Here is a 54,630-nt window from a genome sequence, read left to right as displayed (position 1 = left end):
GCCAGGGCGGCAAGCCCACCACCTTCGCGCTGCCCTACGCCGCCGGCGTCGTCACCAAGGCCCCGCACGGGGACAACGGCAGGAAGCTGCTCGACTTCATGCTGACCCAGGGCGCCCAGCGCCAGGTCAGCGAGATCGGCGGCGGCTTCGCGGCCCGCCAGGACGTCGAGGCCACCGACGCCGACGCCATCGCACTCGCCAAGCTGATGGACGGCGTGGAGGTCTTCGAGCCCGACTGGGACGACGTCGAGGAGAACCTCACGAAGTACGTCGACTCCTGGAAGTCGGCCACCGGCAGCTGAGCCACCCCAGCCATCGACGGAGGACCCCGACATGCTGTCCCGCCGCACGCTCCTGCTCTCCGCCACCGCCCTCGCCGCCACCGCAGGCCCCCTCGCCGCCGTCGCCCGGGCTGCCGCCAGGACGCCGAAGGTCCTGGTCATCGGCCTCGACGGCGCCCTGCTCACCCGCATCAAGGACGCCGACGCCCCGAACCTCGACGCCCTGATGGCGGCCGGCCTCACCGCCCCCAGCAGCATCTACGCCGACCCGCTCGCGCCGACCCTGTCCGGGCCGGGCTGGTCGACCCTGCTCACCGGCGTCTGGCCCGACAAGCACAACGTCAAGGACAATGCCTTCACCGGCCACCGCTTCGCCCAGTACCCCGACTTCCTCACCCGCGTGGAGACGGCGAAGTCGTCGCTGGCGACGTACGCGGTCTCCTCCTGGGCGCCCCTGACCGACACGGTCTTCTCCGCCAAGGTCGACACCCGCGTCTCCACCCCGAGCGCCGAGTACGACACCGGCACCACCGCCCGCGCCGTGACCCGGCTGCGGGACGGCGACCCCGACGCGATGTTCGTGCAGCTCGACAACATCGACCACGCAGGCCACAGCTACGGCGCCGCCTCCACCCAGTACACGGACGCCATCCACACCGCCGACGCGCAGGTCGGACAGATCGTCGCCGCCCTGCGGGCCCGCCCCGGCCACGCCGCCGAGGACTGGCTGATCCTGGTCACCGCCGACCACGGCCACACCGACCCCGGCGGCCACGGGGGCTCCACCCTCCAGGAACGCCAGACCTTCCTCATCGCCACCGGGAGCGCGCTGGCCGCCGGCTCCGTCCGCCACGATGTGAAGATGCCCGACGTCGCGGCCTCCGCCCTCGCCCACCTCGACATCCCCCTCGACCCGGCCTGGGACCTCGACGGCCGCCCGATCCAGCAGCCCCGCCCCGACGACTTCGACGCCCTGCGCCCCACGCTCACCGCCCGCGCCGACGAGACCGGCATCCCCGCCGGGCTGCTCGGCTTCACCCACACCCCGCCGGCCGGCTGGAGCGTGGACAACTCCCGGATGGGCACCGGCGGCGTCACCGAGTGGCGCGGCTGGAGCTTCACCACCGACGAGTTCTGGACGCAGGCCCAGCGCGACCAGAGCCGCGAGTGCAACGTCCGCGCCCGGGGCGTCTTCGCGGTCGCCGACGGCGACGAGTGGAGCGACAAGGCCGTCACCGGCACCTTCGACTCCACCCTGGTCGGCCCCGCCTGGCCGGTCACCGGCGGCACCACCGCCACCCTCACCTACACCACCTACTACCGCCACGAGTCCCCGCAGCGGGGTGAGGTCTCCGTCTCCTACGACGGCGCGGCCCCGGTCACTGTCCGCACCTACACCGCCGACACCCCCTCCCGCACCGAGACGATCACCCTCCAGGTCCCGCCCGGCGCCCGGACCGCCCGGGTCCGCTTCCGCTACACCGGCGGCAACAACTGGTACTGGGTGATCGACGGGGTCGGCCTGACCCGGGCCTGACTAGGCTGGGGGCCGTCGGTACGCCGTGGTTCCGGCGCCCCCAGCCCGCATGCCCCACCGCACGTCCGGGAGTACGAAGCACATGGCAGACCGCAAGCCCATCGAGTCGTGGCTCACCGACATGGACGGCGTCCTCATCCACGAAGGTGTGCCGATCCCCGGCGCGGACGCCTTCATCAAGCGGCTGCGCGAGTCCGGCAAGCCCTTCCTGGTGCTGACCAACAACTCCATCTACACCCCGCGCGACCTGCACGCCCGGCTGCGCCGCCTGGGCCTCGAGGTGCCGATCGAGGCGATCTGGACCTCGGCGCTGGCCACCGCCCAGTTCCTGGACGACCAACGGCCGGGCGGCTCGGCGTACGTCATCGGCGAGGCCGGCCTCACCACGGCGCTGCACGACATCGGCTACATCCTCACCGACCACGAGCCGGACTACGTCGTCCTCGGCGAGACCCGCACCTACTCCTTCGAGGCGATGACCAAGGCGGTCCGCCTCATCGACGCCGGCGCCCGCTTCATCTGCACCAACCCCGACGAGACCGGCCCCTCCACCGAGGGCCCGCTCCCGGCGACCGGCGCGGTGGCCGCGCTGATCACCAAGGCGACCGGCAAGCAGCCGTACTTCGCCGGCAAGCCCAACCCGCTGATGATGCGCACCGGGCTCAACACGATCGGCGCCCACTCCGAGTCCAGCGCGATGATCGGCGACCGGATGGACACCGACGTGCTGGCCGGCATGGAGGCGGGCATGCAGACCTTCCTCGTCCTCACCGGCCTGACCCGGCCCGAGCAGATCGAGTCCTTCCCGTACCGCCCCTCCCAGGTGGTCGACTCCATCGCGGACCTCGTCGACCGGATCTGAAACCACCCGTCTCCCGCCGCCACCCGTCCGGCCCAGCGAAATCCCCGTACGGGATGCGCGGGCCGGGCGGCCGGGGGAGCCTCCAGAGCATTGGAGGTACACGATGGGCTCACTGAAGGTCACTCTCTGTGCCGGTGCCGCGCTGGCCGCGATATGCGTGCCGGCCACGGCGGCCCGCGCGGCCGACGGCGGCGGCTTCTCCGTGACGCCGGCCGCGCCCGCGCCCGGCTCCGACGTCACGCTCCGCGTGCCCGACTGCACCGAGAAGACGGCCGTCGCGGTCTCCGCGGCGTTCGTCTCCGACGTCCGGCTCTCCCTGACCGCCTCGGACGGCGCCCTGACCGGCACCAGCCGGGTGCGCACCTCGATGGCGGCCGGCGTCTACGCCGTGCGGGTCACCTGCGGGCGCAGCGCCCGCAAGGGCACCGTCACCATCGGCGAGCGGCGTCGCGAAGGTGTCGGCGAGGGCGTCGGCGAGGCCGACCGGCCCTCCGGCCACGCCTCGCCGGTCGCCCCCGTCGACGCGGGCGGCGGCGGCGCGGCCCGGCTGGCCGCCGGGGACCCGGGCACCGCGCACACGGTGACCGGCCTGGTCCTGGCCGGCATCGCCGCGGTCGCCGTCGCGCTGCGCGGGGTGCGCAGCCGGAGCCGCGGGAAGGACTGACCATGCCCGACGAGCCCGCGCAGGACGCCTCCGGGTCCGCCGCCCCCGGCCGCCTGGTCACCGGCACCGCCTGGCTGGTGCTGTTCCTCGGCCTGTGGCTGTGGGGCCGCGAGGCCACCGACGCGCGCGAGGGCGTCTCCCTGCCGGCCACCGGCGACATGGCGGCGGCCGGCCGGCCCCCCGACGTGCCCCTGCCCCCGGCCCACGCACCCCTGGCCGCCGCCGCCCCGAGCCGCCTCGACATCCCCCAACTGGACGTCCAGGCCCCGGTGCTGGCCCGCGCCCTGGACGACAGGGGCGCCATCGAACCGCCCTCCTTCGCCCAGGCGGACTCCGTCGGCTGGTACGGGGCCGGGGTGGCGCCGGGCGCCGCCGGCACCGCCCTGATGGTCGGCCACGTCGACACCGAGACCCGGCCGGCCGTCTTCTACCAGCTCAGCACCCTGGAACCCGGCGAGACGATCCGCGTCGTCCGCGCCGGCGGCGAGGTGGCCGAGTTCACCGTCGACGACGTCGAGGTCCTCACCCGCGATGGCTTCGACGCCCAGCAGGCGTACGGCCCCCGCACCACGGGCCGCGCCGAACTCCGCCTGATCACCTGCGGCGGCACCTTCGACCACGCCAAGGGCGCCTACACGGCCAACGTGGTGGTCTCGGCGTACCTCACCGGCACCGCGGGTGCGTCGCACACGCCGAAGGCCCCCGTGTGACACGGGGGCCTTCGACCGTCGGTGCGCCGCCAGGGACTCGAACCCCGGACCCGCTGATTAAGAGTCAGCTGCTCTAACCAACTGAGCTAGCGGCGCCTGCTGACCCGGAGAACTTTACCGGACGCCCGAGGGTGCTCCCGACCACGCCCGAGGCGCTCGCGCGCGGTGCCGCGTACGTCATTCGGACCGTCAGCATGCGCGTGCGCTGCGTGATGGGGAGACTGGCGTACGTGCACCTTCGCGGACAGGTCCAGCAAGAGTGTGAGGGAATTCGTATGGCCGCTCCGGTATTCGAGGAATTCGATCCCGTGAGCGATTGCGAATGCCCCGGTTGCCGTCAATGCCGCCTGCCGCCGAATGCCCCCTCCGGCGGGCTCGGCGCTTTCCGTGCCGCCCCCCGTGCGGTGATCGTGGTCGCCGCGGGCGCCGCCACGGCCGTGCTGGGCGCGGGCCAGGCCGCCGCCGCCCCGGCGGCCCTTGACACCCCCCATGACCAGGACGTTCCGGCCGACGACCAGCCGCAGACCCCGCAGGGCCCCCGGGCCCCGCTGCACGGCCCCCGGGGGCAGGCGGCGGTGCCCGCGGCCGGCGTCCAGGTGCCCGCGACCACCCGGGCGGAGATCATCGACCGGGCCAAGAAATGGGTCACGGCGAAGGTCCCGTACAGCATGACGGCGTACTGGTCCGACGGTTACCGGCAGGACTGCTCGGGATTCGTCTCGATGGCCTGGGGGCTGCCCACCAACGAATGGACCGGCAGCCTCGGCTCCTTCGCGGACCGCATCACCAAGGAGGAACTCCAGCCGGGTGACATTCTGCTCTTCCACAATGCGGCCGATCCGGAGAAGGGCTCCCACGTGGTGATCTTCGGCGGCTGGACGGACGGCACCCGCACCGGTTACACGGCCTACGAGCAGACCCCGCCGCGCGCCCGCCAGCTGGCCACCCCGTACGCCTACTGGACCAACTCGGCCAAGTACCTGCCCTACCGGTACAAGGGTGTCACCCCGGCCGCCGCCGGCGGCGCCCCGGCCACCCCGGCCGCGGGGGCGTACCCGGGCGCCGGCTCCTTCGGGCCCGGCGCGAACAACGCCCACGTCACCGAGTTGGGCCGGATGCTGACGGCCCGCGGCGCCGGGCGCTTCTACGCCTCGGGCCCGGGGCCGCGCTGGTCGGAGGCGGACCGCAGGGCGACCGAGGCGTTCCAGCTGGCCCAGGGCTGGCGGGGCAAGGACGCCGACGGCCTGCCGGGGCCCGCCACCTGGAAGCTCCTGGTCACCGGCGCCGGCCGCGCGGTCCCGGCCGCCCCGGCCGCTCCGCCCGCCTCGCACGGGGTGCCCGGCTACCCGGGCCGGGCGCTGTTCCGGCCCGGCGCGCAGAACGCCTACGTCACGCAGCTGGGCCGGCAGCTGGTGAAGAAGGGGTTCGGCCGGCACTACACGTCCGGCCCGGGACCGCGCTGGGGCGAGGCCGACCGGCGGGCCGTCGAGGACTTCCAGCGCGCCCAGGGCTGGCGCGGCGGCGCGGCCGACGGCTACCCGGGCCCGGAGACCTGGCGCCGGCTCTTCTCCTGACGTCCCCCGACCTCACCCTCGTACACCCCTCACGACGTTCATGACGCATCTGGCGCGGAGGCTGGAGCACGCATGAGTACTGGATCCCCCACCACGTCCCCGTCGACCCCCCCGACCCCGCCGGACCCCGGCCCGTCGACCGCCGAGGGCACGGCCCGCCCGGCCCGGCTCATCCACAGCGAGGCCACCACCGAGATCCCCGTCCACCTGCTGTTCCGCGACGAGGCCGCCCCCTCGCCGGTGCCGCTGCGCCCCGCGGTGGTCGGGCGCCGGCGCGGCACGGGGGAGCAGCCCCGGCTGCGCCGCCCCGCCCCGGCGCCGCCGCGCCCGCTGCCCCGGGTCGACCCGGAGCTGGCCGAGCGCCCGGGCCGGGTGCTGCCCGGCGCGGCCGGCGTGGCGGCGGGCCTCGCCGGGGCGGCGGGGTGCGCGGTGAACTCCTGGTGGGCCGGGGCGGTGCCGCCGCTCGCGGTGCAGGCGCTCGGGCTCCCGGCGTACCAGGGGGCCGGGCTCGGCCCCGTGCAGTGGGCGGCGTACGCGGCGGCCGGGGCGCTCGCGCTGTTCGGCTTCGGCGGCCTGGCCCGGGGCCGGACCGGACGGGCCTGGGTACTCGGCCTCTTCGGGCGCTACCGGGGGAGCGTGCGGCGCACCGGCCTGCTCTGGGTCAACCCGCTGCTGCTGCGCCGCCGGGTCGACGTCCGGCTGCGGCACTGGCGCGGCGAGCCGCTGCCGGCGGCGGACGGCAACGGGGTGCCGCTGAACGTGGTGACGCTGGTGGTGTGGCGGGTGCGCGACACCGCGCGGGCCGTGCTCGGGGTCGAGGACCACGAGACGTACCTGCGCTCCTGCGTCGAGGCGGCCCTCGCCCGGGTCCCGGTGGAGCAGCCGGGCGCCGGGCCGGGACCGGCCGACCTGGCCGGCGAGAAGCTGACCCGCCTGGTGGCGGCGGACGCGGCGCCGGTCGGCCTGGAGGTGTTCTCGGTGCGGCCGGTCCGGGTGGAGTACGCCCCCGAGGTCGCCGCCGCGGTGCACCGGCGCCGCCTTGCCGTCCTGGACGCCCGGCAGCGGGCCGGCGTGCTCGGCGCGGTGGTGGACTCCGTGGAGGACACGGTGACCCGGCTGACCGCACGCGGGCTCGTCCAACTCGACGACTACGAACGCAAGATGCTGGTCAAGGACCTCACGGTGGCCTTCTGCGCCGGACGCGGCGACATCGTCCCGTAGTTGGTATGGACATGTTCAACTAACGGCAATAATCTGAACTTGGTCTAGACCTGCACGGCTCACTGAACCTCCCCCACGTCACAGGAGCAGCAGTATGCGCACACGGACCAAGATCTCCGCCGCCGCCGTGGGCCTCGCCGCCACGGGAGCCCTCGTCCTCTCCACCGGCGGCGCCAGCGGCCACGGCTACACCGACCTGCCCGTCAGCCGCCAGAAGCTCTGCCAGAACGGCGGCGTCGCCAACTGCGGCAACATCCAGTGGGAGCCGCAGAGCGTCGAGGGCCCCAAGGGCTTCCCGGCGAGCGGCCCGGCCGACGGCCGGATCTGCTCGGCCAACCACGGCGAGTTCGGCCAGCTCGACGGCGCGAAGACCCCGAACGGCCAGGCGTGGCCGACCATCAAGGTCAACGGCGGGCAGAGCTACACCTTCCGCTGGCAGTTCACCGCGCGGCACTCCACGACCGACTTCAAGTACTACGTCACGAAGCCGGGCTGGAACCAGAACCACGCCCTCGCCCGCTCCGACCTCAACCTCACCCCGTTCTTCACGGTGCCCTACAACAACCAGCAGCCCCCGGCCACGCTCTCCCACACCGGCACCCTGCCGTCCGGGCTGAGCGGGCACCACGTGATCGTCGCGGTGTGGACGATCGCGGACACGGCCAACGCGTTCTACGCCTGCTCGGACGTCACGTTCTGAGCGCACGCGAGAGGCCCCTCGCCGTGTGACGAGGGGCCTCTCCGAGGTGCGCCGCCAGGGACTCGAACCCCGGACCCGCTGATTAAGAGTCAGCTGCTCTAACCAACTGAGCTAGCGGCGCATGACTCCCGCCGCCCCCTTGCGCGGGGCGGCGACGAAGAAAATACTACCTGGTCCACGGGGGTGCTCCCGACCAGCGCCAGTCGGCATCGAAACGGGGATCCCGGCTGCTGTGGTCGGCCTCGCCGCTGTCCGCGCTCGGCGCGCACCGGTGCGGCTGTCCTGCTTCCCGCACACGGGCGGTTCGGCGGTCCCCCTGCGCTCGCGAGGTCGGGTCGTCCACGACGACAGCCAGCCGGACCCGGTCGCAGGGGGCCGCCGGGAATTCACAGCACCGCGCCGAGGAACTCCCTCGTCCGCTCCTCGCGCGGCTCGCCGAAGATCTGCTCCGGCGGGCCCGACTCGATGACCCGCCCCGCGTCGAACATCAGCACCTGGTCGGAGATGTCCCGGGCGAAGTTCATCTCGTGGGTGACGCACAGCATCGTGATGTCGGTGGTGCGGGCGATCTCCCGGAGCAGGTCCAGGACGCCGGCCACCAGCTCGGGGTCGAGCGCCGACGTCACCTCGTCCAGGAGCAGCACCTTCGGCCGCATCGCCAGCGCCCGGGCGATGGCGACCCGCTGCTGCTGTCCGCCGGAGAGCTGCGCGGGGTGCGCGTCGCACTTGTCGGCGAGGCCCACCATGTCGAGCAGCCCCTTGGCGCGCTCCACCGCCTCGTCCTTGGCCAGGCCGAGCACGGTGACCGGCGCCTCGGTGATGTTGCGCAGCACCGTCATGTTCGGGAACAGGTTGAACTGCTGGAAGACCATCCCGATCTGCTTGCGCACCTCCCGCCGCTGCTTCTCAGGGGCCGGGAAGAGCGGCTGCCCGTCCACGGTGATGGTGCCCTCGTCCGGCTTGGTCAGCGTCATCAGCAGCCGCAGGATCGTCGTCTTGCCGGAGCCGGACGGGCCGATCAGGGTGACGTGCTTGCCGGCGTCGACGGAGAAGTCCAGGTGGTCGAGGACGGTGTTCGACCCGAACCGCTTGGTCACGCCGTCCAGGCGGATCAGCTCGCCGCCCGCGCGCCGCTCGGGGTTCTTCTCGGGTATGGGCAGGGTCTCAGTGGACAAGGCGTCGCTCCAGGGCTCGCAGGGCAAGGGAGGCCAGATAGGAGACGATGACGAAGGCGATGCCGATCACCGTCAGGGGCTCGGTGAACCGGAAGGTCTCCTGGGAGAACAGCCGCGCCTCGCCGAGCATCTCCAGGACCGTGATCGCCATCAGCAGCGGCGTGTCCTTCAGCATGGAGATGACGTAGTTGCCGAGGGCGGGCACCACGCGCCGGACGGCCTGCGGCAGGATCACCGCGGTCCACGTCTTGGCGAGCGGCAGGTTCAGTGCCGTGGCGGCCTCCCACTGGCCGACCGGCACCGCCTCGATGCCGGCCCGGTAGACCTGCATCGTGTACGTCGAGTAGTGCAGCCCGATGCCGACCACGCCGGTGGTCATGGCGGAGAAGGTGATGTCCCACTCGGGCAGCACGTAGAAGAGGAAGAAGAGCTGGACAAGGAGCGGCGTGTTCCGCACGAACTCGGTGACCACGCCGACCGGCCAGGTCACCCAGCGCGAGGGCACCCGCATCAGCAGCGTCCACACCAGGCCGAGCGCGAAGGAGATCAGCGAGCCGAGCACCAGGATCTGCAAGGTGACCAGCAGGCCGTCCCAGAAGTGCGGCATGAAGTCCGACACCGCGTTCCAGTCCCAGTTCACTTGGCACCACCCCCGACCCCGACGGGCTCCACGACGCCGGCGGCGGTCTCACGCTTCGGCGCGGCCTTCCCCACCCCCGCCTTCAGCTTCTTCTCCAGGCCGCGCATCCCGCGGGTCAGCAGGAAGGCGATGACGAAGTAGATGAGCAGGATGTACGTGTAGATCTCCGCGCTCTCCTGCAGCGCGAGCCGCACCAGGTTCCCGCTGAACGCCAGGTCGCCCATGCCCATGATGGACACCAGGGCGGTGCCCTTGAGCAGCTCCACCAGCAGGTTGGAGAACGGCGGGATCATCTCCGGCACGGCCTGCGGCAGCAGGATCAGCCGCAGCCGCTGCCAGGGCGTGAAGCTCAGCGCGACCCCGCCCTCCTGCTGCGCCGGGTCGACGGCCTTCAGCGCGCCGCGCACGATCTCCGCGCCGTACGCCCCGTAGGTCAGGCCGAGCGCCAGCGTGCCCGCCCACAGCGGCACCAGCTGCCAGCCGAAGGCCGGGGGCAGCACGAAGAACACCCAGAAGATCATCACCAGCGCGGAGGTGCCGCGGAACACCTCGGTGTAGAGGCCCGCGAGGAAGCGGACGATCCACAGCCGGTGGGTGCGGCCGACGCCCGCCAGGAAGGCGACCGCGGTCGCGAGCAGCGAGCTGAGCACGAGCAGCTGGATGGTGACCCAGGTGCCCTTCAGTACGAGTTCCCACAGTCCCGAGGTCATCCGCCGCACAGCTCCTTCGCGGTCAGCTTCGTCATCTCGGCCTCGGTGAACCCGAAGGGCTTGAGGACGCGCAGCAGTTCACCGCTCTGCTTCAGCTTGCGCAGCTCGGTGTTGAAGGCGTCGCGCAGCTTCGTCTCGGTGGGCCGGAAGGCGAACGCGCCGCCGTCGACGTGCGGTTTGCCGCCGACGGTCGGCTTGAAGGGCTTCAGCGCCTCCGTCTTGCCGGACTTCTTCACCACCTCGCGCACGGTCACCGCGGTGCCCGCGAACACGTCCACCCGCCCGGCCTCGACCGCGTTCAGGCCGGCCACCTGGTCGGGCACGATGAGGATGTCGTCCTCCTTGTACCCGGCCTCCACCGCGTACTGGATCTCCGCATAGCCGGTGCCGGTGGCGAACTTGGCCTTCTTCGCCACCACGTCCTCGTAGCCGCGCAGCCCGAGCGGGTTGCCCTTGCGCACGATGAAGGAGTCCAGCATCTGGTAGTCGGGGTCGGCGAAGATGACCTGCTCGCAGCGCTCGGGCGTGATGTACATCCCGGCCGCGACGACGTCGAACTGCTGCGAGGCGAGGCCCGGGATGAGCGAGCCGAACTCCGTCGGCACCGGCTGCACCTTGTCCACGCCGAGCCGCTTGAAGACGACCTTGGCCAACTCCGGTGCCTCACCGGTCAGCTCGCCGTCCTTGTCGATGTACCCGAAGGGGATCTCACCCGCGATCCCGAGCCGCACGACGCCCTGCGCCCGCAACCGGTCCAGCAGGTCGCCGCCCTTCACCCCGGACGCGGTCGCCACCCGGGAGCAGCCGGCCGCCCCCAGCGCGCCGAGCGCCGCCACCCCCGCGAGCAGCGACCGGCGGGTGGTTCCCGAAGCGGATCGGATCGGTATTTCCCCTGGTGGGGTTCTGTGTGGTGGAGCCATGGGCGCGCAGCTACCCGAACGAACGAGTCTTATGCCGATGGGTTTTCGCCCCACCCGCCCCCGAGGCCCCCTTGACCACGGCGCCGCATGCCACTGCCATGGAGGGCATGACTGATCGCTACATCGAAGTCTCCCTGGTCAAGCGCGATGTCACCTGCACGGCCCGGCTCCTGGACGACCGGGCCCCGCTCACCTGCGAGGCGGTCTGGAACGCGCTCCCGCTGACCGGCGACGTCTACCACGCCAAATACGCCCGCAACGAGATCTACGCCCTCTTCCCGCCCTTCGCGACATCCGAACCACCCCTGGAGAACCCGACCGTCACTCCCATCCCGGGCGACCTGTGTTATTTCGCCTTCGCAGGCGCCGAGTTGGGCACCAAGGCGTACGGCTACGACCGCGAGGTCCGCCCCGGCACCACCCTGGTAGACCTCGCCCTCTTCTACGAACGCAACAACCTCCTCCTCAACGGCGACGTCGGCTGGGTCCCGGGCACGGTCTGGGGCGAGATCACGGAGGGCCTCCCGGAGATGGCCGAGGCCTGCAACGACCTGTGGCGCACGGGGGCGGCGGGCGAAACGCTGAGCTTCCGCCGGACGTAACCCCAGCTGCGGCCACGGGCCGCCGCTGCGGGCAGTCGTGCCGCTGGGGCGGCACGGGTGGGCGCAGCGGCACCCGGCCAGCGCCGGTCAGCGCCACCCCCCCCCGACCGCTACCGAGCCGACTCGTACAACGCGTGCGCCGCCCGCAGCACAAGGTCGTCCCGATGCCGGGCGGCGACAATCTGCAACCCGACCGGCAACCCGTCCCCGTCCGTCCCCACCGGCACGGTCGCGGCAGGCTGCTGGGTGAGGTTGAAGGGGTACGTAAAGGGCGTCCATCCAGTCCAACGCCGCTGCCCGGACCCCACCGGCGTCTCCCGCCCCGCCTCAAAGGCAGTGATCGGCAAGGTAGGCGTCACCAACAGGTCGTACGCCTCATGAAACCGCCCCATCCGCCGCCCCAACTCCATCCGCACATCCACCGCGGCCAGATACTCCAACGCCGAGTACCTGGCCCCCGCCCCCACAACCTCCCGCAACCCCGCATCAAGCAACTCCCGCTGCCCAGACCGCAGATGCGACACCACCCGAGCCGCCCCACTGAACCACAGCACATGAAAGGCCCCCACCGGATCGGTGAAGTCAGGATCCGCCTCGACCACATGCGCACCGAGCGAGGCCAACCGCTCCACCCCTCGCCGCACCCTCGCCGCCACACCCGGCGCCACCGCCACCTGCCCGCCCAGCGAGGCCGAGTACGCCACCCGAAGCCCCCGCACCCCCGCGCCCAGCGCCGCACTGTACGAGCCGGCCGCAGGCCCGAGCGCCGACCAGTCCCGAGCATCCGGCGCCCCGATGACGTCCAGCATCAGCGCCGCATCCGCCGCGTCCCGGGCCATCGGCCCGACATGCGCGAGCGTGCCGAACGCGCTGGCCGGATACAGCGGCACCCGCCCGTACGTCGGCTTCAGCCCGAAGATCCCGCAGAAGGAGGCCGGAATCCGCACGCTCCCCCCACCGTCCGTGCCCAGCGCCAGCGGCCCGGCCCCGAGCGCGACGGCCGCCGCCGCACCCCCGCTGGAGCCGCCGACGGTGCGCGCGTGGTCGTGGGGATTGCGGGTGACCCCGGACAGCGGGGAGTCGGTCACGCCCTTCCAGCCGTACTCGGGCGTGGTGGTCTTGCCCAGGAACACCGCGCCGTGCTCGCGCAGCCGCGCCACCGAGGGCGCGTCCTCGTCCCAGCGGCCACCCGCCGGGTCGACGGCGAGCGAGCCGCGCAGGGTCGGGTGGCCGCGCATCAGCAGCAGGTCCTTGACGGTGACCGGCACCCCGTCGAGCCGCCCAGCCGGCTCCCCGCGCCGCCACCGCTCCTCCGACTCGGCGGCCCGCGCGAGCGCGTCCTCGCCGGTGAGCCGGACGAAGGCGTTGACCTCCGGCTGGATCGACTCGGCCCGGGCGAGCGTCGCGCGGGTGACCTCCACGGGGCCGAACTCGCCCGTGCGGTACCCGTCGAGGAGCTGGACGGCGGTCAGGTCGGTGAGGTCCGTCATGCGCTCTCCCAGGGCCGGGGTCAGTGTCCGGGTACGTACCCGCGCTTCTTGTCGACGATGTTGGCCAGCGGCTTCCCCGCCGCCCAGCTCTCGTACAACTCCACGAACTGCGCGCCCAGTTCGTCCCGCCACCCCACCACGTCCCCGCTCATGTGCGGCGAGACGAGCAGCCCCGGCACGTCCCACAGCGGGCTGCCGGCGTCCAGCGGCTCGTGCTCGAAGACGTCGAGCGCGGCCCCGGCGATCCACCGCCTGCGCAGCGCCTCGGCGAGGTCGGCCTCCACCACCAGCGGCCCCCGTCCCACGTTGACGAACCGCGCGGAGGGCTGCATCACCCCGAACCGCCGGGCGTCGAACATGCCCCGCGTCTCCTCGGTCAGCGGCGCCGCCGCCACCACCCAGTCGGCCCGGGACAGCAGCCGGTCGAGCTCGCCGGTCCCGTGCACCCCGGTCCGCGCGGTGCGGCCGACCAGCGCGGTCCTGACGCCCAGCGCCCTCAGCGTGGCCGCGACCGCCCGCCCGATCGGCCCGGACCCGACCACGCAGGCCCGTGTCCCCGCCACCCGCTGCGACTCGCGGTGCCGCCAGACGCGCTCGCCCTGGAGCGCGAGCGTGGCCGGCAGGTCCTTGGCCATCGCCAGGACGAGCGCGGCGACGTACTCCGCGATGGGCTGGTCGAAGACGCCCCGAGCGTTGGTGACGACGGTGTCCGAGGCCGCCAGCTCCGGGCACATCAGATGGTCCACGCCGGCGCTGGCGGTGTGCACCCAGCGCGGGCGCCGGCCGTCGCCGGGCCAGGCGCGGCGCACCGCGTGCGAGGTGAAGTCCCAGACGAGCAGCACGTCGGCGGCCGGCAACCGCGCGGCCAGCGTCGACTCGTCGGCGTGCTCGATCCGCGCCCGGCCGGTCAGCCGGCCGAGCCGGGGGAGCGGGTCGGCGTCCAGGACGAGGAGGGTGGGGGCGGCGGCCGGGACGGTCATCGGGGCGCGGTTCTCCGGTGCTCGGCAGTAGCTGGGTGGGGGTCGGACCACGGGCGTAACCAGCAATTGACCCGCCGGTGACGCGGGCGGATTGACCACGCTCGCACCGGAACCTACCTTCGTCAACACGGCCGTGCGTACGGTGCGTTGTCCACTCCTTCCGCAGGGTGAGGCCGGTGCGTGCATGGACATCTCTCCTCTCCTCCTGGGCGGTCCCGGCGCGCAACGCGGCGTCGGCGTCGTCGCCCCCTTCGACTTCGCGCTCGACCGCGAGCTGTGGCGCTGGACGCCGGACGACGTCTCCCTGCACCTGACCCGCACCCCGTACGTGCCGGTCGAGGTCAGCCTGGACCTGGCCCGCCTGGTCAGCGAGCACGCCACCCTCGACAAGGCGGTGCGCGCCCTGACCGCCGTCGCCCCCGAGGCCGTCGCCTACGCCTGCACCTCCGGCAGCTTCGTCGGCGGCATGGCGGGGGAGCGGGCGATGTGCGCGGCGATGACCCACGCGGGCACGGTCCCCTCGGTGACCACCTCGGGCGCGCTGGTCGAGGCCCTCACCGAGCTGGGCGTGCGCCGCCTGGCGCTGGTCACGCCGTACACCGTGTCGGTGACCCGGGCCCTGGAGTCGTACGTCGCCGAGGCGGGCGTCGAGGTCACCGGCTGCGCGTTCATGGGGCTGACCCGGCACATCTGGAAGGTGCCGTACCGCGAGGTGGCCGAGATGGCGCGCCGGGCAGCCGGTGCCCCGGGGGCGGCGGACGCCCTGTTCCTCTCCTGCACGAACCTGCCCACCTACGACGTCATCCCGCAGCTGGAGGCGGAGCTGCGGATGCCGGTGATCTCGGCCAACCAAGTGACGATGTGGGCGGCGCTGCGCCGACTGGGTACCCGTGCCGTGGGGCCGTATCAGGCGCTGACCGACCCGGCGGCGCGGGTGGGCCCCGTGGCGGCGGGTCCGGACGGGCCCGTACTGCCGGAAGCGGTGCCGGAGGCCCCCGAGGTCCCCGGCGGCGAACATCAGCAGGAAGGGTGGACATGACAGCACTGGGATTCCTGTACCCGGGCCACTCCGGCGAGGACGACTATCCCCGCATGGAGCAGCTCCTGGGCAGCGACATCCGGGTGGACCTGGTGCACACCGACATCGGCGAGGACGCGCACCGCGTGGACGCCCTGCGCGAGATGGGCTCACCGCAGCGCCTCGCCGCGGGCATGGCCGAGCTGCGCAGCGCGGGCGCCGAGGCCGTGGTGTGGGCGTGCACCTCCGGCAGCTTCGTGCACGGCTGGGAGGGCGCCCAGGACCAGGTCCGCGACCTGGCGACGACGGCCGGCGTCCCCGCCTCCTCCACGTCCTTCGCCTTCGCGCACGCGGCGGCGGAGGTCGGCGCGCGGCGGGTCGCGGTCGGTGCGACGTACCCGGACGAGGTGGCGCGGCTCTTCGAGGAGTTCCTCGGCGCGGCCGGCCTGGACGTGGTGGCGGTCGTCAGCTCGGGCGTCGTCACGGCGGCGGAGGTCGGCACGTGGACGGAGTCGGAGGTCCTGGCGCTGGCCCGGGCGGCCGACCACCCCTCGGCCGAGGCGGTGCTCCTGCCGGACACGGCGCTGCACACGGTGGCGCACCTCCCGCTCCTGGAGAAGGAACTCGGCAAGCCGGTCCTCACCGCCAACCAGGTCACCGTCTGGGAGGCCCTGCGGCTGACGGACCGCCGGGTGAACGCACCCGAACTGGGCACGCTGTTCCGCCGGGAGCCGGTGGTGCAGACCTGACGGGGCCGTTCAGTCCGGGCCGTCCGCGTGCCGCGGTCGCAGCAGCGGCATGCAGACGGCCCAGGCCACCAGGTACAGCACGCCCATCGGGAGCGCGGAGTCGGCCCCGTCGTAATCCTGGAGGGCCAGCACACCCGCCACCCCCACCAGCACGAGCGCCCCGGCGACCGAGAGCCAGGCCAGCCGCCACCGCGTACGCGGCCTCCGCGCGAAGATGCTCCGCTTCGGATCCCGGTTCATCTCCGCCGCGCCCCGCACGCCGTGCCGCCGCTCCCGGATCCCCCAGGCGATCCACAGGGTCAGCCCGGGCACGGGCACGAGGGAGGCGACGTTCAGCACGATGTCCGCCCAGAGGACGCCGGTGAAGTCGATGAACTTGCCCGCTGCCAGATCGGCCATGGCCTACGGATTACCCGCACGGCGCACTTCAAGGCGCCGCCGCGCACGGCGCCGGACGACCCACAGGACGGCCAGGACGGACGTGGCCACGTTGAACGCGACCCACACCGTGACGCCCAGCGCGGTCCACGCCCATCCGCCCGGATCCCACAGCGCGTCGGCGGAGTTGAGCAGGATCAGGACACCGAAGGTGACCGAGGACGCGGTCCTCGCCCGGTGGACGTGCTGTCGCGTGACTGCCACGCCGTACGTATGGCCGCCCGAACCCCCTTCACGCCTCGCGCGCCGGGCTGCCTCCCGCGCGGGCCAACTCGCGCACCGGGCCGCCTCCCGCGCGGGCCAACACGACGCGGGCCAACACGAGCAGCAGCGCCCCGCACCCGGCCACCAGCGCCCACCCCGGCCGCGAGGCCCCCGCCAGCTCCTCGGGAGCCCGCCCCGCCACCAACGCGCCCACCAGGGCGATCCCGACGGCGGCGCCGAATTGCCGGGCGGTGGAGGTGACGGCGCCGGCGACCCCGGCGCGGTCGCGGGGCAGGCCGCTGACGGCGGAGTCGGTGAGCGGGGCGTTGGCGAAGCCGAAGCCGGCGCCGATGAGGAGGTGGGCGAGGAGCAGCACCGGCATCCCGGTGTCCGCGTCGAGCCCGACCAGGCAGAGCCCGCCCGCCCCGATGAACGAACCGGCGAGCGTCAACGGCACCCTCGCCCCGACCCGCCCGACGAGCCTCCCCGACCAGGGCGCGCACACGGTCGCCCCCAGCGCCATGGGCAGGGTCACCGCCCCGGCGGCCGGCGGCGAGAAGCCCCGACCGTGCTGCAGGTAGAGCGTGTTGAGCAGCAGGGTGACATGGAGCGCGACGAACACGGCGACGGCCCCGACGACCGCCCCGCCGAACGCCGGCCTACGGAACAGCCGAAGGTCGATCAACGGCTCGGCCCGCCGCCGTTCGACGCACACCAACCCGCCGAGGGCGGCCGCCCCGACCCCGTACCCCGCGACCATCACCTCGGCGCCCCACCCCAGATGCGGCCCCTCGATGAGCACACCGACCCAGACCCCCACGACGACGGTGAGCAGCACCTGCCCCGGCAGATCGAGCCGCCGCGCCCGGGCGGCCCGCGACTCGGGCACGACCACCGCGCTGAGCACCAGCGCGACGACCACGACGGGAAGGTTGACCCAGAACAAGGCCCGCCACCCCAGCCCGTCGACCAACACCCCGCCGGTCACCGGCCCGAGCGCCATGCTCAGCCCGAACACCGACGCCCAGATCCCGATGGCCCGCGCCCGCTCCGCCGGGTCCGGCAGGGCGTTCACGACGATGGCGAGGGCGACCGGGCTGAGCATGGAGGCCCCGACCCCCTGCACGGCCCGCGCGGCGACGAGCACGCCGACCCCCGGCGCCAGGGCGCACGCCACCGAGGCGGCCCCGAACAGCACCAGCCCCACCTGGAACACCCGCCGCCGCCCGAACCGGTCGGCGAGCGCCCCGGACGAGACGAGCAGACCGGCGAGGACGACGGTGTAGGCGTCGACGGTCCACTCCAGCCCCCGCGTCCCGACCCCGAGCCCCCGCCCGATGGCGGGCAGCCCGACATTGACGACGGTGGTGTCGAGCCCGACCAGGAACATGCTCAGACAGCAGACGGCAAGCACACTCCACCGCCGGGAGGCGGCGAGCGCGGACGAGGTACCGCTCGTGGAATCGATCACCGCCCAAGCCTCGGCGCGCCCGCCTCCCCCCACCGAGCGGATTTGCGGACTCGGCAAAAGCGCGCACACTGACCGACGTGAACACGGAAGCGGAAGCCCCGCACCCGGACGTCGAGACGATCCTGGACGCCATCGGCCCCCGCCTGCGCACCCTGCGCCGGGAGCGCGGCCTCACCCTGGAGACCCTGGCGGCCGGCACCGGCATCTCGGTGAGCACCCTCTCCCGCCTGGAGTCCGGCATCCGCCGCCCCACCCTGGACCTGCTGATCCCCCTGGCCCGCGCCCACCGCGTGGCCCTGGACGTCCTGGTGGCGGCCCCGCCGACCGGCGACCCCCGAGTCCACCTCACCCCGCACTCCCGCCCCGACGGCAGCGTCCTGGTCCCGCTGACCCGCTACCCGGGCCGCGTCCAGGTCTTCAAGCACGTACTGTCCCCCCGCGAACCGGCCCTGCGCACCCACGACGGCTACGAGTGGCTCTACGTCCTCGCCGGCGACCTCCGCCTCCTCCTCACCGACACGGACCGCGTCCTCCACCCGGGCGAGGTCGCGGAGTTCGACACGAGGCAGCCCCACTGGTTCGGCCCCGCCGGCGACCACACGGTCGAGATCCTCCACCTCTTCGGCCCCCGAGGCGACCAGGCGGTACGCCGGGTCGGCCCCGAGGCGTAGCCCGCACCGGATAGGTTCCTCCCATGCCCAGCCGTCTCCTCGAACTCCACGTCGAGAACTTCCGAAGCCTGCGCGACGTGACGGTCCCGCTCGGTCCGCTGACCGTGCTGGTGGGGCCGAACGGCGCGGGCAAGTCGAACGTACTGAAGGTCTTTGACTTCTTGGCCGACATCATCCGCACGGACCTCCAGCCCGCGCTGGACGCGCGAGGCGGGTTCGACGAGGTGGCCTTCTGGGGCGGGGTCAGGCCCCCGACGTCGATGCGCGTCCAGTTGAAGGCGACGTGGACGAGTCACTCCACACTCACCGCGCCCGACGAGTACAGCCTGACGATTCGGCGCCGTTCCCTGCCGTCGAACCGGGACACCGGCCGAGCCGCGTACACCCTCTCCCGCGAGGAGAGCTTCGTGTTCAAGCGGACGCAGGGCCGGGGGCGGCGCATCACGATCACCGGCGGGGAGGCCCGGGTGGTCGACAGACGCGCCGGCAAGGAGGAGGGGAGTGGAAGCAGCATCGGTATCCGTCGCCTGAGCAGCGGCCTGTCCACACTGCCCCGTCTGGGCCCCGCGGACGGGGGCGACGAGGTGACCCGCGTCGCGGACCGCCTCTCCTCCTTCCGGGTCTTCGACGTAGACGTCAACGCGGCCCGGATGCCGAACCGGTTGCGGTCCGCGGACATGACGAAGCTGGCGCCTCGCGCCGAGAACCTCGCGGCGTTCCTGATCAGCCTCAGCTCCCAGGACGACGTCTGGGAGAACCTGGTCGAAGACGCCCGGCTGGTCCTCCCGCAACTGGAGGACATCGAGTTCGAGGAAGCCGGCGGTTCGACGGACCAGTTGGCCGTCGTCCTGCGTGAGCGCGGCCTGCGCCGCCTGACCCCGCTGGCGGACGCCTCGTACGGCACCGTCCGGCTGCTCGGACTCCTCGCGCTGCTCTACGACCCGCACCCTCCGGCCTTCACCTGCATCGAGGAGATCGACCACGGACTGCACCCGCAGGCGCTGGAACTCATCGTGCAGCGGCTGCGCGAGGCCTCGGGCCGCACTCAGTTCATCGTCGCCACCCACTCACCCGCCCTCGTCAACCGGCTCCGCCCCGACGAGTTCGTCGTCTGCGACCGGGACGACGACGGCGCGTCGATCATCCCGGCGCTCACGGTTGGCGAAGTCGAGGAGATCGTCGCGGAGTCGGGCGACCAGCCGCTCGGCGAGCTGTGGTTCTCGGGCGTACTCGGCGGAGACCTCACCGGCGAGGCACTGTGAGCGGCAAGGGCCGGGGCGGCGGCCGGCGGAGTGGTTCGCCGGACCGAGTGATCGTTCTCGCCGGTGAGGACAAGAACGACTGCGAGATCATGGCGGCACTGATACGTGCGCATCGGCCCGACCTGGCCGGAGCCGCCAATCTGGTCCGTATCAACGACCCCGTCCGACTGCGCAGGAAGACGGGCCCCGACCTGACCACCGCGGTGAGAGCACTGGTCGGCAAGGCGCGAGCCAAAGCGCTTCAACAGAAGGCGCAACTGGCCGGATTCGTGATCCACGAGGACATGGACGGCTTCACCGACCCGCACTACGCCAAGGCCCGTACGGCGGTCACGGACGAACTCTCCCGGCAGTGCCACGGCCTCCACCCCACCGCACTCGCGCTGGCGGCATGGGAGTCCGAGGGCTGGCTCCTGCTCTTCCCTGAGGCCTTCCCACTCCTGCATCCGAAGTGGAAGCTCCCGCCAGGGCTGCGCGGCAGGGACACAGGCCGGATCAAGGACCCCAAAGGGGAACTCAAGGAACGGCTCGTCGCGCCCGCCTTCCGCGAGAGCGACGGCCCTCTGGTCATGCGAAAGGCCCTGGAGCACCACCTGATCCCCACGCCGAAGGGCAAGAACGACTCTTACGCCGACTTCCTGGCGGACCTGAGGAGCTGGACGTGACGACCTCTCACAGTCGCCCACTCCCATAGCCCTGTGCGCGCACCTTCACTCGGCCGGGACGGGATCGCCCGAGCAGAGCTGTGCGGTCAGAGCCGCGCAGGCCCACCCTTCCCATGCCTCCGGGGTCCAGCCCCGGTCCCGTACGAAGATCAGGTACAGCTCGGGACTCAGCAGGCCGTACAGCAGGTCCGCGGCGCGGTCGGTGTCGACGTCGGGCCGGGCGTCGGGCTTCGAGGTCAGTACTTTGGCCGAGGTGTGCTGGACGGTGTAGCGCGGGTCGGGGCCGGCGGGCCACTGAGCGGCGATCTCCGGGTCCGTGGCGGCGGCGGCCGCGATCAGCGGCATGATCGGGGCGACACGACCGAGGATGTCCCGCACCCCCCTTACCTGGATGCGCAGTTGACCGGCGGCCGTGGGCTCGGCGCACGCGGCGCGGAACCAGTCGCGGTCCATGGTGGCCACCGGTTCGGCATCGCCGGCGATGGAGGTGTCCACGACGTCCTTGAACAGGGCGCGCTTGTTCCGGAAGACGAAGTACACCGTCTGCACGGCGACCCCCGCGGCGTCCACCACCTCCTGAAGGCTCGTCGCCCCGTACCCCTGGGCGACGAACAGGTCCCGCGCCGCCGCGACGATCCTTTCGCGCGTGCGCTCGGTCCGCTTGTCGGGACGTTTCGCGCTCTGTCCGCCGGATCCCTTGACCGCATCCGCGACCGTGCGGCGGGCGCTGGAGGACTACTACCGGGACGGCAAGCCGCCGTGGGACAGCGGCGTCGCCCCGCCCGAGCTGGTGGCCCTGGTGGAGGGACCTGACGCGCCGCCGCCGGGCCGGGTTCTCGAACTCGGCTGCGGCACCGGGACCAACGCCGTGTACCTGGCCCGGCACGGCTGGCGGGTGACGGCCGTCGACCTGATCGAGCGCGCGGTCCTGCAGGCCCGGGAGAAGGCCGCGGCGTCAGGGGCGGACGTCACAGTGCTGTGCGCGGACGCCACGAGGCTCGACGAGGCGGGCGCTCCGGGCACCTATGACCTGTTCTTCGACCTCAGCTGCTATTGCGGCATCCCGCCGCACCGCCGCGACGCCTACGCGGAGGGCATCACCCGGCGTGCCGCCCCCGGCGCACGCCTGCTGATGTTCGTGTACGGGCCCGAGGCGTTCGACGACGGCGTCTTCGGAGCCACCGCGGACGAACTGCGCTCCCGCTTCACCGGCTGGCAGCTGACCGACGTGACACCGGGCACCAACCCGTTCCCGACCTTCTGGCTCACCCTGCGACGCGCCGCGGAGGCGTAGGGCGGGGCCCCGCGGCTCGACTCACAGGGACCCGTCCTCGGCTTCCGCGCAGTGGTAGTTGGCCACCAGCCGACGTAGCCGCTCCTCACTCACCCCGGCGGAGTGCGGACTCGATGTGAAGTCACGGTGTGGGTGATCCCGCTCTCGCTGGACGATTTCGCGGGGGCCGGTAGCGCCATGGTCCACGTGGGTGGGCCGGTGCCGCGCCTGGACACGGTGGTCCGTGACGCACCGCACGGCACGGCCTTTCTGGAGTCGGCGGCCCAACTGGAGCACTTCCAGGAGCTGTTTCGTAGGGTGACCGAGAGGTCGCTCTCGCCAGAGCGCTCGCGCGACCTCATTCGGTAACGGCTCAAGCCTCCGGGGGGGCCAGCCGGTCAGTCGCCGCGTGGGCGCCAGAGGTGGGCCTGGCGGGCCGCGACCGTGGCGGCCCACGCCCACATCAGAACGCCGATGAGCAGGACCGTGCCCGCGGCCGATGAGGTCAGCCGACGGGTGAGGAAGGCGTCGTCGCTCTCCGAGACCGGGTCGGCGAGGGCGGCCGCGACGGTGCTTCCGGCCAGGGCCGCCAGGAGAAGCGGCATGAAGACGGACCACGCGGCACTCACCCGGAAGACGCGGATCCCACCGGTCAGCACGGAAAGGGGTGCGAGCGCGCGCCCGTGGCGCAGGAACTCCGCCATGGCGCTGAGGCCCGCGGCGACGGTGAGCACCCCGACGCCGACCAGACCGAGCAAGGCGCTCCACCGCCCCTGATCCCGGTTGGGGACGCCCGCCGTCAGCTCGTCCTCCCCCGGAACGGTGGCCCGCGCTCCCCGCGGAAACACCTCGTACGCCAGCCGCTTGACCGCGGCGACGGGAAGGGCGCGCCCGTCACGGCGTACGAGCAAGAGGGAGGCGTCCTCGGTGGCGCCGGCCGCGCGGTGGGCCAGCGTACGCAGGCCGGTGCGGTGGATCTCCGTGACCAGCGTCTGGTGCGGGGTCCGCCTGATCACTTCCCCCAGCCTGGGGTCATCCGGTGCCCCGCTGACCCGGGCCGTGGACGCGGGGCACCGAAGGTGCAAGGTGGCCAGGGCCGGGCAGTCGCCGTAGAGATCCATCCGACCGGCGCCCTCGGTCGTTCCCGCGAGGAGCACGGCGTCGGTGCCGTCCGGCAGCCGGCTCAGGAACGTGGTCATGTCCGTGTCCGACACGTCGCCCCGGGCGCCGACCGTGAGCGCGCTCCTGCCGATCCGGTCGAGGGTGCGCTGCGCGTCGGCGCTCTGCGCGCCGAACAGCCCCTGCCAGGCGACTGCTTGCAGGAGGACGATCAGCGCCACCGTGACCCCGGTGACCAGGCGGGCGGTGCTGCCGGGGTGGGTGCTGGCGCGACGCCCCGCCACGAGCGTCCCGGCCAGCCCCCACGACCGTCCCCAGCGCGTGAGGAGCCGCCCGGCGGCCGCGGCGGTGACCGCCATGGCCGCGGGGAGGGTCAGCATGGTGCCCGCGATGCCCGCCCAGCCGACCAGTGTGCGCTGCCCCGAGTCGGACCCGAAGACGTCGGGGCCACGCACGGCGACCAGGAGCGCCACCGGAAAGAACGCGGCGAGGCGGGGCAGCCAGGTGGAGACGACCGCACCGTACGGGCGCGTCCCCGCGGACCGCCGACGCGGGGCGAGTTCGGCCACGACGACCGTCGCGAGGACCGTCACCAGGGCGACGGCAGGGGTGAGCGCGATCCACCAGCCGTGCTGACGCATGCTCGCCGGACAGGATGTAGCCGGTGACCGGGAGGTCGAGGTCGTCGAGCATGGCCCACGCGGCGGCCGCGCCGCCGAGCACCGCACCGAGCACCACCGGGCGCCCCGCCTCGCCGACGGCCACCAGGGCCCGATCCCCGCGCCGGCCACCGAGCGCGGCGACCAGCGCCGTTCTGCGGTCGCGCGCGTGCGCTCCGGTACGTACGGCGATCAGCAGCAGGGCCAGTCCCGGCAGGCCGAGCATGCCGGCCACGGCGGCCAGGAACATCGACTCGGGTTTGTCGTCGGTGCGCCCCGATCCGGGCTCCGCGCCCGGCGCGAGCCGCCCGTCGGCCGCCGTTCCGAAGCCGACGACGACATCGCTGGGCGGCTTGTCGGTGAGTCCGTCCCGTGGACGGACGTAGGCGAGCCATTCGGACGGCTCGTCGAGTCCGGAGGGCTTGATGGTCCCGGCCAACCCGCCGTAGCGATGGTCGATGTCCTCGGCCGCCCCGGCCTTCCGCAGCGCCGGTGACAGCACGGCCTGGCCGGGCGCCGGCCAGTGCTCCACTCCCGGCGGCAGCGGCGCGTCGGGCCCGCGCGGAGCCAGGAACACCAGGCTGAACCGCCGCTCGCCCACCAGGGAGTCGGAGCCCACCAGCCACGTGGTGGATGCCCGAGGGGGCGCCTGATCCAGGACCGCCGGGGTCCTGGCAACCCGTCGGTCCTCCTTCCCGACGTACACCGCGTGCACCGCCGCCAGGCCGGTCGACGTGACGGACAGGACCACGGTGGCGAGCAGGAGGGCGACAGCGCGGATGCCACCGGCCTCCGCCCGCCGACCGGCGGCGTGGCCGACCATCAGGAGCCGTCGGGCCAGCCCGCCCGTGCTCGCACCGGACATCACCGTGCCCCACCGGCGGCGGTCGGTTCGAGCGTCCCGGCCGACAAGGTGAGCGTGCGGTCAGCGCGGGCGGCCACGGACGCGTCGTGAGTGACCACCAGAAGGCCGCACGCGTACTGCTGCGGCAAGCCGAACAGCAGATCCGCGACCATGTCCCGGGTCTCGGCGTCCAGCGCGCCGGTCGGCTCGTCCGCCAGCAGCAGCGCGGGCTCGTTGATGAGGGCGCGGGCCACAGCCGTGCGCTGTCGCTCTCCGCCGGAGAGTTCCTGGCTGGTGCGGGCCCGCGGAACGCCGAGCCGGTCGAGGAGCCGCTCGGCCCGCTCCCGCGCCTCCCGCCTGCGACCGTTACGGGCCAACAGGGCCGCCAGGCACACGTTGTCCACCGGGCTCAGCTCCGGTAAGAGTTCACCGAACTGGAAGACCATGCCGATCGACCGCGCCCGCAGCCGGGCCAGCCCCGACGGCCGCAGGCCGGTCACCGGCGTACCCGTCACGGCCACCGTCCCGCTGTCCGGCTTGATCAGACCGAGCACACACGACAGGAGCGTGCTCTTCCCGGAGCCGCTGGGCCCGCTCACGGCGACCGACTCACCCGCCCTCAGCGACAGGGAGAGGCCGTCGAACAGCGTCCGCCCCCCGATCGCATGGCTGAGCCCCGCCAGCTCCAGTACCGGTCGCGCCTCCGCCGCCGCGCCACCCTGTGCCGTACCCACTGATCCCCCCCAGAGCGCCCCACCGGTCGGGGCCTTTGTCAGCACCAGCGACGCGTCGTTCGGTGTGGCTGAAGGGGCACGCTGTCATCGACCAGGCGCAACCTCAACCCCCTGGCTCCCGACCAATGATCTTCCAGCCACCACGGAGCCCGGCGGGGAATAACCGGAGACCCCCTCCTGTTAGCAAGGGGCGCCAACGGAACCCACCCCAGGAGGCACCCCGCCATGCCCGCAGACGCCGCCGCCGAGATCCGGGGCGCAGCCCACGGCACCGCCCCGGTCCCCCTCTCCGTGCTGGACCTCGTGACCGTCGGCGCGGGGCGGACCGCCACCGACGCGCTGCGGACCAGCGTCGAGATCGCGAGGAGTGCCGAGGCGCGGGGGTTCCACCGGTACTGGGTCGCCGAGCACCACTCCATGCCGGGTGTGGCCTCCTCCTCGCCCGCCGTGATCCTCGCCCACCTCGCCGCGCACACCGAGCGCATACGGCTCGGGTCGGGCGGCGTCATGCTGCCCAACCACGCGCCGCTCGTCATCGCGGAGCAGTTCGGCACGCTGGAGGCGATGGCGCCGGGGCGGGTCGACCTCGGGCTCGGGCGGGCGCCCGGGACGGACGGGGCCACCGCGGCGGCCCTGCGGCGGACCGACCGGCTCAACGAAGGCGCCGACGACTTCCCGCAGCAGCTCGCCGAGTTGATCCGGTTCCTCGACGACGACTTCCCCGACGGGCATCCGTATCGCAGGATCCACGCCGTGCCGGGCCCGGTCCAGGCGACCAGCCCCGGCGGCGTCCAGTCCCCGCACCGGCCGCCCGTGTGGCTGCTCGGGTCCTCCGGGTTCAGCGCGCGGCTCGCCGGCACGCTCGGGCTGCCCTTCGCCTTCGCGCACCACTTCTCCGCGCAGAACACCGTCCCCGCCCTCGACCTGTACCGGGAGTCCTTCCGGCCCTCCGCCGTGCTGGCGGAGCCGTACGCGCTCATCGGCGTCTCCGCCCTCGCCACCGAGGACGAGAACGAGGCGCGGCGGCAGGTGCTCGCCGCCGCGCTCAACATGGTCAGGCTGCGCACCGGGCGGCCCGGCCTCGTGCCGACGCCCGAGGAGGCCGAGGCGTACGACTTCAGCCCCATGGAGGCCGAGTTCGTCGCGTCGTGGAACGCCAACGTCATCCACGGCACGCCCGACCAGGTCCGCGCCGGCCTGGACGACCTCCAGAAGCGCACCGGCGCCGACGAGCTGATGCTCACCGCCAACGCGCACGGCGGCGACGTACGGCTGCGCTCCTACCAGCTCATCGCCGACGCCTACGGGTTCCCGGCAGCCGCCTGACCGGCAGCCGCCTCGGCCGCCGCCGAGCCCAGCAGCGCCGAGATGCGGTCCGGCGCCACCGGGCGGGAGTAGAGCCAGCCCTGCCCGGTGTCGCAGCCGATCCGGCGCAGCCGTCTGGCCTGGTCGGAGGTCTCCACGCACTCGGCGGTGACCGTGAGGCCGAGGCGGTGGGCCAGCTGGACCATCGCCTCCACGATCACCTCGTCGGCCGGGCTGGCGGACCCGGCGGGGGCGGCCTCGCGCTCCGCGCCCCTCCCGTCGTACTGGAAGCCGCGCACGAAGGCCCCGTCCAGCTTCAGGACGGAGACGGGGAGGCGGCTGAGGTAGGCCAGGTTCGAATAGCCCGTGCCGAAGTCGTCGATGGCGATGTGCACGCCCATGTCGCTGAGCGCCTGGAGGGCCTGCAGGGGGCGGCCGGCCGAGCCCATCACCGCCGACTCGGTCAGCTCCAGTTGGAGGAGGTGCGGGGGCAGCCCCGTCTCCTCCAGCGTCTTCGCCACGTCCGCGACCAGGTCGGAGTCCCAGACCTGGCGGACCGCAACATTGACGCTGACGAAGATCGGCCGCTCCTCCGGGTGCGCCAACTGCCAGCGCCGGGCCTGGCGGCACGCCGTGCGCAGGATCCAGCGGCCGAGCGGCACGATCGAACCGTCCTCCTCCGCGAGGGAGATGAACCGATTCGGCGTCAACACCCCGAACTCCGGGTGGTTCCAGCGCACCAGCGCCTCCACCCCGCGCACCCGGCCGTCCTCCATGCCCACCAGCGGCTGGTACTCCAGCGCGAACTCGCCCCGGTCGATGGCCGGTCGGAGTGTGGCGGCGAGCGCCTGCCGGGTCATGCGGTGCGCGTTGCGCTCCGGGTCGAAGAGGGTCCAGCGGGCCCGGCCGTCCGCCTTCGCCCAGTACAGCGTGGTGTCGGCGGCCTGCATCAGCGCGGTGGGCGTGGTGCCCGCCGTGTGCCGCTCCACGACGCCGACCGACGCGGTGACGGACAGGCGGCGGTCGGACAGCTCGAAGGGGGCCGCCAGGGCGGTCAGTACGGACTCGGCCAGCTCGGCGAGCTGGTCGGTGCCGGTGGAGTCCTCCACCAGGAGCGCGAACTCGTCGCCGCCGAGGCGGGCCACCAGCGGCACTCCGGCCCTGCCCCGTCCGGCCTCCTCCGCGCAGCGCGTGAGGCGCTCGGCGACGGCGGCGAGCAGCCGGTCGCCGACGCGGTGGCCGAGGGTGTCGTTGACGGCCTTGAAGCCGTCCAGGTCCAGATAGCACAGGCCGATCCGGCCGGTGCCGCCGCCCGCGTACCCGTCGTCCTCCTCCAGCACGGACGTCAGGCGCTCGAAGAACAGGGCGCGGTTGGGCAGCCGGGTCACCGGGTCGTGCATCTGGAGGTGCCGCAGCCGGGCCTGGAGCTCGCGCCGCGCGCTGATGTCCGCGACCGACAGCAGCAGGCCCGGCGCGCCCCCGTCCAGCGGCGCCAGCGTGACCTGCGCCCACAGGGCGTGCCCGTCGGCCCGCTTGAGCCGCCGGGTGCAGCGCAGCCGGGGCTGGTGGCCGCGCAGCACCTCGCCGTACGCGTGCCAGGTGCCCGCGTCGGAGGCGAGGTCGACCAGGTCGGCCGCCGCGCGCCCGGCCAGCGCGGCCGGGTCGGTGCCGAGCAGGGTGCCGAGCGTGTCGTTGGCGCTGACGACCGCGCCCTCGGCGTCGACCACCGCCATGGCCAGGGGCGCGGTACTGAACGCCGAACGGTAGGCCGGGACGATCCGGGGGTCGTCGGGGTTCGTGAACTGCGTCCCGGGGTCCACCTGGTCCGTCCGGCCCGTACGTGCGGCCAGCTCGACATCACGCTCTGTGACGGCTGACCGGTCGAGGTCGGCCACAGGCGTCGGCCCTTCGGAGGTTCCGCTCACCGCTCGCTCCCGCAGTGCCTCGATCTCTGTCCGCCGTGCTCTGCCGTGCTCCGTCGTGCTTCGTTGGTGCAGGAAAGTGTGCCGATCATAGAGGCTGGCGGGAGGCCCTTCCAGCCGCCGTACCGCTTTCCGGACCGAGTTGGCGCTTCGGCCGACCGATTCCGTCCAGGGCTGTACGCCTTCCTTACGCCCCCGACCAGTTGTGACGTTCCGTGAGTGGCCCGGCCCGCGCCCCGCGTCGGCCCTCGGCGAAATCCGCGCCCGCTCACCCGTCCGGTGCAGGCGAACAGGGCGCAGTACGGCAAACCTGCACAAGCTGGGTGCGGTGTCCCGCGAACCGCATCGGAGGTCCCTGTGCCGCGCCAGCTCCCGCTGAGGCGACTCCCGCGCGAGGCCCTCAGGCGGATGTCACCGCGGCCGGCGGACACCCCCGGGACCCCCCGCCCCCGGCTGCGCAGCACGGCCGCGGTGTGCACCACCATGTCCGCGCTCGCCGCGACCTCCCTGGTCACCGCCCCCTCCGTGGCCGAGCCCTTCTCCCCGACGCCCTGCGCCCTGCAGCGCACCGACGCCCACCACTCCGAGGGCCTCGACACCTGGAACGCCGCCTATCCGCGCCCGGCGCGCTCCCTCGACGCGGTGATGGTCTTCCTGTCCTTCCCGGACTCCCGCCCCCGGACCGCGCCCGCCGAACTCGCCGCCGACCACTTCCCGGCCACCACCCGCTTCTTCCGGCACGCCTCCTACGGCAGGTTCGACCTCCGCCCGCATCCGCTGCACGAGTGGATCCCCATGCCGCGCCCGTCCACGGCGTACGACATACAGCGCGACTGGGGCCCCGAGCACCGGGCCGCCTACCTGCGCGACGCGCTCGCCGCCGCCGACCGGCACGTGGACTTCTCCCGCTACGACCTCGTCTACTTCGTCGCCGACCCGGACGCGCCCGGCGTGGACTCCGACGCCACGAAGGTCGTCAACCTGGACACCCCGCTGCGGGCGGACGGCACCGACATCCGGCGCGTGGTCACGGTGTTCGAGAACCATCCGCCGGACCGGCTGGTCCTCGCCCACGAGACCGGGCACGTCTTCGACCTGCCCGACCTCTACCACCGGCCGGGTGACGGGGACAGCAACGGCGACTGGGACACCCATGTGGGGGACTGGGACCTGATGGGCAGCCAGTTCGGGCTCGCCCCGGACCTGTTCGCCTGGCACAAGTGGAAGCTGGGCTGGCTCGATCCGAGGCAGGTGGCCTGCGTACGGGGCAGCGGGCCGACCCGGCTGACCCTCGAGCCGCTGGGCGCAGGGCCCGGGGTGGTGACGGCGGGCGCGGCCGGGGCGCCGGCCTTCGGGCTCGGGCAGGGGACCAAGCTCGCGGTGGTGCGGACCGGCAGCGACAGCGTGCTCGCCTTCGAGGCGCGCGGGCCGGTCGGCGAGGACGCCGCCGCCTGCCGGGCGGGGGTGCTGGTCTACCGGGTGCGCGGCGATACGGAGTCGGGCGGCGGCCCGGTCCAGGTGATCGACGCCCACCCGGGCACGGAGGCGTGCGCGGAGGACTCCGTCTACCCGCCGCTCGCGGACGCGCCGGTGGGCGTGGGGGAGAGCTTCACGGTGCCGGGGGACGGGGTCCGGGTGGTGGTGGAGGGGCGGACCGCGTCGGGGGCGTGGACGGTGCGGATCACCCCGGGGTGAGCGCGCGGGAGTACGCGACACGAAGGCCCCCTCGCTGCTGCGAGGGGGCCTTCGTCGTCGGTGCGCCGCCAGGGACTCGAACCCCGGACCCGCTGATTAAGAGTCAGCTGCTCTAACCAACTGAGCTAGCGGCGCCTGCTGACGTCGTAGACCTTAGCATCCTGGTCGGCGCGAGGAGAAATCGAAATCCGCACCCCCGCGCGGGCCGCCCGGACCGCCGCCCAGAGCAGGATCTCCGGCCCCGGCAGCCACGGCCGGCGGGTGTCGGGGGCGACCAGCCAGCGCGAACCGGAACGCGCCGGGGGCCCCAGCGGGGCGGGCACGGTGACCGCGTCGCCGGCGCCGTGGCACAGCAGTGGCGGCACGGTGCCGTTGCGGGCGTCGGGGCGGGCGCGTCCGCCCCACTCCTCCCACTCCAGGAGCGACGGCAGCCGGTGGGCGGTGCCGGGCGCGGCGAACAGCAGGATGCGGCCCCGGAACTCGGCGACGGGACCCGAGCCCGGGCCCTCCTGCCACATCCGGTCCAGCATCCGGCGCCCGAACATCGCGGGGACGCTCACCACGTCGAAGGCGGTCCCGCAGGGCAGGACGACCGGGGCGTCCGGCCGCTCGTCCCACAGCGCGAGCGTGCCGCGCGGGTAGGCGCCCGCCGACGCCAGCCAGGCGGCGCCGTCGGGGGTGACGTCCGAGACCTTGCGCGCGGCTTCCGGTGTGAGGCTCATGACGCATAGATCTACCGGTGGTGAGGAAGTCGTCGCGCTGAGTTGCCGGAAACCGGGACGGGGCGGGGAGGTGCCGGGTATCTTGCGCACCTGGCATATGCGAGTCCCGTCACCCGGGGGCCGGGTCAGTCCAGGCGCGGGCCGTGGTCCTCGCCGCCGCGCATCAGGTCGCGGCCGAACTCCACCATCTTCTTCGCGTAGTCCTCGGTCCACTCCGCCCGCTCGGCGATGTCCGCGGGCGTCAGCCGGTCGAACCGGCGCGGGTCGGCGAGCTGCGCCGCCGCCACCGCCTGGTACTCGAGGGCCCGGTCGGCCGCCGCCCTGAAGGCTTGCGTCAGCTCCGTCGCCCGGTCCAGGAGCGCGCGGGGGTCGTCGATCGACTCTAGGGCGAAGAAGTGCTCCGGGTCGCCGGCCGCCTCCGCCGGCTCGAAGAGCAGGGGTGCGGGGCGTAGCCGCGGTTCGTTCCGACGCGGCGTGGGCTCCGCCATGTCTTCTCCTCCTCGTACTGTCGTGCAGTGGACCACCGTCCATTGTCCCGCGCGCGTGCAAGAGGGCCTCCGGCCGCGGGTCAGGGCGACCACGGCACCCGGTGGCCGGCCAGGTGGGCCAGTACCGCGTGGTTCGCCTCCCAGCCGTCCGGGAACTTCACCAGTTCCCCCAGCTGCACCGGCTCCGTCGACGGATACGCGTCCAGCAGGTCGCCGACGCCCGCGCGGCAGACGACGACGCAGGCGTGGCGGTGGCGGGAGGCCAGGACGCACAGGCGGCCGGTCTCCAGGTGGAAGGCGGTGGCGTCGGGGCGGCCGGAGAGGGGGTGCAGGACGACTGTGACGTCGTACTCGCGGCCCTGGAGCCGGTTGGCCGTGTCCACCGTCACCCCGCCCACCCCGAGGCCGGCCAGCGCGGCCCGTACCGCCGCCGCCTGGTCGCGGTGCGCGGTGCCGACGGCGACGCGGGCGGCGGTCAGCGGGACCGGGTCCGGTGAGCGCTCCGAGACGGCCGCGCCGCCTCGCTCCAGGAGCCGCTGGACGACGGCCGCCACCGCCGCCACCGCCTCCGGGTCCGTGCGGGGCGTGTGCCGCTCGGGGAGTTCCAGCAGGCCCCAGCCGGACTCCGCCGCCTCGTCGATCACCCGGTCGGGGCCCGAGCCGTCGGAGGGGGTGGAGAAGGTGAGGCGGCGGTCGGCGGGGCCGGTGCCCGCGCGGAACGGCGTGTACGGGTAGAACGCCTCGGACACCAGCGGCGCCGCCGACGCGGGCAGCCGCCAGGAGACCGGCAGTCGGTGCTGCGGCAGGCCGGGGTTGTGCGCGAGGAGGGTGGTCACCGCGGAGGCCGACGGGTCGTGGGTCAGGCCCGCCCACTGCTCGCCGCCCACCGTCGAGAACGGGTCCAGCTGCCCCGGGTCGCCGACGAACAGCGCCCGCTCGAACAGCCCGGCCACGGCCAGCAGCGCGTCCGAGCGCATCTGGTACGCCTCGTCCACGATGGCGTGCCGCCACGGCTCGTCCACCGACACGTGCGCCCACTTCGCGGCCGTGGACAGCACCACCGGCAGCCCCGCCAGGTCGCCCGCCTTCGCGGACGTCCGCACCTGGTCCAGCGCGTCGAGCGCCTTGTCGTACGGGTCGCTGTCGCTGCTGTGCAGCCGGCCCACCGGCAGCTCGGGGGCCTTCTCGGCGAGCCGCAGCACCAGGTCGTCCACCTGGGCGTTGGTCTGCGCGACCACCATCAGCGGCCGGCCCGCCTCGGCCAGCTCCAGCGCCGCCCGGACCACCAGCGTCGACTTGCCGGCGCCCGGCGGGGAGTCCACGACGACGCCCCGCTCGGTGCCGTGCAGCGTGTCGGCGAGGATCGCGTTGGTCGCCCGGGACGCCGCCGCGCCCGGGTCGAAGGCGGCGGCCAGGTCAATGGCCTCGACGGTCACAGCACGTCCTCCTCGCTCGGCGTGTCGGGCTGCTCCGGGACCGCCGCCCGCTCGCCCGGCGGGCCCCCGTGCGTCCAGGGCGTCGCCTCCTGGTCGGGCAGCTTCGCGCCGCCGCGCTGCTCGTGCTCGAAGAGGGTGAAGCAGACCAGGTCGCCCTTCTCCGGCACCGACCCGGCCTCGGGCTCCTTGCCCCGGCCCATCTTGTCCAGGACCCGCAGCACCAGCAGCCCCTCGGCGGCGTCCTCGGCCGTGCCCGCGTGCTCGGCGGACTGCGGGCGCCCGGCCAGCGACCGGTACACCTTGGTCCGCTCGCCGAGCTGCGGCCGGTCCTCCGTGCGGACGGTGACCAGCGGGCGCGGGCTGGGCCGCCTGCCCTCGCTGTACGCCATGACCACGTCGACCACCTCGCCGGCGAACGCCTCCCCGGCCAGCCGCCGCCCCGCCATCACCAGCGGGTCGTCCAGCGCCTCCTGGGCGTCCAGGCGGGCCTGCTCGCGCTCCCGGGTGGCCAGCTTGTTCGCCGCCGTCACCGCGTCGTCGCGGCGCGGCTGCGGCGGCTCGCCGGCCAGCACCCGGTCGCGGTGGCCGGTGAAGGACCAGCGGTCCCGGGTCCACCGCTCCTCGACCCGCGCCCCGGCGGGCAGCCCCCGCAGCAGGTCAAGGCCCCGCCACACCGCGTCCCAGGTGGGCCGGGTCCGGCTCTCCACCAGGGCGCGCAGCTCCCGCTCGGCGGCGGTGAGCGCGCCGAGGCGGTCGTCGGCCTCCAGGCCGTCCTCGGCGGCGGCGAGGGCGGTGCGGGCCCGGTCGTAGCGCTCGATGGCCGGGGCGAGCAGGCGGTTGTCGAAGGCCGGGTCGGTCGCCGGGCCGGCCGGCGGGCACAGCAACTGTCCGGCTGCGTCCCGCGCCAGCTCGGCCCGCCGCGCCGCCTGCGCGCCCGGGGTGCCGTCGGCGGGCGGGTCGATCCAGGCGAGCAGCGCCCCGAGGTGCTGGTCCTCCAGGGTGGACTGCCCGGTCGCCCAGTGCCGGCCCAGCAGGTCGGTCACGGCGAGCAGCAGCGAGGAGCCCGGCACCCGCGCCCGCTCCCCGTAGTGCGTCAGCCACCGGCCGAGCAGCGGGACCCGCGGCGGCGCCGGGTGCGGGGCCTCCGGGTCCTGCTCCGCGGTGCGCCGGAAGCGCATCGAACGGCCGAGCAGCCGCACGAAGTCCAGGCCGGCCCGGCTCGGCACGATCAGCTGCGCGGCGTCCGCGCACAGGTCGACCTCGACCTTGACCCGCTTGCCCGACTCCGGGTCGGTCTCGGTGCGCTCGGCGGCCTCAACCTCCTCCGCGTACGCCTCGATGTGCGGCAGCAGCACGTCGGCCAGGTCGGCGAGGAAGGCGAACCGGAGGTCGGGGTTGCGCGGCTGCGGCACGATCAGCAGATGCGGCGCCGCCCGGTCGGCGCCGACCAGCGCGCCTAGCGGGGCGCCGGCCTCGCCGCCGGTGACCAGCGGCACGAACACCAGCGGACGGTCGGACAGGTGCCGGTGCCGGACGGTGGCGGCGGGCTGGGCGCGGCCGGTGTCGACGGCCTCCAGGCGGGCCAGGGTGGTGATCAGGGACACGGGACCGCCTCCCGCAGACCCGCGCCGCGCAGCGCCTCCGCCCGCAGCGCCGCCGCCCGGCGCAGCGCCGCCACCGCCGGGTCGGCCGGGTCGCCGGCCTCGCCGCGCGCCGCCGCCAGCACGTCCGGCACCGTCGCGAGCCCGCCGAGCTCGGCCCGTACCGGGCGGCCGAGGCGGGTCACCGCGCCGGCCTCCTGGGACCGGGCCCGGCAGTGGAAGGCCAGCTCGCAGGCGGACAGGCACTCCGGCGCATACGACGCCGGGACCGCGTCGACCGCTTCCGTGAGCTGCTCGGCGGGCAGTCCGGGAGCGAAGCACACGCCCTCGGGCAGCGCGTCGGCGATCTCCTCCACGCGGGTGAGGCGGGCCAGCTGGCGGTCGGTGACCGCGCGCTGCTTGCGCACGTCGACGGCGGAGGCGGTGGGCAGGTTGGAGAAGTCCTTCGGGCAGACGAGCAGCACGCGGTGGCCTACGCGCGGGGGCGGGTCAAGGCGGGCGGCCACCCGCTCAAGGGCCAGCACGTACACCGCGGCCTGCCGGGCGGCGGCGCCGACCTTCGCCGGGTCGGCGGAGCCGTCCAGCATCGGGAAGGACTTGATCTCCACGACCGTCCAGGAGCCGTCCGGGTGCACGACCACCGCGTCCGGCTCCAGGAAGGCGGGGGAGCCGGCCACCTCCAGGGCGAGCATCGGGTGGTCGAGCAGCGTCCAGGTGCCGGGCCGACCGGCGGCCTCCCGCAGGGCCAGCGCGGTGCGCGCCGTGCGGCCCTCGGGGCCGGTCGCGGCCAGGTCGGGCACCTGCGCGTCGGCGGCCGGCTCGGGCCCGCCGCCGAGGGCCTCGTGCGCCAGGCGCAGCAGCTCGGCGCCGCCGTCCGCCTTGACCTTCGCCTCGAAGGAGTTGCCCCGCACGATGGCGAACTGCGACTGCCCGAAGACCGGCGGCGAGCCCAGCGCCCCCGCGACGGCCGCCTTGTCCACCCCGGCGCCGTCGAGGATCGCGCGGCGTCTGCACCCGGGGTTGGCCGCCAGCGCCGCGAGGGCGCGGGCGTCCAGGGCCTTGGCGGGTACGTCGGGACCGCGCAGCTCAGCGAGTCGCTGCCGCAGCGCTGTCCCCCGCGCTCGCGGGAGCGGCGTCCGGCCGGTCTCCGCTCGCGGTTCGCTGCTCGCGCTGCCGTGGGAATCGTTCACCCGCCGAAGTCTGGCACTCGGCACTGACAATCGGGGCGCGGGTGGCGGACGGGGCGGCTGCGGCGGGCTCCCGGGTCGCCGCGAACAGGGCCCGCGCCCGGGCCGCCGCGCGCAGCACGTACGGCGCCAGCAGGAAGCCGGCGCCCATCACGGCCGCGCCGGCGACGGCGTCGAGGAAGTAGTGGTTGGCGGTGCCCATCACCACGAGCGTGGTGATCAGCGGGTACAGGACGCCGGCCGCCTTCGCCCAGCGGGTCCGGCCGTGCCGCCAGAGCAGCACCCCGCACCACAGCGCCCAGCCCACGTGCAGGCTCGGCATGGCCGCGTACTGGTTCGTCATCCCGCCGAGGCCGCGCGGGGCGCTCGCCTCGCCGCCCCACCAGCCGTACGAGCTGTAGTGGGCCATCGTGTCGACGAAGCCGTGGCCGGGGGCGAGGAGCCGGGGCGGGCAGGTCGGCAGCAGGGTGAAGCCGATCAGGCCGATGAAGGTGGAGGTCATCAGCCAGGTCCGGGCGGCCCGGTAGTGCGCGGCGTGCGCGCGGAACACCCATATCAGCACCGCCGGCGTGACGACGTAGTGCAGCGAGGCGTACCAGAAGTCGGCCGGCACGCCCAGCCAGGGCTCCCGGGTGAAGAGCCGGTTCAGCGGGTGCTCGGCGTTCAGGTACAGCGCCTGCTCGGCGTGGAGCAGGGCCAGGCCGTGGTCGACGGCGTCGGAGACGCTGCCGCGCACCAGGAGCCGCCCTGCGGAGTAGCAGGCGTAGACGAGGACGATGAGCGGCAGCTCGGTCCACCAGCGCGGACGGGAGGGCGGGGCCGCCTCCGTGCCCGGTGTCTCGGTGTGCGGCAATCGGATCGCCCTCCCCCTTCGTCTTCACTCGCGCCCCTACGGACCCGGGCGTGCCACTCTACGGCCTGTGCGGGCGCCTCCCAGGGAGTGCCCCCGGCCGTGAGAGACGCCCGGATCGCCCCCCGGGTTGCCCGCGCGGGCGGTGCGCCATGATGGAAGGAGCCCCCCTGCCGCACACTCGGAAAGGCCCTCTCATGGCACCGCGCATCCTGCTGGCCCGGCACGGACAGACCGAGTGGTCGCTGTCCGGCAAGCACACCGGCAGGACCGACGTGCCCCTCCTGGAGGAGGGCCGCAGCGGCGCCAAGCTGCTGGGCGAGCGGCTGCACCGGGCGCCCCTGGACGGCCTGCCCGGCGCCGAGATCCGCACCAGCCCGCTCTCCCGCGCGCGGGAGACCTGCGAACTCGCCGGCTTCGGGGAGCGCGCCGAGCCCTGGGACGCGCTGATGGAGTGGGACTACGGGGCGCACGACGGCATGACCCCGGCCGAGATCCAGGCGGCCCGGCCCGGCTGGTTCCTCTGGCGGGACGGGGCGCCGGAGGGCGAGAGCGTGGCCGAGGTCACCGCCCGCGCGGACGAGGTCGTCGCCTGGGCCCGTGAGGCCGACCGCGACGTCCTGGTCTTCGCCCACGGCCACATCCTGCGCTCCATCGGCGCCCGCTGGCTCGGCCTCCCCCTGGACTTCGCCGCCCGCATCCGCCTCGACCCGACCTCCCTGTCGATCCTGGCCTGGGCGTACGGCGAGCCGGCCATCGAGAGCTGGAACGACACGGGTCACCTGGCCGGTTAACCCGCGCCACCGACGGCGGTCACGCGCTCGCGCGGGGGCGGGAGTCAGGCGTACCGGGCGGCCTGCGCCACCGACGGCGGTCATGCGCCCACGCGGGGCCCACGCGGGGGCGTGACCGGTGTCCCGCCCGACAGGCCCGCCCCGGGTGGGCACGCGCCCGTGCGAGGGCGCGCGGACCCGCCTCCGAAGTCTGACGGTGTGCCCGGCGGCTTCGTCACGCGCCGGTGCCGGGGCGCTGTCCCCGGCCGGACCGCCGGCGCCCTGGGCCGCCGGCGGCCATGTTCCCGTTCGGTCGCTCCTGCGCGTCGTGGCGAGGCGGCGTGTGCCGGGTGGGCTCCCGCGCCCCTGCCGGGGCGGGTCCGGCCGTCCGCTGCCCCGCCGGCCGGGTCGCCGAACGGCCTCACGCAGCCCGCGGCAGCGACGCGTGGCGGTCGAGGAAGGCCGAGACGCCCGGGGTCCGGCGGTGCGGGAGCAGGACGCGGGCCGTGCCGGCGAGCATCGCGTGGATGCGGGAGGACTGGACCTGGCCGAGCAGGTCCAGGACCCGCGTGCCCGCGTGGGCCGCCTCGTCGGGGTGGCCGCCGCGCGCGAGGTCGTCGGCCAGCTCCGCGGAGTACAGCGCGAGGTTGCGGGTGAAGTGCGGGTCCTGGAGGTCGGCGGCGCGGCGGGCGTGCCGGGCCGCGCGCGGCCAGTCGCCCAGCGCCGACCAGCACTGCGCCTCCAGGCCCTCCAGCTCCGCCTCGCCGTAGAAGCTCATCCACTCCGGGTCGGCGTCCGAGGTGCCGCGCCCGAAGTGGGCCTGCGCGCGGATCAGCGCCTGCTCGCAGCCGACCCGGTCGGCCAGGCCCGCCCAGCCGCCCGCCTCGCGCAGCGCGAGGAGCGACATCAGGCGGGCCGAGCCCAGCCGCCGGGCGGCGCGCTGCGCGGCCTGCGCCGAGCGGACCGCCTCGCGCGGCCGGCCGGCGTCGCGGGCCAGGAAGGCGGTGTTGCAGAAGGCGTGCGCCTCCAGGGCCGCGTCGCCGTTCATCCGGGCGGTGGCCAGCGCCTCGGCGTAGTGCGAGCGGGCGTCGTCGAAACGCCCTGAGTCGTGCGCCAGCCAGCCCACCGAGAGGGACAGCTCCCCCGCGCCCGCGTAGAGGCGGTCCACCGTGGCCTGCCGGCCGGCACCGGCGTCGAGCAGCGCGTAGGCGGCCCGCAGCGGGGCGGCGGCGCGCCGGTAGAGGCCGTCGGCGCCGTGCCGGTCGTCCAGCAGCCGGATCCGGCGGACGGCGTCCTCCAGGGCGCCCGCGTCGTCCGCCCCCGCCCGGCGCGGGGGGCGCCACGCCGCGGCGGCGGGTGCGAGCCCGAACGGGCCCAGGGCGACGGCGGCGACGGTGGCACCGCCGGTCATGAACGCGCGACGCAGCACGTCGCTCTCCTCGTGGTCGTCGTACGGGTGGTACGGGTCGTACCGGCCCCGCGGGTCCTGCCGGTCCGGCGCGCCGGGCGGACCCTGCGGCCCTCCGGTGTCATACGGCTCACCCGCCCCCGGCGTCTCACGCGTGGCGTCCGGGGTGTGCGGTGCCCGGCCGGGGTGCGCCGGGAGCGCGCCCTGCCCGGCGTGCGCCGCCCGGCGCCCGCGGACCGACGAGCGGGGCGCGAACCCCAGGTCGGTGAGCGCGCGCCCGGGGAACATGTGCAGGAACACCCGCTCGTACGCGTAGTTGGGGCAGCGGATCTCGCCCGCCTCGACCCGCCCGACATAGCGCGCGTCACAGCTGACCCGCTCGCCGATCTCGCGCGCGGCCCGCCGCACCGCCGCGGCGAACTCGGCGGGCGAGCGCTGTCCGCGCAGCCGCCGGAACGCGGTGTTGGGTTGCGGGGGCCGCCCGGGCGGGGCGGGGGGCTCCGGTGACGACGCCATGGCCGGGTCCTCTCGTGCGAACCGTCGAACCATGCCGGAACAGGTGGCCGAGCGCGTGCGGTCCTCCGCCCGTCGGTCCCCTGGGGCCGGCGAGCACGAACGTACCCGCTGTGACCAGGCCGGTACGCGGTGTTTGGCTACAAACCGGATATCTCACCCATGATCTGCCATGAAGTGCCATCCTTGGCGGCTGACTTGGGCCGTAGCCGTTGACGCCGCCACGCGTTGAACCCGGTGGGCCGGGAGACTCCCCGCTTCCGACCCGTTCGTCCTGAGGGAGTTCCGTGGTGGAGGCCGGGATGGATAGCAGCCGGATGAGTGAGCCCGACAGTTCCGGCGACGTCCTCTGCGACGTCGTCACCGTCCCGGCCCGGCAGGGCCTGGAGGCGGTCGACATCCTCAGACGGGGCGCCGGTGAGGCGGTCGGCCCCGTCATGCACGACGACGACTGCGACACCCTCGGTTTCCTCGTGCCGCCCGGCACCGCCGCCGCCTGGGACGTGCCCGGCAGCACCTGTACGGGGACGGACGGCCGCGGCCTCTGTCTGGCCGCCCCGGACCCGCAGCCCCCGGCGGACGGCTCGGACTGGCTGGTGCCGCCCGGCGAGGCCGACCTCGCCACCGACCCGGCCGTCCTGCGGGCGGCGCTCGGGGAGGCGGCGCGGCTGATCGAGGCGGCGGACAGCTGCCGCTGAGCGCGGCCCGGACCCATGTCCTCAGGGATGCGTCGGATCATCCGATAATGGTCCGATGGGAAAGTCCAGGAACGCTCGACGCGGGCGCGGCGCCGCCGCGGAGACCGTGGCCGAGCAGGTCGACGGCGGCCTCGCCGAGCTGGTCCCCGACCGGGACCGGCCGCGGGCCAGGACCCTGCTGATCGACGGCGCCCCGCAGTCGCACGTCGACCCGGACGACCCGGCCCACCTGTCCTTCGAGTACCAGCGCCGCCTCGGGCACGTCATCGACCTGGCCGCCCCGCCCGGCAGCCCGCTGCGCGTCGTCCACCTCGGCGGCGGCGCCCTCACCCTCGCCCGCTACGTCGCCGCGACCCGGCCCCGCTCCACCCAGCAGGTCGTCGAGCGCGACGCGGGCCTCGTCGCGCTGGTCCGCCGCGAACTGCCGCTCGACCCCGGCGCGCGGATCCGGGTGCGCTCCCTGGACGCCCGGGCCGGACTCGCCAAGGTGCCCGACGGCTGGGCCGACCTGGTCCTCGCGGACGTCTTCAGCGGCGCCCGCACCCCGGCCCACCTCACCTCCACCGAGTACCTGGACGAGGTCCGGCGCGCCCTCGCCCCCGGCGGCGTCTACGCGGCCAACCTCGCCGACGGGCCGCCGCTCGCCCACCTGCGCGGCCAGATCGCCACCGCCGCCGGGCGCTTCGCCGAACTCGCCCTGGTCGCCGACCCGGCCGTGCTGCGCGGCAAGCGCTTCGGCAACGCCGTCCTGGTCGGCTCCGACCGGCCGCTGCCGATCGCCGACCTCACCCGCCGCGCCGCCGGCGACCCGCAGTCGGCCCGCGTCGAACACGGCCGCGCGCTCGCCGACTTCACCGGCGGCGCCGCCCCCGTGACGGACGCCACGGCCACCGCGTCCCCTGCGCCGCCGGCGTCGGCCTTCCGGTAGGGCGCCTCAGTAGTTCCCGACCTCCACCCGCGGCGGCCCGTCGTGCCAGGTGCAGAACACCGACACCCGGTCCGTGCCGGCGGCGAACTCCACCCGGATCCAGGTCTCCGTCTTCCACACCCGCATCGACCACCCGGCCTTCGGGGTCGCCGACACCAGGGACGCGGAGGACGTGCCGAGGTCGAACACCGCCCGCCCACCGTCGGTGTCGTAGCCGCGGACCTGCCCCGAGGAGGTGGGGGAGGCGGTGGGCGTGGGAGTGCGCGAGGGGGCGGCGGCGGACTTCGTGGGCGTCGCCCGGGACGTCGGCGTCGGCGTCGACGTCGGCTTCGGGCGGGGTGGCACGGTGGGCCGCTGCGAGGGCGACGGCGGCCGGGCGTCCGGCGTGCTCGCGCCCGTCGCCTTGACCGGCAGGGCGAGCGGGGCGTCGTAGGCCGTGCCGGCCAGCACCGTGTGGACGCCCCACCAGGACAGCGTGACCGCCGCGCCGGTGGCCAGCAGCCAGGCCAGTACGTGTACGAGTCCTCTGCGCATCGCGCCCATCCTGCCCCATGCGTCACCCGTCAGGGGGACGGACGGGTACGTGGGACGGGCCGCGGACGGGTCGCGGACCGGTCGGTTCCGGGGTTGTCCACAGGCCCGCACCGGGCCGCGCGGCATGCCGTACGGTCTCGCTCATGGCAAGTGTGCTCGTGGTCGAGGACGATCCCTTCGTGCGCTCGGCGCTCATCCGGCAGCTGACCGACGCCTCGCACACCGTGCGCAGCGTCGGCACGGCGCTCGAAGCGCTGCGCGAGGTCGCCCGGCTCCGCTTCGACGTGGTGGTGCTCGACCTCGGGCTGCCCGACCTCGACGGGTCCGAGGCGCTGAAGATGCTGCGCGGCATCACCGACGTGCCGGTCATCGTGGCCACCGCCCGCGACGACGAGGCGGAGGTGGTCCGCCTGCTCAACGCGGGCGCGGACGACTACCTCACCAAGCCGTTCTCCGCCGACCACCTGACGGCCCGGATGGCGGCCGTGCTGCGCCGGGCCCGGACCGGCGCCGCGCAGGCCGCGCCGTCGGCCGTCCTCAGGGTCGGCGGCCTCACCGTCGACCCGCTGCGCCGTCGCGCCGAGCTGGACGGCGGGGAACTGGACCTGACCCGACGCGAGTTCGACCTGCTCGCCTTCCTCGCCGGCCGCCCCGGCGTCGTGGTCCCGCGCCGCGAGCTGCTCGCCGAGGTCTGGCAGCAGTCGTACGGCGACGACCAGACCATCGACGTCCACCTCTCCTGGCTGCGCCGCAAGCTGGGCGAGACCGCGGCCCGGCCCCGCTATCTGCACACCCTGCGCGGGGTCGGCGTGAAGCTGGAGCCGCCCGTGCCCGAGACGCCCGGGCCGCCGCGATGAGGTGGGCCCTGGTCAAGGTGTCCCTCGCGGTCACCGTCATGGTCGTGGTCGCCTTCGCGGTCCCCCTCGGCCTGGTCGTGCGCGAACTGGCCCGGGACCGCGCGGTCTCGGGCGCCGAGCGGCAGGCCGCCGCGGTCGCCCCGGCGCTGTCCATCACCACCGACCGGGCCGAGCTGGAGCGCGTGGTCGCCGCCGCCGGGTCCGACGCCGGTCTTGCCGTGCACCTGCCGGCGCCCGCCGGGGACCGGGGTGCGGGCGGCGTCGACATCGGGCGCCGGCGGGCCGCCGAGGCCGACGTCGCGGGCGTGCGGTCGGCCGGCCGCGCCGCCACCACGGAGGTGCCCGGCGGCTTCACGCTGCTCCAGCCGGTCGCCCTGTCCTCCGGCGCGATAGCCGTGGTCGAGGTGTACGTGCCGGAGGCGGAGGTCACCAACGGCGTGGGCACGGCCTGGGCGGTGCTGGCTGCCGTCGGGGTGGCGCTGATCGTCGGCTCGGTCGCGGTCGCCGACCGGTTGGGCGTGCGGATGGTCCGGCCCGCTCGGCGCCTGGTCGAGGGCGCCCGGGAGCTGGGCGAGGGCGAGCTGGGCGCCCGGGTGGCGGAGGAGGGCCCGACCGAACTGCGCCTGGCGGCTGCCGCGTTCAACTCCATGGCCGACCAGGTCGTGGGGCTGCTCGCCAGCGAGCGGGAGCTGGCCGCCGACCTCTCCCACCGGCTGCGCACCCCGCTGACCGTGCTGCGGCTCAACGCGGCCTCGCTGGGCGAGGGTCCGGCCGCCGAGCAGACCCGGGCGGCGGTCGCGCAGCTGGAGCGCGAGGTGGACACCATCATCCGCACCGCCCGGGAGGCCAAGCCGCAGACCGCCGCGTCCGCCGCAGGCACCGGGTGCGACGCGGCCGAGGTGGTCCGCGAGCGGATGCGGTTCTGGTCGGCGCTCGCCGAGGACGAGGGCCGCGCCTGGCGGGTGGCCGGCGCCGACCGGCCGGTGCGCGCCCCGGTGGCCCGCGCCGACCTCGCCGCGGCCCTGGACGCCCTGCTGGGCAACGTCTTCCGGCACACGGCCGACGGCACCGCCCTCGCCGTCGACCTGCACCGGGCCGAGGACGCGGTGCTCGTGCTGGTCTCGGACGCGGGCCCGGGCATAGCCGACCCCGGCGCCGCGCTTGCCCGGGGGCGGGGCTCGGGCAGCGACGGGTCGACGGGGCTCGGCCTGGACATCGTGCGCCGGCTGGCGGAGTCGACCGGCGGGGACGTGCGGGTGGGCACCTCGGTGCTCGGCGGCGCCGAGGTGCGGGTGCGGATCCAGACCGACGGGCGCGGGGCACCCCGCCGGCGCGGCGACCGCAGGGCCGTGCGCCGCCGCCGGACGCGGTCCTTTAACCCGTCCCGATCCCTTCCTTAACCGCACCCTAAGACTGCCGGCCCCCGCCCGGAACAGGCACTTCGTCCGGTTCGGCCTCGCTAGCGTGCTGCCGCACCCCCGAGAACGACGAAGGCAGGCACGGCATGAGCACGCACCGGCGCAAGGTCGGCACACGCAACAAGGTGATCGGCGGCCTCGTCGCCGCGGCCGTCGCGGGCGGCGGCGCGCTGCTGTTCACCGGCAGCGCCCAGGCGGCCGGCGTCGGCGCCGCCTACACGCGGACCAGCGGCTGGTCCACGGGCTACACCGCGCAGTACGTCGTCACCAACAACAGCGGCGGCCAGGAAGCGGACTGGAAGCTGGAGTTCGACCTGCCGGCCGGGGCGAAGCTCAGCTCGCTGTGGAACGCCGAGTCGGCGGTCTCCGGGCGGCACGTCACCGCGACCCCGCCGAAGTGGGACACGGACGGGCTGAAGGCCGGCGAGTCCGTCACCGTCGGCTTCGTCGTCGAGGGCACCGCCGACCCCAGCGGCTGCCGCATCGACGGCGGCGCCTGCTCGGCCGACGACCACGCCACCCCCGAGCCGACCGGCCGCCCCACCCAGCAGCCGACCCCGACCTCGACGCCGACCCCGAAGCCCACGGCGACGGCCAAGCCGACCGTCAAGCCGACGGCCACGCCCACCGCCACGGCGACCCCCACCGCGACCCCCACCCCGGGCAACGGCACCGGGACCGGCGCCCGCTTCGCCCCGTACGCCGACACCTCCCTCTACCCGGCCTTCGACCTGGTCAAGAACGCCGCGGCGACCGGCGTGAAGGACTACAACCTGGCCTTCGTCACCTCCGGCGGCGGCTGCGTCCCCAAGTGGGGCGGCGTCAGCGATCTGGCGAGCGACGCGGTGGCCGGGCAGATAGGCGCCCTGCGCGCCAAGGGCGGCGACGTCCGGGTCTCCTTCGGCGGCGCCTCCGGCTCCGAGCTGGCCACGGCGTGCTCCTCGGCGGACGCGCTGGCGGCGGCGTACGGCAAGGTCGTGGACGCCTACGACCTCACCAAGGTCGACTTCGACGTCGAGGGCGGCGCGCTGCCCGACACGGCCGCCAACTCCCGCCGCGCGCAGGCCATCGCCGCGCTGCAGAAGCAGCACCCCGGCCTGGACGTCTCCTTCACCCTGCCGGTGATGCCCGAGGGCCTGACCCAGGCCGGTGTCGACCTGCTGGCCGACGCGAAGAAGAACGGCGTCAAGACCTCCGCCGTCAACATCATGGCGATGGACTACGGGCCCGCGTACAGCGGCGACATGGGCACCTACGCCGAGCAGGCCGCCACCGCCACCCAGGCCCAGATCAAGGGCGTCCTCGGACTGTCCGACAGCGCCGCCTGGGGGGCCGTCGCCATCACCCCGATGATCGGCGTCAACGACGTGGCCTCGGAGACCTTCACGGTGGACGACGCCACCCAGCTGGTGAAGTTCGCGCAGTCGCACGGCCTGGGCTGGCTGTCCATGTGGTCCGGGACCCGCGACAAGCAGTGCCCGGGCGGCGCCAAGCCGCAGGCCGACCCGACGTGCAGTTCGGTGGTCCAGGGCGAGGGCGCCTTCGCGAAGGCGTTCGCCGCCTACAAGTAGCCACTCCCGAAGCCACTCCGGGAGAAAAGCGGGGCGCGGCATCCTCCCCACAGGATGCCGCGCCCCGCGGCTCGTGTCCCGCCCGGTCTACTCCGCCGGCGGCAGCGCCCCCGAGCGGGCGGCCCGCCCGTACCAGAGGGCGCTGGACTTCGGGATGCGCTCCTGGGACGCGTAGTCCACGTACACCGCGCCGAACCGCTTCTCGTAGCCGTAGGCCCACTCGAAGTTGTCCATCAGGGACCACAGGTAGTAGCCCCGCACGTCCGCGCCGTCCGCGATGGCCCGGCGCACCGCCGAGAGGTGGCCGTGCAGGTAGGCGATGCGCTCGGGGTCGTGCACCCGGCCGTCGGAGTCGGGCTTGTCGTCGTAGGCCGCGCCGTTCTCGGTGATGTAGAGCGGCAGGCCCGGCGCCAAGCGGCTGTAGCGCATGATCAGCTCGTGCAGCCCGGACGGGTCGATCGACCAGCCCATCTCGGTGCGCTCACCCGGCGTCTGGTGGAAGGCCACGTCCTCCGCGCCCGGCCACGGCGAGTGGTCGCTCGCCCCGTGCCCGTCGGCGCGCGCGTTGCGGGAGTCCGCGTCTGCGGCGGAGACCAGCGAGGGCGTGTAGTAGTTGAGGCCGAGGGCGTCCAGTGGCTGGCGGATCGCCGCGAGGTCGCCGTCGCGCACGTGGGACCAGTCGGTCAGCGACGCCGTCGCCCGGAGCAGGGTCTCCGGGTAGGCGCCCTGCAGGATCGGCCCGTGGAAGACGCCGTTGGCCAGGTCGTCGATCCGCCGGGCCGCGGCCACGTCGCCCGGCTGCTGGGAGAGCGGGCGCACGACCGCGGAGTTGAGGCTGAGGGCCACCGAGTTGCGGGCCGGCATCACGGAGCGCAGGGCGGTCGCGCCCAGGCCGTGCGCGAGGTTCAGGTGGTGCGCGGCGCGCAGCGAGGCCACCGGGTCGGTGCGGCCGGGGGCGTGCACCCCGGAGGCGTAGCCGAGGAAGGCGCTGCACCAGGGCTCGTTGAGGGTGATCCACTGCTCGACGCGGTCGCCGAGGGCGGCGCCGACGATCTCCGCGTACTCGGCGAACCGGTACGCCGTCTCGCGCTCGGGCCAGCCGCCCGCGTCCTCCAGCTCCTGGGGCAGGTCCCAGTGGTAGAGGGTGACGGCCGGCTTGATGCCGGCGGCCAGCAGCTCGTCCACCAGGCGGCGGTAGAAGTCCAGGCCGCGCTGGACGGCCGGGCCGCGCCCGGTGGGCTGCACCCGGGACCAGGAGACGGAGAAGCGGTAGGCGCCCAGGCCCAGCTGGGCCATCAGGGCCACGTCGTCGCGGTAGCGGTGGTAGTGGTCGACAGCGATGTCACCGGTGTCACCAGCGGCGGTCTTGCCCGGCGTGTGGCTGAAGGTGTCCCAGATGGAGGGCGTGCGGCCGTCCTCGCGCACCGCCCCCTCGATCTGGTACGCCGAGGTGGCGGCGCCCCAGAGGAAGGCGGGCGGGAAGGTGACCGGGGTCTCCGGCGTTGCGGACTCAGGCATGGAAGCGCTCCCAGAGTGGCCGCCGGTCCGCGGGGGACCGGCGATCCGGTCGTCAGACCGGCGGGTGGAGTGGTCGAAGGGGAGGGGAGAGAGGGAGGGGGCGGGACCGCGTCGGCCCCGTGGACGGCGGCGCGGCGGCGTCAGCCCTTCACGGCGCCCTGCATGATGCCGCCCACGATCTGCTTGCCGAAGATCGCGAAGACCAGCAGCAGCGGCAGCGTGCCGAGCAGCGCGCCCGCCATGATCAGGGACTGGTCGGGGGTGTAGCCGCGGCCCAGGCCCGCGACCGCGACCTGCACGGTCGGGCTGCCGTTCTGGGTGAGCACGAGGAACGGCCACAGGAAGTCGTTCCACGCCTGCACGAACATCAGCATGCCGAGGACGGCCATCGCGGGCCGCGCCGTCGGGAACACCACGTGCCACACCACGCGCCAACTGCTCGCGCCGTCCACGCGCGCCGCCTCGATGATCTCGTCCGGCAGCGCCTGGAGCAGGTACTGCCGCATGAAGAACACGCCGAACGCGCTCACCAGCGAGGGCAGGATCACCGCCTGGAGCTGGTCGCTCCAGTCCAGCTTCGCGACCATCATGTACAGCGGGATGATGCTCAGCTGCGGCGGCACCATCATGGTGCCGATCACGACCAGCATCGCCGCGTTGCGCCCCTTGAAGCGCAGTTTGGCGAAGGCGAACCCGGCGATCGTGGAGAGCACCACGATGGTCACCGCCGAGATGCCGGCCACGATGGTGGTGTTGAGGAACGCCTCGCCCAGGTTCGCGTCCTCCCAGGCCACTTCGAGCTTGTCGAAGAGGTTCCCGCCGAACCAGAACGGCGGCGGTGTCTGCGCGAGCCGCTGGTTGTCGCGGGAGGCGGCGATCGCCGTCCAGATCAGCGGGAAGAGCGAGCCGAGGGTGAACAGCGCCAGGATCACGTAGGCGATCGGTCCGGCGTGCAGCTGGCCGCCCGCCCGCGCCGCCTTGGCGCGCCGGGTCCGCCGGGTCGCCGGCGGCGCCGGTTCGGGCGCCGGTCCGGCCGGGGGTGGGGTCAAGGTCGTCGTCACGGCCGGTTCTCCTTAACTACTGGCGCGCAGCCGGCGCGAGATGACGTAGTTGGCGATGCCGATCACGATGAGGATCAGGAACATCGTCCAGGCGATCGCGGAGGCGCGGCCCAGGTGCTGGTTCACCCAGCCCTGCTCGTACAGGTACAGGCCGAGGGTCTGGAACTGGTGCTGGGAGCCGCCGGACGCGCCCTTGTTGGCGTCGAAGAGCAGCGGTTCGCCGAAGACCTGCGAGGCGCCGATGGTGGACACGACGACCGTGAAGAGGATCGTCGGCCGCAGCGAGGGCAGTGTGACGTGCAGGAACTGCCGCCAGCGGCTCGCGCCGTCCAGCGCCGCCGACTCGTAGAGGTCCTGCGGGATGGCCTGCATCGCGGCCAGGTAGATCAGCGCGTTGTAGCCGGTCCAGCGCCAGATGACGATCGTGGAGACCGCGATCTGGGAGGGCCACTTGTCGTTCTGCCAGTCGATCTTGTCCAGGCCGACCAGGTCCAGGAACCAGTTGATCATGCCGTAGTCGCGGCCGAAGAGCAGCGCGAAGACCAGCGAGGCGGCGGCGATCGAGGTGGCGTACGGCGCCAGCATCATGACCCGGTAGAAGGTCGAGGCGCGCAGCTTGTAGTTGAGGATGTGCGCGAGGCCCATCGCCATCAGCAGCTGCGGGACGGTGGAGATGACGCCGATGGACAGGGTGTTCTTCGCCGCGTTCCAGAAGAAGTCGTCGTCGAAGATCCGCGTGTAGTTGCGCATCCCGACCCACGTCATGTCGGTCGGCGAGGTCAGCTCCACCTGGTGCAGCGAGGCCCACCCGGTGTACAGCAGCGGGAAGAGGCCGAAGGCGAGGAAGAGCAGGAAGAAGGGCGACACGAACGCGTACGGGCTGAACTTCATGTCGCGCTGCCACCGGCGCGAGAGCCGCGCCCGCCGCTTCGCCGCCTCGACGTCCGCGCCCGCCGCGTGGCGGCCCGGGGCCGCGCCCCCCTTGGCGGGGGGCGCGGCGGTGTCGTGCTCGGTTGCCATCCCGGTCACTTGTCCAGGTTGTTGTCGATGGTCTTGGTGGCCGTCTTCCACGCCTCCTCGGGCGACTTGCCCTGGCTGACGAGGATGACGCCGTTGTCCGACAGGCCCTGCTGGACGATCTGGTCCTTCGGGCCGATCGTCTGCACCGGGCTGTCGGTGGCGGCCTTGGCGAAGATCTCGCCGATCGGGGCGTCACCGGTCATCTCGTTCTTGGCGTTCTTCACCTCGGGGGTGAGGTACGCCTTGGGCGCGCTCGGGAAGGAGCCCTGCACCGCGAAGAGCTTGGCCTGCTGCTCGGGGGCGGTCAGCCAGGCGGCGAGCTTGGCGGCCTCCTCGGTGTGCTTGCCGGACTTGGGCACGGTCAGGAAGGACCCGCCCCAGTTGCCGGCCTTGGGCGCGGCGGCCACGTCCCACTTGCCGGCCGCGTCCGGCTTCGACTTGCCCTTGATGTAGCCGAGCATCCACGGCGGGCAGGACATCGCGGCGAACTTGCCGTTGGCGATGGTGGTGTCCCAGGCCGGCTGGAACTGCGTCTGGTTGCCGGTGATCTTCTCCTCGGCGGCCTTCGCGGTGAGGTCGAAGGCGGCCTTGATGGCCGGGTTGGTCTTGTAGACGACCTCGCCGGAGGCGTCGTAGAAGCGCTCCTTCTCGCTGCTGACGATGGCGTTCAGCAGGCCGCCGGGGGAGTCGAGGAAGGTGGTGCCCTTGGGCGCCTTCTTCTTGTACGTCTCGCCCGCCTGGACCAGCTTGCTCCAGTCGCCCGCCCACAGCTTGCCGACCTCGGTGCGGTCGGTGGGCAGGCCGGCCTGCTCGAAGAGGTCCTTGCGGTAGCAGATGGCCATCGGGCCGACGTCGGTGCCCAGGCCGATGGTCTGCTTGTCCTTGGTCGTGGCCTGCTGCCACTTCCAGTCCAGGAAGTCCATCTCCTTGCCGTACTTCGACAGGTCGAGCAGCTTGGCCGACTGGGTCTGCACGACCTCGGCGATGTTGCCGACCTCGACGCCCTGGATGTCCTGGAGGCCGCTGTTGGTGGTCAGGTGGTTGACCAGCGCCGGGTAGTAGTTCTCGTTGCGCTCGACGACCGTCTGCTGGATGTCGATGTCCGGGTGGAGCTTCTCGTACTCCTTGTAGAGCCCGGCCTCCTCGAAGCCGAAGGCGCCGAAGAGCCCGAGGCTGATCTTGGTCTTGCCGCCGCCCGAGCCGTTGTCGTTCGACGAGCCGCCGTCGTCGCCGTCGTCGGCGCAGCCGGCCAGCAGCGCGGCGCCCAGCGACACGACGGCCGCGAGGGCCGTGGCCCTGCGGGCGGTTCGACTGCGTGCTGCTCGCATTGCGTCCTCCTGTTGCCCTGACGTGCCGACCCCCCGGCCAACTCCATGGTTGGGCCCACTGCTTGGTGCTCGCGTTCATCGCTGCGGCTCGGGCGGGGAACGTGCGGGATGTGTAGAAACCCAGTGGTGTGGGAGCGCTCCCACATGTGATGTGTTGAAGAGTCCCGGCTCCCGGCGGGGGTGTCAAGGGAAGTGACGTGTGCAAGCGCCTTCAGTTATCGGCCTGTTAACTAACCCGCCCGGTGGGCCGTACCGGCATCCCGCGCCCGGCGTGCGACCGCCCTGGGGCGGTCATTACACCGGACCGGCCTGTTAAATTCCAGGCCAGCCGCAAAGAGTGCGGGGCGTTCGACGGGAGGCGGGGCCGATGGCGAGCCACACAGCGCGCGGGCGGAGCGGTGGCCGGCCCACCCTGGAGGAGGTCGCGGCGCGAGCGGGTGTCGGGCGCGGCACGGTCTCCCGGGTGATCAACGGCTCGCCCCGGGTCAGCGACGCGACGCGGGCGGCCGTCGAGGCGGCGGTGGCGGAGCTGGGGTACGTCCCCAACACCGCGGCCCGTGCGCTGGCCGCCAACCGGACCGACGCCATCGCCCTGGTCGTCCCCGAGCCGGAGACCCGGTTCTTCGCGGAGCCGTACTTCTCGGACATGCTCCGGGGTGTCGGCGCCGAACTGTCCGACACCCAGATGCAGCTGCTGCTGATCTTCGCCGGCAGCGACCGGGAGCGGCAGCGCCTCGCCCAGTACCTGGCCGCGCACCGGGTGGACGGCGTGCTCCTCGTCTCCGTGCACGCCGACGACCCGCTGCCCGACCTGCTCGCCCAGCTGGAGATCCCGGCGGTGATCAGCGGCCCGCGCTCGGCGGCGGAGTCGCTGGCGTCGGTGGACTCCGACAACTACGGCGGCGCCCGCTCGGCCGTCGAGCACCTGCTCTCCCGGGGCCGCCGCCACATCGCCCACATCACCGGCCGCCTCGACGTCTACGGCGCCCAGCGCCGAGTCGCCGGCTACCGCGACGCGCTGCGTGACGCGGGGCAGGACGGGGCCGAGGACCTGATCGAGCCGGGCGACTTCACCGAGGAGGGCGGCCGGCGCGCGATGGCGGAGCTGCTGCGCCGCCGCCCCGACGTCGACGCCGTCTTCGCCGCCTCCGACGTCACCGCGGCCGGCGCCCGCCAGGCCCTGCGCGAGGCGGGGCGCCGCATCCCGGACGACGTGGCACTGGTCGGCTACGACGACTCGGCCATCGCCCGCCACATGGAGCCCTCGCTGACCAGCGTGCGCCAGCCGATAGAGGAGATGGGCCGCGCGATGATCGACCTCCTCCTCACCGAGATCGCGGACCGCCGTCCGGCGGTGTCGCGGGGTCTTGAGCGGCAGCAGGTGGTGCTGGCGACGGAGCTGGTGGAGCGGGCGTCGTCCTGAGGGGACGACGAGGCTACCCGGGCTCCCCGAAGCGCACGGCGAGGAGGATCGGCTGCGGCTCCTCGCCGAGGCGGCCGAGCGTCTCCGTATGCCGGGTGCCGCTGCTCCCGGACATCACGGAGGGCGCGCCTGATTCCGCCCCACGTCCGGCCCCGAGCGGCCTGTCCGGCTTGATCCCGCCCGCGTCGCCGTGCGAACTCCGCCCGCGCCGAGGCGAATCCGCGGCTTTCTCGGCCGGCGGACAGCTCAGCCTCGGTCTGTCCTGCCTGCCTGGTCGGCCTGGGCGGTGAGGAAGTCGCGGTACCAGGCGATGGTGGCGTCGAGGGTGTCGTCCAGGGGGACGGGGGAGACGCCGAAGGTCTCCTGGATGGCGGTGGAGTCCATCACCTGCGGCTCCGTGTGCTGGTAGAACAGCTCGGCGTAGGAGTCCACGAAGACCTGGTCGAACGGGCCGAACGGGACCGGCTCCGTCTTCACCGTGAGGCGCAGGGGCTCTCCCACGCGCTTCTCGACGGCCTCGAGCACCTCCCGGGTGGTGCGTGCCGGCGCGGTCGGCAGGTGCCAGACGCGTCCGTCGCCCTCCGGCCGTTCGCCCAGCGTGGCGAGCCCGGCGGCCACCGCGCGGATGTCGGTGTAGCTGTGCGGCAGGTCGATGTCGCCCAGCGCGTACACCTCGCCGCCCGTGAGCGCCCCGGGGAAGACGCCGCCGCCGAGGGTGGAGTTGACGACCCGGGGACCGACGAAGTCGGCCGAGCGGCCCAGGACGACCCGGACCCGGCCGTCCTCGTGCGCGGCCAGGTACCTCTCGTCGAGGGACGCCCGCATGCGGCCCTTGGCGCCGGTCGCCCGCCACGGAGTGGCCTCGGTCATGACCTCGCCGTGCGTCTCGCCGTACGGGTAGAGCGTGTCGAGGACGACCAGGCGGGCGCCCTCCGCCGCGACGGCGCCGAGAACGGCGTCCTGGATGCGGGGCATCACCTCCGTCTGGAGGTGATAGGCGACGTTGACGCAGTGGTAGACGACGGCGGCCCCCCGCACGGCGTCCCGGGCGCCCTCGGGCGTACCGACATCGGCCTGGTGATGGCTCACTCCCGGCAGCGCGGTCCCGGCCGGTCGCCGGTCGACCGTGCGGACCTCGTGCCCGCGACGAGCCAGCTCTTCGGCCAGCGTGGTGCCGGCCGGTCCCGTACCGAGTACTACATGCATGACGTACCTCCTCGATCGGGGAACGCCGTACGTGACGCCCCACTGCTTCAGTTATACCCTATAACTAAAGAGAGGGTCTATAGCGCTTCTGTCATGCCGAGGATCCGCAGGAACGCCGTAGCCGCCGGTGTGCTGCCCTCGCGGCTCCGGATGACGTACTCGACGCGCGCCGGTGCGTCGGTGATCTCGATGGTCGTGACGCCGGTCAGCCGGGCCACGTAGGCGGCGGGCAGCATCGCCACGCCGAGGCCCTGGCCGACCAGGCGGGCCAGGAAGTCGGCGTTGGTCACACCACCGAGTTGCTGCCCGTCGGCCTGCTCACCCCGCTCAGCGAGGACCTGGACATCTCGGTCGGCACCGCCGGACTCATGGTCACCGCGCAGGGCGTCGCGGCGGGCCTCGGCGTGCCGTTCATCGTGGCCTGGACCCGGCGCGTGGACCGGCGGCGGCTGCTGTCGACGCTGCTCGCGGTGCTCGCGGCGGGCAACCTCGTCACCGCCCTCTCGCCCAACTACCCCCTGATCCTCCTGACCCGCCTCGGCATGGGCTTCGCCAGCGGCGTCTTCTGGGCCATCGGGGTCGGCATGGCGATGCGCGTCGTCCCCGAGCGCCACGCGAACCGGGCCGCCGCCGTGGTGATGTCCGGCATCTCCGCCGCCACCGTCCTCGGCATCCCACTGGGCACCCTGGTCGAGGCCCACTCGGACTGGCGCACCACCTTCGGCGTCTGGGCGGGCCTGAGCGTGCTGGTGTTCCTCGCGGTCGCGCTGCTCATCCCCGCGCTGCCCTCGCAGAACGCGGTGTCGGTCAGGGAGGTCTTCGGCCTGCCGGTGACCGACGCGGGCCTGCGCGCGGTCCTGTGCGTCGTGGTCCTCTTCGTCCTCGGCCACTTCGGGGCGTACACCTTCGTCCGCCCCTACCTGGAGGACACCGCCGCCGCCTCCGCCGGCTTCGTCACCCTCGTGCTGATCGTCTTCGGCGTCGGCGGGGCGGTCGGGAACCTCGTCGCCGGCTTCACGGTCGACCGGAGCCCGCGCCGGACCTTCGTGGTCGGAGCCGTCGGCCTGCTGGCCGCGCTGCTCCTGCTCCGCGCGGTGGGCGGCGGGGCGGTCGTCGCGCTGGTCCTGTGGGAGCTGTCCTTCGGCGCCGTCCAACTGGCCCAGGTCAACATGACGCCGGCCGCCGCACCCGACACCTTCGAGGCGGCCATGTCCCTCAACACCATGGCCTACAACACCTCGATCGCCCTCGGTGCCCTCTTCGGCGGCCTGTTCGCCGACCACCTCGGCGTCACCCGGATCGTGTGGTTCGGGGTGGCCCTGATCGGCGCGTCGCTGCTGCTGCGGCTCGCCACCGGGCGCCGGCGGCCTCTCGGGGCGGGCCGGCTCGTCACCCGGTCTAGGTGTATTGATCACGAGCGTTGTTGACACGCGTGGGTGCTTGATCATGGCGAAGACCTCCGGTGTGGTGGAGCTGTCTAGGACTGCACCGCACGGAGGTCTTCATGTCCCACCGTAATGCCCGGCTGACCGTTCACGGCAGGCGGCTGCTCGTCGAGCGTGTCCGCCGCGGCCGCCCCGTCGCGCACGTCGCCGCCGAGATGGGCATCTCACGCGCCACGGCCCACAAGTGGGTCCGCCGCTGGCGGTCCGAGGGCGAGTCCGGCCTCGCCGACCGCTCCAGCAGGCCAGGAACGACCCCGCACCGCACTCCGGCCACCGTCGAGGCCCGGGTCTGTCACGAACGACAGGCCCGCAAACTCGGTCCCGCACGGCTCGGACCCGTCCTTGGCCTGCCTGCCTCGACCGTGCACCGAATCCTGGTCCGTCACGGCCTGAACCGTCTCGCCCACCTGGACCGGCCCACCGGACAGCTCATCCGCCGCTACGAACGCGACCGGCCCGGCGAGCTGCTCCACGTGGACGTCAAAAAGCTCGGCCGCATCCCCGACGGCGGCGGCCACAAGGTGCTGGGCCGCCAGGCCGGCCGCGCCCG

At 73.9% G+C, this 54,630-nt stretch carries 54 protein-coding genes, 3 tRNA genes and 1 pseudogene (1 of these 58 only partly in view); 28 read left to right on the top strand and 30 right to left on the bottom strand.

What is annotated here, in order from left to right:
* From ACGFZL_RS20325 to ACGFZL_RS20305, 5 genes are all read left to right on the top strand, one after another.
* Positions 1-302 carry the end of a 2-aminoethylphosphonate ABC transporter substrate-binding protein gene (locus ACGFZL_RS20325; RefSeq protein WP_393693446.1) on the top strand. The gene continues 772 nt to the left of window position 1, outside the view, so the window shows 302 of its 1,074 coding nt (coding positions 773-1,074); its start codon lies off the left edge, out of view; its stop codon occupies positions 300-302.
* Between the two features lie 31 nt (positions 303-333).
* Positions 334-1,818, top strand: a complete 1,485-nt coding sequence (locus ACGFZL_RS20320) for an alkaline phosphatase family protein (RefSeq protein ID WP_393693444.1) — start codon at positions 334-336, stop codon at positions 1,816-1,818.
* An 82-nt stretch (positions 1,819-1,900) separates the two neighbouring features.
* Positions 1,901-2,680 carry an HAD-IIA family hydrolase gene (locus ACGFZL_RS20315; protein ID WP_355165518.1) on the top strand — a complete coding sequence of 260 codons (780 nt, stop codon included), beginning with the start codon at positions 1,901-1,903 and terminating at the stop codon, positions 2,678-2,680.
* A gap of 103 nt (positions 2,681-2,783) precedes the next feature.
* A complete protein-coding gene (locus ACGFZL_RS20310) occupies positions 2,784-3,344 on the top strand; it encodes a hypothetical protein (RefSeq protein WP_393693442.1) in 561 nt (186 codons plus the stop codon).
* A gap of 2 nt (positions 3,345-3,346) precedes the next feature.
* Positions 3,347-4,054: a class F sortase gene (locus tag ACGFZL_RS20305; protein WP_393693440.1), complete on the top strand. Its 708-nt coding sequence runs from the start codon at positions 3,347-3,349 to the stop codon at positions 4,052-4,054.
* A gap of 22 nt (positions 4,055-4,076) precedes the next feature.
* On the opposite strand, the gene ACGFZL_RS20300 is transcribed toward ACGFZL_RS20305, so the two are convergent.
* A tRNA-Lys gene (locus tag ACGFZL_RS20300) sits at positions 4,077-4,150 on the bottom strand.
* 179 nt (positions 4,151-4,329) lie between these two features.
* Here ACGFZL_RS20300 and ACGFZL_RS20295 point away from each other — a divergent pair.
* The 3 genes from ACGFZL_RS20295 to ACGFZL_RS20285 all read left to right on the top strand — a co-directional run bounded on the left by ACGFZL_RS20295 (position 4,330) and on the right by ACGFZL_RS20285 (position 7,549).
* On the top strand, positions 4,330-5,628 hold the full coding sequence (locus tag ACGFZL_RS20295; protein WP_393693438.1) for a peptidoglycan-binding protein: 1,299 nt from the start codon (positions 4,330-4,332) through the stop codon (positions 5,626-5,628).
* Positions 5,629-5,700: 72 nt separating this feature from the next.
* The gene (locus tag ACGFZL_RS20290; RefSeq protein WP_393693436.1) at positions 5,701-6,849 is read left to right on the top strand and encodes an SPFH domain-containing protein; all 1,149 of its coding nucleotides are present in this window, start codon (positions 5,701-5,703) and stop codon (positions 6,847-6,849) included.
* A gap of 94 nt (positions 6,850-6,943) precedes the next feature.
* Complete coding sequence (locus tag ACGFZL_RS20285) at positions 6,944-7,549, top strand: lytic polysaccharide monooxygenase (protein ID WP_393693434.1); 606 nt, start codon at positions 6,944-6,946, stop codon at positions 7,547-7,549.
* Between the two features lie 47 nt (positions 7,550-7,596).
* On the opposite strand, the gene ACGFZL_RS20280 is transcribed toward ACGFZL_RS20285, so the two are convergent.
* The 5 genes from ACGFZL_RS20280 to ehuB all read right to left on the bottom strand — a co-directional run bounded on the left by ACGFZL_RS20280 (position 7,597) and on the right by ehuB (position 10,994).
* Positions 7,597-7,670: transfer RNA gene (locus ACGFZL_RS20280), tRNA-Lys, on the bottom strand.
* 265 nt (positions 7,671-7,935) lie between these two features.
* On the bottom strand, positions 7,936-8,724 hold the full coding sequence (gene ehuA, locus ACGFZL_RS20275; RefSeq protein ID WP_393693432.1) for an ectoine/hydroxyectoine ABC transporter ATP-binding protein EhuA: 789 nt from the start codon (positions 8,722-8,724) through the stop codon (positions 7,936-7,938).
* On the bottom strand, positions 8,714-9,364 hold the full coding sequence (ehuD, locus tag ACGFZL_RS20270) for an ectoine/hydroxyectoine ABC transporter permease subunit EhuD (RefSeq protein WP_355165532.1): 651 nt from the start codon (positions 9,362-9,364) through the stop codon (positions 8,714-8,716). Before ehuD ends, ehuA begins: the two co-directional genes overlap by 11 nt.
* Positions 9,361-10,074 carry an ectoine/hydroxyectoine ABC transporter permease subunit EhuC gene (gene ehuC, locus ACGFZL_RS20265; RefSeq protein WP_393693430.1) on the bottom strand — a complete coding sequence of 238 codons (714 nt, stop codon included), beginning with the start codon at positions 10,072-10,074 and terminating at the stop codon, positions 9,361-9,363. Before ehuC ends, ehuD begins: the two co-directional genes overlap by 4 nt.
* A complete protein-coding gene (gene ehuB / locus ACGFZL_RS20260; RefSeq protein WP_393693428.1) occupies positions 10,071-10,994 on the bottom strand; it encodes an ectoine/hydroxyectoine ABC transporter substrate-binding protein EhuB in 924 nt (307 codons plus the stop codon). Before ehuB ends, ehuC begins: the two co-directional genes overlap by 4 nt.
* Before the next feature lie 107 nt (positions 10,995-11,101).
* Between ehuB and ACGFZL_RS20255 the strand changes: the two genes are divergently transcribed.
* A complete protein-coding gene (locus tag ACGFZL_RS20255) occupies positions 11,102-11,596 on the top strand; it encodes a DUF3830 family protein (RefSeq protein WP_393693426.1) in 495 nt (164 codons plus the stop codon).
* A 110-nt stretch (positions 11,597-11,706) separates the two neighbouring features.
* Here the strand turns inward: ACGFZL_RS20255 and ACGFZL_RS20250 are convergent, their stop codons facing one another.
* Entirely contained in the window at positions 11,707-13,086 is a 1,380-nt protein-coding gene (locus ACGFZL_RS20250) for an amidase (RefSeq protein ID WP_393693424.1), read from the bottom strand.
* 20 nt (positions 13,087-13,106) lie between these two features.
* Positions 13,107-14,066 carry a D-2-hydroxyacid dehydrogenase gene (locus tag ACGFZL_RS20245; protein WP_393693422.1) on the bottom strand — a complete coding sequence of 320 codons (960 nt, stop codon included), beginning with the start codon at positions 14,064-14,066 and terminating at the stop codon, positions 13,107-13,109.
* A 184-nt stretch (positions 14,067-14,250) separates the two neighbouring features.
* On the opposite strand from ACGFZL_RS20245, the gene ACGFZL_RS20240 reads away from it, so the two are divergent.
* Positions 14,251-15,105 (top strand): decarboxylase, encoded by an 855-nt coding sequence (locus ACGFZL_RS20240; RefSeq protein ID WP_393693420.1) that lies wholly within the window; start codon positions 14,251-14,253, stop codon positions 15,103-15,105.
* Entirely contained in the window at positions 15,102-15,833 is a 732-nt protein-coding gene (locus ACGFZL_RS20235; protein ID WP_393693418.1) for an aspartate/glutamate racemase family protein, read from the top strand. Before ACGFZL_RS20240 ends, ACGFZL_RS20235 begins: the two co-directional genes overlap by 4 nt.
* Before the next feature lie 9 nt (positions 15,834-15,842).
* Here ACGFZL_RS20235 and ACGFZL_RS20230 read toward each other — a convergent pair whose 3' ends face one another.
* From ACGFZL_RS20230 to ACGFZL_RS20220, 3 genes are read right to left on the bottom strand one after another with little or no spacing between them, the layout of a single operon-like run.
* On the bottom strand, positions 15,843-16,232 hold the full coding sequence (locus ACGFZL_RS20230; RefSeq protein WP_393693416.1) for a hypothetical protein: 390 nt from the start codon (positions 16,230-16,232) through the stop codon (positions 15,843-15,845).
* Positions 16,233-16,235: 3 nt separating this feature from the next.
* A complete protein-coding gene (locus ACGFZL_RS20225; RefSeq protein WP_393693414.1) occupies positions 16,236-16,475 on the bottom strand; it encodes a hypothetical protein in 240 nt (79 codons plus the stop codon).
* Between the two features lie 28 nt (positions 16,476-16,503).
* Positions 16,504-17,946 (bottom strand): MFS transporter, encoded by a 1,443-nt coding sequence (locus tag ACGFZL_RS20220; RefSeq protein WP_393693412.1) that lies wholly within the window; start codon positions 17,944-17,946, stop codon positions 16,504-16,506.
* A gap of 77 nt (positions 17,947-18,023) precedes the next feature.
* Between ACGFZL_RS20220 and ACGFZL_RS20215 the strand changes: the two genes are divergently transcribed.
* From ACGFZL_RS20215 to ACGFZL_RS20205, 3 genes are read left to right on the top strand one after another with little or no spacing between them, the layout of a single operon-like run.
* Positions 18,024-18,617, top strand: coding sequence for a helix-turn-helix domain-containing protein (locus ACGFZL_RS20215; protein WP_393693410.1), 594 nt, complete (start codon positions 18,024-18,026; stop codon positions 18,615-18,617).
* A 23-nt stretch (positions 18,618-18,640) separates the two neighbouring features.
* Entirely contained in the window at positions 18,641-19,879 is a 1,239-nt protein-coding gene (locus ACGFZL_RS20210; protein ID WP_393693408.1) for an AAA family ATPase, read from the top strand.
* 47 nt (positions 19,880-19,926) lie between these two features.
* On the top strand, positions 19,927-20,544 hold the full coding sequence (locus ACGFZL_RS20205) for a hypothetical protein (RefSeq protein WP_393693406.1): 618 nt from the start codon (positions 19,927-19,929) through the stop codon (positions 20,542-20,544).
* 45 nt (positions 20,545-20,589) lie between these two features.
* Here the strand turns inward: ACGFZL_RS20205 and ACGFZL_RS20200 are convergent, their stop codons facing one another.
* Complete coding sequence (locus ACGFZL_RS20200; RefSeq protein ID WP_393693757.1) at positions 20,590-21,180, bottom strand: TetR/AcrR family transcriptional regulator; 591 nt, start codon at positions 21,178-21,180, stop codon at positions 20,590-20,592.
* Positions 21,181-21,241: 61 nt separating this feature from the next.
* Between ACGFZL_RS20200 and ACGFZL_RS20195 the strand changes: the two genes are divergently transcribed.
* Both ACGFZL_RS20195 and ACGFZL_RS20190 read left to right on the top strand, forming a co-directional pair.
* Positions 21,242-21,838, top strand: a complete 597-nt coding sequence (locus ACGFZL_RS20195; protein ID WP_393693404.1) for a class I SAM-dependent methyltransferase — start codon at positions 21,242-21,244, stop codon at positions 21,836-21,838.
* Positions 21,839-21,940: 102 nt separating this feature from the next.
* Positions 21,941-22,186, top strand: coding sequence for a Scr1 family TA system antitoxin-like transcriptional regulator (locus ACGFZL_RS20190; protein WP_393693402.1), 246 nt, complete (start codon positions 21,941-21,943; stop codon positions 22,184-22,186).
* A 29-nt stretch (positions 22,187-22,215) separates the two neighbouring features.
* On the opposite strand, the gene ACGFZL_RS20185 is transcribed toward ACGFZL_RS20190, so the two are convergent.
* The gene (locus tag ACGFZL_RS20185; protein ID WP_393693400.1) at positions 22,216-23,577 is read right to left on the bottom strand and encodes a hypothetical protein; all 1,362 of its coding nucleotides are present in this window, start codon (positions 23,575-23,577) and stop codon (positions 22,216-22,218) included.
* On the opposite strand from ACGFZL_RS20185, the gene ACGFZL_RS20180 reads away from it, so the two are divergent.
* On the top strand, positions 23,576-24,091 hold the full coding sequence (locus ACGFZL_RS20180) for a hypothetical protein (protein WP_393693398.1): 516 nt from the start codon (positions 23,576-23,578) through the stop codon (positions 24,089-24,091). The genes ACGFZL_RS20185 and ACGFZL_RS20180 overlap by 2 nt on opposite strands.
* 368 nt (positions 24,092-24,459) lie before the next feature.
* On the opposite strand, the gene ACGFZL_RS20175 is transcribed toward ACGFZL_RS20180, so the two are convergent.
* Complete coding sequence (locus ACGFZL_RS20175; protein ID WP_393693396.1) at positions 24,460-25,173, bottom strand: ABC transporter ATP-binding protein; 714 nt, start codon at positions 25,171-25,173, stop codon at positions 24,460-24,462.
* A 225-nt stretch (positions 25,174-25,398) separates the two neighbouring features.
* Here ACGFZL_RS20175 and ACGFZL_RS20170 point away from each other — a divergent pair, with 225 nt between their 5' ends.
* Entirely contained in the window at positions 25,399-26,499 is a 1,101-nt protein-coding gene (locus ACGFZL_RS20170; RefSeq protein WP_393693394.1) for an LLM class flavin-dependent oxidoreductase, read from the top strand.
* Here ACGFZL_RS20170 and ACGFZL_RS20165 read toward each other — a convergent pair.
* Positions 26,475-28,403 carry a putative bifunctional diguanylate cyclase/phosphodiesterase gene (locus tag ACGFZL_RS20165; protein ID WP_393693392.1) on the bottom strand — a complete coding sequence of 643 codons (1,929 nt, stop codon included), beginning with the start codon at positions 28,401-28,403 and terminating at the stop codon, positions 26,475-26,477. The two genes, ACGFZL_RS20170 and ACGFZL_RS20165, sit on opposite strands and share 25 nt — an antisense overlap.
* 354 nt (positions 28,404-28,757) lie before the next feature.
* On the opposite strand from ACGFZL_RS20165, the gene ACGFZL_RS20160 reads away from it, so the two are divergent.
* Positions 28,758-30,095 (top strand): M6 family metalloprotease domain-containing protein, encoded by a 1,338-nt coding sequence (locus ACGFZL_RS20160; RefSeq protein ID WP_393693390.1) that lies wholly within the window; start codon positions 28,758-28,760, stop codon positions 30,093-30,095.
* Between the two features lie 61 nt (positions 30,096-30,156).
* Here the strand turns inward: ACGFZL_RS20160 and ACGFZL_RS20155 are convergent.
* The 7 genes from ACGFZL_RS20155 to ACGFZL_RS20125 all read right to left on the bottom strand — a co-directional run bounded on the left by ACGFZL_RS20155 (position 30,157) and on the right by ACGFZL_RS20125 (position 36,382).
* Positions 30,157-30,230: transfer RNA gene (locus ACGFZL_RS20155), tRNA-Lys, on the bottom strand.
* On the bottom strand, positions 30,221-30,817 hold the full coding sequence (locus ACGFZL_RS20150) for a bifunctional DNA primase/polymerase (protein ID WP_355165576.1): 597 nt from the start codon (positions 30,815-30,817) through the stop codon (positions 30,221-30,223). Before ACGFZL_RS20150 ends, ACGFZL_RS20155 begins: the two co-directional genes overlap by 10 nt.
* Positions 30,818-30,942: 125 nt before the next feature.
* The gene (locus ACGFZL_RS20145; protein ID WP_355165578.1) at positions 30,943-31,305 is read right to left on the bottom strand and encodes a hypothetical protein; all 363 of its coding nucleotides are present in this window, start codon (positions 31,303-31,305) and stop codon (positions 30,943-30,945) included.
* 80 nt (positions 31,306-31,385) lie between these two features.
* On the bottom strand, positions 31,386-32,720 hold the full coding sequence (locus ACGFZL_RS20140) for an AAA domain-containing protein (protein WP_393693755.1): 1,335 nt from the start codon (positions 32,718-32,720) through the stop codon (positions 31,386-31,388).
* 17 nt (positions 32,721-32,737) lie between these two features.
* The gene (locus tag ACGFZL_RS20135) at positions 32,738-34,345 is read right to left on the bottom strand and encodes a hypothetical protein (protein ID WP_393693387.1); all 1,608 of its coding nucleotides are present in this window, start codon (positions 34,343-34,345) and stop codon (positions 32,738-32,740) included.
* Entirely contained in the window at positions 34,336-35,532 is a 1,197-nt protein-coding gene (locus tag ACGFZL_RS20130; RefSeq protein WP_393693385.1) for a hypothetical protein, read from the bottom strand. The genes ACGFZL_RS20135 and ACGFZL_RS20130 overlap by 10 nt, the downstream gene beginning before the upstream one ends.
* Positions 35,429-36,382, bottom strand: a complete 954-nt coding sequence (locus ACGFZL_RS20125) for a phosphatase PAP2 family protein (RefSeq protein ID WP_393693383.1) — start codon at positions 36,380-36,382, stop codon at positions 35,429-35,431. The genes ACGFZL_RS20130 and ACGFZL_RS20125 overlap by 104 nt, the downstream gene beginning before the upstream one ends.
* A gap of 194 nt (positions 36,383-36,576) precedes the next feature.
* Here ACGFZL_RS20125 and ACGFZL_RS20120 point away from each other — a divergent pair, with 194 nt between their 5' ends.
* Positions 36,577-37,173, top strand: coding sequence for a histidine phosphatase family protein (locus ACGFZL_RS20120; protein WP_355165584.1), 597 nt, complete (start codon positions 36,577-36,579; stop codon positions 37,171-37,173).
* A 400-nt stretch (positions 37,174-37,573) separates the two neighbouring features.
* Here ACGFZL_RS20120 and ACGFZL_RS20115 read toward each other — a convergent pair whose 3' ends face one another.
* Complete coding sequence (locus ACGFZL_RS20115; protein ID WP_393693381.1) at positions 37,574-39,076, bottom strand: hypothetical protein; 1,503 nt, start codon at positions 39,074-39,076, stop codon at positions 37,574-37,576.
* 314 nt (positions 39,077-39,390) lie between these two features.
* Here ACGFZL_RS20115 and ACGFZL_RS20110 point away from each other — a divergent pair, with 314 nt between their 5' ends.
* Together ACGFZL_RS20110 and ACGFZL_RS20105 are read left to right on the top strand one after the other, a co-directional pair.
* Positions 39,391-39,771 (top strand): hypothetical protein, encoded by a 381-nt coding sequence (locus ACGFZL_RS20110; protein ID WP_355165588.1) that lies wholly within the window; start codon positions 39,391-39,393, stop codon positions 39,769-39,771.
* A gap of 55 nt (positions 39,772-39,826) precedes the next feature.
* Entirely contained in the window at positions 39,827-40,699 is an 873-nt protein-coding gene (locus ACGFZL_RS20105) for a spermidine synthase (RefSeq protein ID WP_393693379.1), read from the top strand.
* A gap of 6 nt (positions 40,700-40,705) precedes the next feature.
* Here the strand turns inward: ACGFZL_RS20105 and ACGFZL_RS20100 are convergent, their stop codons facing one another.
* A complete protein-coding gene (locus ACGFZL_RS20100) occupies positions 40,706-41,233 on the bottom strand; it encodes a hypothetical protein (protein ID WP_393693377.1) in 528 nt (175 codons plus the stop codon).
* A 143-nt stretch (positions 41,234-41,376) separates the two neighbouring features.
* On the opposite strand from ACGFZL_RS20100, the gene ACGFZL_RS20095 reads away from it, so the two are divergent.
* The 3 genes from ACGFZL_RS20095 to ACGFZL_RS20085 all read left to right on the top strand — a co-directional run bounded on the left by ACGFZL_RS20095 (position 41,377) and on the right by ACGFZL_RS20085 (position 45,079).
* Positions 41,377-42,090 (top strand): response regulator transcription factor, encoded by a 714-nt coding sequence (locus ACGFZL_RS20095; RefSeq protein WP_355165594.1) that lies wholly within the window; start codon positions 41,377-41,379, stop codon positions 42,088-42,090.
* Entirely contained in the window at positions 42,087-43,490 is a 1,404-nt protein-coding gene (locus ACGFZL_RS20090; protein WP_393693375.1) for a sensor histidine kinase, read from the top strand. Before ACGFZL_RS20095 ends, ACGFZL_RS20090 begins: the two co-directional genes overlap by 4 nt.
* A gap of 104 nt (positions 43,491-43,594) precedes the next feature.
* On the top strand, positions 43,595-45,079 hold the full coding sequence (locus ACGFZL_RS20085; protein WP_393693373.1) for a cellulose binding domain-containing protein: 1,485 nt from the start codon (positions 43,595-43,597) through the stop codon (positions 45,077-45,079).
* Positions 45,080-45,166: 87 nt separating this feature from the next.
* Here ACGFZL_RS20085 and ACGFZL_RS20080 read toward each other — a convergent pair whose 3' ends face one another.
* The 4 genes from ACGFZL_RS20080 to ACGFZL_RS20065 form a co-directional block, all read right to left on the bottom strand.
* Positions 45,167-46,597, bottom strand: coding sequence for a GH1 family beta-glucosidase (locus ACGFZL_RS20080; protein WP_355165600.1), 1,431 nt, complete (start codon positions 46,595-46,597; stop codon positions 45,167-45,169).
* Between the two features lie 140 nt (positions 46,598-46,737).
* Positions 46,738-47,658 carry a carbohydrate ABC transporter permease gene (locus ACGFZL_RS20075; protein WP_393693371.1) on the bottom strand — a complete coding sequence of 307 codons (921 nt, stop codon included), beginning with the start codon at positions 47,656-47,658 and terminating at the stop codon, positions 46,738-46,740.
* Positions 47,659-47,670: 12 nt separating this feature from the next.
* Positions 47,671-48,678, bottom strand: coding sequence for a carbohydrate ABC transporter permease (locus tag ACGFZL_RS20070; RefSeq protein ID WP_393693753.1), 1,008 nt, complete (start codon positions 48,676-48,678; stop codon positions 47,671-47,673).
* Positions 48,679-48,683: 5 nt separating this feature from the next.
* Positions 48,684-50,006, bottom strand: a complete 1,323-nt coding sequence (locus ACGFZL_RS20065) for an extracellular solute-binding protein (RefSeq protein WP_355165604.1) — start codon at positions 50,004-50,006, stop codon at positions 48,684-48,686.
* 367 nt (positions 50,007-50,373) lie between these two features.
* Between ACGFZL_RS20065 and ACGFZL_RS20060 the strand changes: the two genes are divergently transcribed.
* Positions 50,374-51,429: a LacI family DNA-binding transcriptional regulator gene (locus ACGFZL_RS20060; protein WP_355165606.1), complete on the top strand. Its 1,056-nt coding sequence runs from the start codon at positions 50,374-50,376 to the stop codon at positions 51,427-51,429.
* A 246-nt stretch (positions 51,430-51,675) separates the two neighbouring features.
* Here ACGFZL_RS20060 and ACGFZL_RS20055 read toward each other — a convergent pair whose 3' ends face one another.
* Together ACGFZL_RS20055 and ACGFZL_RS20050 are read right to left on the bottom strand one after the other, a co-directional pair.
* Complete coding sequence (locus tag ACGFZL_RS20055; RefSeq protein ID WP_355165608.1) at positions 51,676-52,635, bottom strand: NAD-dependent epimerase/dehydratase family protein; 960 nt, start codon at positions 52,633-52,635, stop codon at positions 51,676-51,678.
* Between the two features lie 77 nt (positions 52,636-52,712).
* A pseudogene (locus ACGFZL_RS20050) lies at positions 52,713-52,925 on the bottom strand (LysR substrate-binding domain-containing protein); the annotation flags it as partial.
* A gap of 9 nt (positions 52,926-52,934) precedes the next feature.
* Between ACGFZL_RS20050 and ACGFZL_RS20045 the strand changes: the two are divergent.
* Together ACGFZL_RS20045 and ACGFZL_RS20040 are read left to right on the top strand one after the other, a co-directional pair.
* Positions 52,935-54,062 carry an MFS transporter gene (locus tag ACGFZL_RS20045; protein ID WP_393693367.1) on the top strand — a complete coding sequence of 376 codons (1,128 nt, stop codon included), beginning with the start codon at positions 52,935-52,937 and terminating at the stop codon, positions 54,060-54,062.
* 77 nt (positions 54,063-54,139) lie between these two features.
* Positions 54,140-54,630: leucine zipper domain-containing protein (locus ACGFZL_RS20040; protein ID WP_393693365.1), on the top strand; the 491-nt coding region annotated here is incomplete at its 3' end.

This window comes from Streptomyces sp. NPDC048182, assembly GCF_043202555.1.
Taxonomy (GTDB): domain Bacteria; phylum Actinomycetota; class Actinomycetes; order Streptomycetales; family Streptomycetaceae; genus Streptomyces.
This window is presented reverse-complemented; position numbering and strand designations above follow the sequence as displayed.

Excerpts from the sequence above, each read along its gene's own strand:
- ACGFZL_RS20320 (WP_393693444.1), top strand. The coding sequence starts at position 334 with ATGCTGTCCCGCCGCACGCTCCTGCTCTCCGCCACCGCCCTCGCCGCC.
- ACGFZL_RS20315 (WP_355165518.1), top strand. The coding sequence starts at position 1,901 with ATGGCAGACCGCAAGCCCATCGAGTCGTGGCTCACCGACATGGACGGC.
- ACGFZL_RS20310 (WP_393693442.1), top strand. The coding sequence starts at position 2,784 with ATGGGCTCACTGAAGGTCACTCTCTGTGCCGGTGCCGCGCTGGCCGCG.
- ACGFZL_RS20305 (WP_393693440.1), top strand. The coding sequence starts at position 3,347 with ATGCCCGACGAGCCCGCGCAGGACGCCTCCGGGTCCGCCGCCCCCGGC.
- ACGFZL_RS20295 (WP_393693438.1), top strand. The coding sequence starts at position 4,330 with ATGGCCGCTCCGGTATTCGAGGAATTCGATCCCGTGAGCGATTGCGAA.
- ACGFZL_RS20290 (WP_393693436.1), top strand. The coding sequence starts at position 5,701 with ATGAGTACTGGATCCCCCACCACGTCCCCGTCGACCCCCCCGACCCCG.
- ACGFZL_RS20285 (WP_393693434.1), top strand. The coding sequence starts at position 6,944 with ATGCGCACACGGACCAAGATCTCCGCCGCCGCCGTGGGCCTCGCCGCC.
- ehuC (WP_393693430.1), bottom strand. The coding sequence starts at position 10,074 with ATGACCTCGGGACTGTGGGAACTCGTACTGAAGGGCACCTGGGTCACC.
- ehuB (WP_393693428.1), bottom strand. The coding sequence starts at position 10,994 with ATGGCTCCACCACACAGAACCCCACCAGGGGAAATACCGATCCGATCC.
- ACGFZL_RS20255 (WP_393693426.1), top strand. The coding sequence starts at position 11,102 with ATGACTGATCGCTACATCGAAGTCTCCCTGGTCAAGCGCGATGTCACC.
- ACGFZL_RS20250 (WP_393693424.1), bottom strand. The coding sequence starts at position 13,086 with ATGACGGACCTCACCGACCTGACCGCCGTCCAGCTCCTCGACGGGTAC.
- ACGFZL_RS20245 (WP_393693422.1), bottom strand. The coding sequence starts at position 14,066 with ATGACCGTCCCGGCCGCCGCCCCCACCCTCCTCGTCCTGGACGCCGAC.
- ACGFZL_RS20240 (WP_393693420.1), top strand. The coding sequence starts at position 14,251 with ATGGACATCTCTCCTCTCCTCCTGGGCGGTCCCGGCGCGCAACGCGGC.
- ACGFZL_RS20235 (WP_393693418.1), top strand. The coding sequence starts at position 15,102 with ATGACAGCACTGGGATTCCTGTACCCGGGCCACTCCGGCGAGGACGAC.
- ACGFZL_RS20230 (WP_393693416.1), bottom strand. The coding sequence starts at position 16,232 with ATGGCCGATCTGGCAGCGGGCAAGTTCATCGACTTCACCGGCGTCCTC.
- ACGFZL_RS20210 (WP_393693408.1), top strand. The coding sequence starts at position 18,641 with ATGCCCAGCCGTCTCCTCGAACTCCACGTCGAGAACTTCCGAAGCCTG.
- ACGFZL_RS20180 (WP_393693398.1), top strand. The coding sequence starts at position 23,576 with ATGCTCGCCGGACAGGATGTAGCCGGTGACCGGGAGGTCGAGGTCGTC.
- ACGFZL_RS20185 (WP_393693400.1), bottom strand. The coding sequence starts at position 23,577 with ATGCGTCAGCACGGCTGGTGGATCGCGCTCACCCCTGCCGTCGCCCTG.
- ACGFZL_RS20170 (WP_393693394.1), top strand. The coding sequence starts at position 25,399 with ATGCCCGCAGACGCCGCCGCCGAGATCCGGGGCGCAGCCCACGGCACC.
- ACGFZL_RS20150 (WP_355165576.1), bottom strand. The coding sequence starts at position 30,817 with ATGAGCCTCACACCGGAAGCCGCGCGCAAGGTCTCGGACGTCACCCCC.
- ACGFZL_RS20145 (WP_355165578.1), bottom strand. The coding sequence starts at position 31,305 with ATGGCGGAGCCCACGCCGCGTCGGAACGAACCGCGGCTACGCCCCGCA.
- ACGFZL_RS20120 (WP_355165584.1), top strand. The coding sequence starts at position 36,577 with ATGGCACCGCGCATCCTGCTGGCCCGGCACGGACAGACCGAGTGGTCG.
- ACGFZL_RS20115 (WP_393693381.1), bottom strand. The coding sequence starts at position 39,076 with ATGGCGTCGTCACCGGAGCCCCCCGCCCCGCCCGGGCGGCCCCCGCAA.
- ACGFZL_RS20110 (WP_355165588.1), top strand. The coding sequence starts at position 39,391 with ATGAGTGAGCCCGACAGTTCCGGCGACGTCCTCTGCGACGTCGTCACC.
- ACGFZL_RS20105 (WP_393693379.1), top strand. The coding sequence starts at position 39,827 with ATGGGAAAGTCCAGGAACGCTCGACGCGGGCGCGGCGCCGCCGCGGAG.
- ACGFZL_RS20100 (WP_393693377.1), bottom strand. The coding sequence starts at position 41,233 with ATGCGCAGAGGACTCGTACACGTACTGGCCTGGCTGCTGGCCACCGGC.
- ACGFZL_RS20095 (WP_355165594.1), top strand. The coding sequence starts at position 41,377 with ATGGCAAGTGTGCTCGTGGTCGAGGACGATCCCTTCGTGCGCTCGGCG.
- ACGFZL_RS20090 (WP_393693375.1), top strand. The coding sequence starts at position 42,087 with ATGAGGTGGGCCCTGGTCAAGGTGTCCCTCGCGGTCACCGTCATGGTC.
- ACGFZL_RS20085 (WP_393693373.1), top strand. The coding sequence starts at position 43,595 with ATGAGCACGCACCGGCGCAAGGTCGGCACACGCAACAAGGTGATCGGC.
- ACGFZL_RS20080 (WP_355165600.1), bottom strand. The coding sequence starts at position 46,597 with ATGCCTGAGTCCGCAACGCCGGAGACCCCGGTCACCTTCCCGCCCGCC.
- ACGFZL_RS20070 (WP_393693753.1), bottom strand. The coding sequence starts at position 48,678 with ATGGCAACCGAGCACGACACCGCCGCGCCCCCCGCCAAGGGGGGCGCG.
- ACGFZL_RS20065 (WP_355165604.1), bottom strand. The coding sequence starts at position 50,006 with ATGCGAGCAGCACGCAGTCGAACCGCCCGCAGGGCCACGGCCCTCGCG.
- ACGFZL_RS20060 (WP_355165606.1), top strand. The coding sequence starts at position 50,374 with ATGGCGAGCCACACAGCGCGCGGGCGGAGCGGTGGCCGGCCCACCCTG.
- ACGFZL_RS20055 (WP_355165608.1), bottom strand. The coding sequence starts at position 52,635 with ATGCATGTAGTACTCGGTACGGGACCGGCCGGCACCACGCTGGCCGAA.